Raw genomic sequence first — 47,138 nt, 5'->3', positions numbered from 1 at the left:
GCCGCGGCCACCGGGCTGTCCGGGCTCGGACCCGACGATCTCTGTGGCCTCAACGTCCGGGTGCTCGACGATGTGCTCGCCTCCGCGCCCCAGACCGGCGAAGGCATTCTCTGATGTCGGGACAGACGTACGGGCTGTTCAGCTCGGGTGTGAGCGACGCGGACAAGCGTGCGACGCTGCGCGCGGGCCTGGAGTCCGGCGACCTACTGCGCTGGCCGGGCGCGTTCAGCCCGCTCGTCGCGAAGATCGTCGCCGACGCTGGCTTCGAGGGCGTGTACGTATCCGGTGCCGCGCTGGCCGCGGACCTCGGCTTGCCCGACATCGGTCTGACGACTCTCACCGAGGTCGCCGCGCGAGGCGGATCGATCGCCCGCGCGACCGACCTGCCGACGCTCATCGACGCCGACACCGGATTCGGCGAGCCGATGAGTGCTGCCCGGACCATCACGACGCTCGAAGACGCCGGACTGGCGGGTTGCCACCTGGAGGACCAGGTCAACCCGAAACGGTGCGGCCATCTCGACGGCAAAGAAGTGGTGCCGACGCAGGACATGCTGCGGCGCATCGCCGCAGCAGTCGGCGCGCGGCGCGACCCGAACTTCATCGTCTGCGCGCGCACTGACGCCCGCGGTGTGGAAGGCCTCGACGCCGCGATCGACCGAGCGAAGGCCTACGTCGACGCGGGCGCCGACCTCATCTTCACCGAGGCGCTCGCCGACGAGAAGGAGTTCGAGACCTTCCGCGAGGCCGTCGACGCCCCGCTCCTAGCCAATATGACCGAATTCGGAAAGTCGGAGCTGCTCACCACCGATCAGCTCCGTGACCTCGGGTTCAACGTCGTGATCTATCCGGTCACCACTCTTCGGCTGGCGATGGGGGCCGTGGAGTCCGGACTGGCCGCCATCGCCGAGAACGGAACGCAGGCGGGCCAACTCGATGTGATGCAGCATCGCGCGCGGCTCTACGAGTTCCTCCGCTACTCCGATTACAACGCATTCGACCAGAACCTGTTCACCTACACCCGACCCCGGACCGACAGCAGATCAGGGAAGTGACCCATGAGCACAGAATCCACCCCGACCGTCTACAAGGGGCTCGCCGGAGTCGTCGTCGATACGACGGCCGTCTCCAAAGTAGTGCCCGAGACCAACTCGCTGACCTACCGTGGCTACGCCGTGCAGGACCTGGCGGCGAACTGTTCGTTCGAGCAGGTCGCCTACCTGCTCTGGTACGGCGAACTGCCGACCGACGCACAGCTGGCGCAGTTCACCCAGCGTGAACGGGCCAGCCGACGCCTCGACCGGTCCGCGCAGTCGGTGCTCGCGCGGACGCCGGACACCTGCCATCCGATGGATGTCGTCCGCACGATGATCAGTTATCTCGGCACCGAGGATCCCGATGAGGACTCCACCGATCCGGCGGCGCTGATGGCCAAGGCTCAGCGGATGTTCGCCATCCTCCCGACGATCGTCGCTGCCGACCTGCGTCGGCGTCGCGGACTCGATCCGATCGAGCCGCACCACGCGCTCGGGTACGCGGAGAACTTCTTGACGATGTGCTTCGGCGAGAGTCCCGATCCGGTGATCGTCCGTGCTTTCGAGAAGTCGATGATCCTGTACGCCGAGCACAGCTTCAACGCGTCGACGTTCTCCGCCCGGGTCGTCACTTCCACCGGATCGGACATGTACAGCGCCGTGACCGCAGCCATCGGCGCCCTGAAGGGGTCGTTGCACGGCGGAGCGAACGAGGCCGTCATGTACGACATGATCGACATCGACAGCCCCGACCGCGCCCGGGGATGGCTCACCGCCAAACTCGACGCGAAAGAGAAGGTGATGGGCTTCGGTCACCGGGTCTACAAGAACGGCGACTCGCGGGTCCCGACTATGTACGACGCACTGGTCGAGGTCTCCGAGCACCTCGGGCAGGACAAGTGGCTGCGCATCTACCGTGAACTCGAAGACGAGATGTCCTCGCGCACGGGCATCCTGCCGAACCTCGACTTCCCGACCGGCCCGGCCTATCACCTGATGGGCTTCGACATCGGTGCGTTCACGCCGATCTTCGTCATGAGCCGTATCACCGGGTGGACGGCTCACATCATGGAACAGGCGGCGTCGAACGCACTGATCCGACCGCTGTCGGCCTACAACGGCCCTCAGCAGCGCCGCGTTCCGGCCTGACGCGTCGTCGCAGCCCAACGGGGTACCGACCCCACGGAAAGGATCGAACACCACCATGTTCGCCAAAGTACTGGTCGCCAACCGCGGTGAGATCGCCGTGCGTGCGTTCCGTGCCGCCTACGAACTCGGGGCGGGCACCGTTGCGGTCTACCCGGAGGAGGACCGCAACTGCATCCATCGCACCAAGGCCGACGAGTCGTACCGGATCGGGGAGAGGGGGCACCCGGTCCAGGCCTACCTCGCCGTGGAGGAAGTCATGCGGGTGGCTCGCGAGTGCGGTGCCGACGCGGTCTATCCCGGATACGGGTTCATCTCTGAGAACCCGGATCTAGCCGCGGCCTGTACGCGGGACGGCATCACGTTCGTCGGTCCGAGTTCGCACGTCCTCGATCTCACCGGGGACAAGCAACAGGCGGTGACCGCAGCCCAGAATGCCGGACTGCCGGTGCTCGCAGGCTCGCAGCCGTCCTCGGACGTCGACGAACTGGTGGCTGCAGCGGCGGACATGGTGTTCCCGGTCTTCGTGAAGGCGGTCGCAGGCGGAGGCGGTCGCGGGATGCGGAGGGTCGCCGACATCGCCGACCTCCCGGAGGCGATCGGCGCGGCGTCCCGTGAAGCGGCGTCGGCATTCGGCAACCCGACGGTATTCCTCGAACAGGCCGTCGTGAACCCTCGACACATCGAGGTGCAGATCCTCGCCGACGCACAGGGAGACGTCGTCCACCTGTTCGAGCGCGACTGCAGTCTGCAGCGGCGCCATCAGAAGGTCGTCGAGATCGCACCGGCACCGAATCTGGCCCCCGAGCTTCGTGCGAAGATCTGCGCCGACGCCGTGGCCTTCGCCCGGCAGATCGGCTACAGCTGCGCCGGAACCGTCGAGTTCCTCGTCGACGAGCGCGGACAGCATTTCTTCATCGAGATGAATCCACGCATCCAGGTGGAGCACACCGTGACCGAGGAGATCACCGACGTCGACCTCGTAGCGGCGCAGCTGCGTATCGCCTCTGGCGAGTCGCTCGCCGACCTCGGGCTGAGTCAGGAGTCCATCGCGATCCGCGGTGCGGCACTGCAGTGTCGCATCACGACCGAGGATCCGGCGGACGGCTTTCGGCCCGCGACCGGGCGCATCACCTCCTACCGCGCACCCGGCGGCGCCGGCGTCCGGTTGGACGGGGCGGCGGCGCTCGGCAGCGAGATCACCGGTCACTTCGACTCCATGCTCGTCAAATTGACTTGTCGCGGAGCGGATTTCGCGACAGCTGTACGTCGTGAACGCCGTGCGCTCGCGGAGTTCCGAATACGTGGTGTCACCACGAACATCGGGTTCCTCCAGTCGGTGCTCGACGACCCGGACTTCCGAGCGGGCCGGATCACGACGTCGTTCATCGAAGACCGCCCGGATCTGGTGACAGCGCGACCGTCCGACGACAAGGGCACGAAGCTGCTGTCGTACCTCGCGGACGTCACGGTCCACCAGCCGTACGGCCCGCTTCCTACACCGGTCCACCCGCACACGAAACTGCCTGCGCTGACCGATGCGGAGCTCCGCGGTCCGCGGGACGGGTCACGGCAGCGGCTGCTCGAGCTGGGGCCCGACGACTTCGCCCGTGCGCTCCGTGATCAGCGGGCTCTTGCGGTGACGGACACGACGTTCCGCGATGCGCACCAGTCATTGCTCGCGACGCGGGTGCGGACGAGTGGTCTGTCCGTCGCGGCACCGTACGTAGCAGCCTCCACACCGGAACTGCTCTCGATCGAGTGCTGGGGTGGCGCCACGTACGACGTCGCGCTGCGTTTTCTCAAAGAAGACCCGTGGGATCGGTTGGCGCGGTTACGAACCGCGGTTCCGAACGTCTGCCTGCAGATGCTGCTGCGGGGCAAGAACACCGTCGGTTACACGCCGTACCCGGCGGAGGTCACCACCGCGTTCGTTCAGGAGGCCGCCGACACCGGTATCGACATCTTCCGGATCTTCGACGCGCTCAACAGTGTGGACGCGATGCGGCCGGCGATAGATGCGGTGAAGGAGACGGGTACGACGATCGCCGAGGTCGCGCTGAGCTACACCGGAGATCTGTCGAGTCCAGGCGAGAGCGTCTACACCCTGGACTACTACCTGCGTCTGGCCGAGCAGATCGTCGACGCCGGCGCGCATGTGCTCGCGATCAAAGACATGGCGGGTCTGCTGCGTCCGGCCGCGGCGCGAACCCTGGTATCGACCCTCCGCGAGAACTTCGACGTGCCGATCCATCTGCACACACACGACACTCCGGGCGGTCAGTTGGCGACCTATCTCGCGGCGTGGGAGGCGGGGGCCGACGCCGTGGACGGTGCGAGCGCCGCGCTCGCGGGCACCACCAGCCAGCCGTCCCTGTCGGCGATCGTCGCCGCGGCCGAGAACACCCCGTTCGACACCGGTATATCGCTGAGTGCGGTCTGCGCGATGGAACCGTACTGGGAGGCGGTTCGACGGGAGTACGCGCCGTTCGAGTCGGGGATCCCGGCACCGACCGGTCGCGTGTACAAGCACGAGATCCCCGGCGGCCAGCTGTCGAATCTTCGTCAGCAAGCGATTTCGATCGGGGTCGGAAATCGATTCGAGGCGGTCGAGAACGCGTACGCCGCCGCTAACGAACTGCTCCTGCGTCCGGTCAAGGTGACTCCGTCGTCGAAGGTCGTCGGAGACCTCGCGATCGCATTCGTGGCGCAGGGCGTGACGGCGGAGCAGTTCGCGGCCGATCCGTCGGCGTACGACATCCCCGACTCGGTGATCGGCTTCTTGTGCGGCGAGTTGGGGGAGCCTGCCGCCGGGTGGCCGGAGCCGTTACGGACGTCGGTCCTGGCTGGACGGGCGCGGCGTAGCCCGGACATCCCGCTGACAGCCGACGATCTCGAATCGCTGGCGGCTCCGGGGCCGGTCCGTCGGGATGTGCTCAACCGCCTGCTGTTCCCCGGGCCGACCGCCGACTACCACAGCCATCTGGAGACGTTCGGTGACACGTCTCGGTTGCCCGCGCACCAGTTCTTCTACGGTCTCCAGCCAGGATTCGAACATCGAGTGAAGCTACGTCCCGGGGTCGAGCTGTTGATCTCGCTCGAAGCGGTCAGCGAACCAGATGAGACGGGTTTGCGGACGGTCTTGATGACGGTCAACGGGCAGTTGCGGTCGGTCTCGGTTCGTGACCGCGGAGTGGATCCGGAGGTCGCCGCGGCGGAGAAGGCCGATCGCAACGACCCCAAGCAGATCGCCGCACCGTTCGGCGGAATCGCCACGGTGACGGTCGGAGCCGGCGACGCGATCACCGAGGGTGGGACCGTCGCGACCATTGAAGCGATGAAGATGGAGGCGTCCATCACGAGTGTGGTGGCAGGCACGGTGTCTCGTGTGGTGCGCACCGGCGCGACGGAGGTGGCCTCAGGCGACCTCTTGGTGGAGCTGGCATGAGCGTCGTCGCAGCCTGAGATACCGCTACACAACATCAATGCGTCTTAGCAGCCTGGGCCCAGGCTGCTAAGACGCATTGAGTGTGCGACGACCTAACTGAGGGTGCGACTAACGCACGGCGCGCGCGGCGGCAACCATGTTGGTCAGCGCCTCGGTGACCTCCTCGGTGGTGCGGGTCTTGAGACCGCAGTCCGGGTTGACCCACAGGCGGTCGGCGGGCACCGCGGCGAGCGCTTCGCGCAGCGAGGCGGTGACCTCGTCGGCCGCGGGCACACGGGGCGAGTGGATGTCGTAGACACCCGGGCCCACCTGGTTGGCGAAACCGATCCCGTTGAGGTCGGCGAGGACCTCCATATGTGAGCGGGCAGCCTCGATCGACGTCACGTCCGCGTCGAGGTCCGCGATGGCCCCGATGACCTCACCGAACTCCGAGTAACACAGGTGGGTGTGGATCTGGGTGGCGTCGGCGACGCCCGCCGTCGACAATCGGAACGCGGTGACGGCCCAGTCGAGGTAGGCGCTGCGATCTGCGGCCCGCAACGGCAGGAGTTCACGCAGGGCAGGCTCGTCGACCTGGATGATCGCCGTACCCGCCTTCTCGAGGTCGACGGTCTCGTCGCGAATCGCGAGAGCGACCTGATTGGCGGTCTCGGCGAGCGGCTGGTCGTCGCGGACGAACGACCACGCGAGGATTGTGACCGGACCGGTAAGCATGCCCTTGACCGGCTTGGCCGTCAACGACTGTGCGTACGCGATCCAGTCGACTGTCATCGGTGCGGGACGGACGACGTCGCCGAACAGGATCGGCGGACGCACGCAGCGCGAGCCGTACGACTGGACCCAGCCGTTCGCGGTCGCGAAGAATCCGTCGAGTTGTTCCGCGAAGTACTGGACCATGTCGTTCCGCTCGGGTTCGCCGTGCACCAGTACATCGAGGCCGATCTCCTCCTGCAGTGCAACGACATCGGAGATCTCGGCCTGCATGCGACGCGTGTACTCGGCGTCGTCGATCGCACCTGTGCGCAGCGCCTGACGGGCCTTGCGGATGTCGGTGGTCTGCGGGTACGAACCGATCGTGGTGGTGGCCAGTGTCGGCAGGTCCAACGCGGCATCCTGCACGGTGCGCCGTGCCGCCGAGTCCTCACGGGTCCAGTCAGCGGACGTGAGGGCGGCCAAGCGGGTGCGGACCGCTTCGACGTGCAGCCTCGGGTCGTTCGCGCGGCTCGCGAGCGCCGTCGCGGCGGCGTCGAACGCTTCGGACTGATCGGCGCGGCCGCTCGCGAACGCGCGTGCCAACGCGACCACTTCGGCGTGCTTCTCGCTCGCGAACGCGAGCCAGCCGCGGAGGGCGTCGTCCAGGCCGTCCTCGCCGGCGAGCGTATAGGGGACGTGCAGGGTGGAACACGACGTCGAGACCACGAGAGGCCCGACCGATCCGCGCAGTGACTCGAGGACGCCGAGCGCCTCGTCGAGGTCGGTGCGCCACACGTTGCGTCCGTCGACGACACCGGCGACGACGATCTTGTCACCGAGCCCCGCGGACGTCACGCTGTCGGTTCCGCCTGCAACCAGGTCGACGCCGACGGCCTCCACACCGGTGCGGGCGAGGGCAGCGACCGACTCGCGGGCGTCACCGAAATACGTCTGGACCAGGATGGCCGGCCGAGCCGAGACCTCAGAGAGCGTCGAGTAGACGTTCTCGGCGAGCGCGGGCAGATTCTCGACGGCGTCGGTCACCAGAATCGGCTCGTCGATCTGTACCCACTGGGCACCCGCCTCGGCGAGACGCCGGAGAAGGTCGACGTACAACGCGACGACCTCGTCGAGTCGGGTCAACGGTGCCGCGGCTCCGTCGACGGCCTTCGACAGCGCGAGGAACGTGATCGGACCGACGACGACCGGTCGACCGTCGACCCCGTCGGCAGCCGCTTCGGCGAGCTCCGCCAGAACCTTGGTCGCGTCCAGTGCGAATGTGGTGTCGGGGCCGATCTCCGGGACGATGTAGTGGTAATTCGTGTCGAACCACTTGGTCATCTCCAGCGGCGTCACGCCGTCGGAGCCGCGGGCGGCCGCGAAGTAGCGGTCGAGCGGATCGCTGATCGTCGTGGCGCGGGGCGGCAGCGCACCGAGCATCACCGCGGTGTCGAGAACCTGGTCGTAGTACGAGAACGTGTTGACCGGAACCGAGTCGATACCGGCGTCGATGAGGGCGCGCCTGCTGGTCGATCGCAGATCGGCGGCGACGGCTTCGAGGTCGGCGCGATCCGACCGCCCGGCCCAGTAGGCTTCGACGGCTCGTTTGAGCTCGCGATTCGCACCGATGCGGGCGGTGCCCGGAACAGTCGCGGTGAACGGTGGGGCAGTGTGTGTCGTCGTGTCGACGGACATGTGTACTTCTTCTCCTGCAAACAGTGTTGACGGCCGTCGCCCGACAGAAGATGCATTCCGACCCGGGCACGAGAACGCTCGAACCCGTGACGGAGTCATCGCCTGATCCACGAGGCGGACAGCCACCGAGCACGGCGTGCCCGGTACGACAGGCAGGTCTTCGGGCTCGTCGGCGTGCGCTGCGCGCTCCTACTGGTCGTCGCTTCCCAGGCCCGATGCCTCGGGTCCAGTGCATGTGACGACGGTCGTTCCGACATACCGCTGCGGGTCAGCTCCGGATTCGCACCGGATTCCCTCTTCTCGACGCCCGAAGAACGAATCACCGGGCGAACCTGTTGCGGAGCCGAGTCTAGCGAGGTCGCCGCACTTTTCACATTCGCCGAATCCTCTGCGTTAAACCCTGGCGTCGACGGCTGCCGTATCGGTGTCCTTCGCCTTCGCCAACGCTTTCGCGGCGTCGAACTCGGCGTCGATCTCCGAGTTGGGCCGGTATGTGAACAGGCTGAACGTGACGGCTACGACGAAGCTCGCGAGGACCCCGGGCACGATCTCGTACATGTCCTCGCTCAACGATGACTGGCCCCACGCGTAGGCGACGACCGCGCCCGTCACGATGCCGGCGAGGGCGCCCCACGTGGTGAGGCGTCGCCAGTACAGGGACAGCACGATCGCCGGTCCGAACGCTGCGCCGAAGCCTGCCCACGCGAACGCGACCAGGTCGAGGATGCTGTTCGACGGCGAGATCGCGAGCACCGCGGCGATCACGGCGATGGCGAGGACGCCGAGACGTCCCAGCCGGACGTAGGTGATGTCGCTGAGCTCTCGTCGTCCGGTCTTCGCCGCCACCAGTTTGTAGAGGTCCTCGATCAGCGCAGACGAGCAGACGATCAACTGGGACGAGATGGTCGACATGATCGCTGCGAGAACCGCAGCGAGCACGAGGCCTGCGATGAACGGATGGAACAGGATCTGCGACAGTGCGAGGAAGACGGTCTCGGAGTCTTCGGGAGCCTCGGTGGTGTGCTTGGCGAAGTATGCGATGCCGACGAGCGCGGTGCCGACGGCACCGACGGCGCATGCGAACATCCAGGCGATACCGATCCGCCGCGCGGTGCCCGCCTCGGCGGGCGAGCGCAACGCCATGAAGCGCACGATGATGTGCGGCTGCCCGAAGTAGCCGAGTCCCCAGGCCGCCGACGAGATGATCGCGACGACCGAACCGCCTGCGAAGAAGCTCAGGTCGTCGGGATCCACCGCACGGACACCGTCGATGGTCGCTCCCACGCCGCCCAGGTTGATGATGCCGATGATCGGTACCGCCAGCAGAGCGATGACGACCAGGACGCCTTGTGCGACGTCGGTCAACGATGCACCGAGGAAGCCGCCGAACAGGGTGTACACCATGGTCACGGCCGCCACGATCAGCATGCCGACGGTGTAGTCCACGCCGAACGCGCTGTCGAAGAACTTGCCGGAGGCGACCATCCCGCTCGAGACGTAGAACGTGAAGAACACCAGGATTATGACGCCGCAGGTGATGCGGAGGATGCGCGAGGAGTCGCGCAGACGTGTCTCGAAGAAGCTCGGGATCGTGATCGCGTCTCCCGCGACCTCGGTATACGCGCGCAATCGCGGCGCCGTGACCTTCCAGTTCGCCCACGCGCCGATCAGCAGACCGATCATGATCCACGACTCGGAGAGCCCGGACACGTACATCGCGCCCGGCAGACCCATCAGCAGCCAGCCCGACATGTCCGACGCGCCCGCGCTCAGCGCGGCGATCCACGGCTTGAGACCACGGTCGGCCAGCATGTACCCGTCGAGGTTGTTCTTGGTCTTCCGGTACGCGTAGAACCCGATGCCGAGCATCGCCGCGAAGTACAGGACGACGGCGAAGATCTGGAATGCTCGGCCGTCGGACGCTACTGACATCGGGACTCCCTCTCGTATTCGATCGAAGACACAGGCGCGATCACCGATTCGTCAGGTCGTACGTCGTCACCCTACGCACGACACTGAGCGTATGTGATTCACGTCTCGTCATTCGGGAGATTCTGCCGCCCCGCACGTGTGTCCGGCATGTGGGGTCGAACGAATCGCAACCACGGTATTCGTTCGAATGCACGAAGCGTCACGCGGGTCGAGTCATCGGGGTGTGGTCAATTCGGCTGCGAGCAGGTGGAACGGCCGGTTCGGATTCCCGAAGCGGTGCAACGTCATCGACACCGCCTGCTCGTGGAGCCAGTGGCGCAGCTCGACTCGTCCCGACGAGGTGACGGCGTCGTCGAGCAGTGCGATGTCGGGCCGAGCAGCGACGGCGGCCAGGACCGACGGGGCAGACGAGCCCACGAGGCGGACTCGCGGCACCTCCAGGCGCGCGATCGCATCGGCGAAGTCGGTGTCGGTGGCCGGTGCGACCGGCATGCCGAGCGCGGTGGCTGACTCGACGACGGCGGCCGTCGTCGAACTCGCGTCGGGCGCGATGCTGACGCGCACTCGCGCGCCCGATCGTGCCGCGGCGGCGATCAGTCGTGCAGTCGGCGCGGGCGTCGCGTCCTCGGACACGCGCAGGACGACGTCGGCCCCGCGGTAGCGGAAGACGTCGGCCTCGGCGCCCAGGCCGGTCTCGTCCCGGCCGACGCCGAACTCGGCAGCCCAGGCTCGGTCGTCGTCGGCCAGCGCTCGTACCAGCCACGCGTGTTCGGCGTCGGTGACGCAGGACTCGACGGATCGAGCGAACGCGGCGATCGCCGGAGTCTGTGGAGGCGACTGCGGTGAGCCGTGCGCCGGGGCGTCCGCCCACGTGCCCATCAACATCAGGTAGTTCGGTCCGCCGGCCTTGGAGCCGAGTCCGACCGACGATCGCTTCCAGCCGCCGAACGACTGGCGGCGCACGATGGCCCCGGTGATCGAGCGGTTGACGTAGAGGTTTCCCGCCTCGACCCGGTCGAGCCAGCGGCGCGTCTCGCGGGTGTCGAGCGAGTGCAGCCCGGCGGTGAGCCCGAAGTCGGTGGCGTTCTGCAGCGTCAGTGCGTGGTCGAGGTCGTCGGCGCGCATCAGTCCGAGCACAGGGCCGAAGCATTCAGTGAGATGGAAGAACGAACCCGGTGCGACTCCGTCCTTGATGCCCGGCGACCAGAGTCGGCCGGTGTCGTCGAGCGCACGTGGCTGCAGCAGCCACGACTCGCCTGGCTCCAAGGTGGTCAGGGCGCGGATCAGCTTGTCGCTCGGCGGTTGGGTCAACGGCCCGACGGTCGCCGCGAGATCGGTCGGCCACCCGACGACCATCGAGGACGCGGCGTCGATGAGCTGCCTGCGGAATCGTTCGGACGAGTACACGCTGCCGACGAGGATCCCCAGCGATGCCGCCGAGCACTTCTGCCCGGCGTGCCCGAACGCACTGTGCACCAGGTCGGCGATCGCCAGGTCTCGGTCGGCGGACGGGGTAATGACCACAGCGTTTTTGCCGGATGTCTCGGCGTTGATGCGCAGGTCCGCGCGCCACGACTGGAACAGTGCCGCAGTCTCGGACGCGCCGGTCAGGATGACGCGATCGACGTGCGGATGACTGATGAGGGCGCGACCCGCCTCGCCTTCGTCGGGGAACACCGCGTGGCACACCTCGCGTGGGACGCCTGCGTCCCACAGCGCCTCCATGATCGCCGCGGAGCACCGTGGCGTGGGCGCCGATGGCTTGTGAATCACTGCGGCGCCGACTGCGAGCGCCGCGAAGGTGCCGCCCGCGGGGATGGCGATCGGGAAGTTCCACGGCGGTGTCACCACGATCACCCGGTCGGGGGTGAACACCGCGCCGTCGATGCGGTCGAGCTCGAGCGCCTGATGCGCGTAATAGCGGGCGAAGTCGATGGCCTCGGAGATCTCCGGGTCCGACTGCGCGACGGACTTGCCTGCCTCCGCCGCAGCGAGTGACACGAGGTGCCCCCGACGTCGAGACAGGAGGTCGGCGGCGCGATACAGGACGGTGGCGCGTTCGGATGCGGGTCGCGCGGCCCATTCGACTGCCGCGGTGCGGGCGCGTTCGACGAGACCGTCGACGTCGGCCGCGGCGAGCGCGGGCGGAACGCTCTGTGCGTCGAGCCACCCCGGTGTCGCGCTGCGAGCGATCGACCCGCGTGCCCAGGCCTGATTCGCGGGCAGCGCCGGATCGGTGTCGGGCTCGTTGGCGAACGGGGGGAGTTCGTCGGCGCTCGACAGGGGGGCAGGCAGGGCCGCCGACTCCTCGGCCGTGCGATCCTGCCGGTGGTTGGGCTTCGGCGCCCGGTCCGAGTGCTCGTCGATCATCGCTCGCAGACCGTCGATCGCAGCGGAGAAGCGGCCCTCCTCACGACGGTGGACGTCGCTGCCCGGTGTCAGCTCGAAGATGCCCGACATGAAATTCTCCGACGCGGCGTTCTCCTCGAGACGGCGCACCAGGTACGAGATCGCGACGTCGAACTCGGCGGGTTTGACGGTCGGCACGTACAACAACAGTCGGCCGACGTCGGCGCTCACCACTTCGGCCTGCTCGGTGGCCATGCCTTGCAGCATCTCGAACTCCACCCGGTCTGCGACGCCGCGCGCGTCGGCGAGCAGGTGGGCGAAAGCAATGTCGAAGAGGTTGTGTCCGGCGACGCCGAGACGGAGCCCGGCCATCCGGTCGGATGTGCACACCCAGTGCAGGACCAGCTTGTAATTGGCGTCGGTCGCGGCCTTCGACGCGCAGGTCGCCGTCGGCCATCCCGCGATCTCGGCGTTGACGGTCTCCATCGCCAGATTCGCGCCCTTGACCAGGCGCACCTTGATGCCGGCACCGCCAGCGGCGACGCGCTCGGAGCCGAATGCGGACAGTCGCTGCACGGCACCGAGTGCATCGGGCAGATACGCCTGCAGGACGATGCCCGCCTCGTAGTGACGCAGTTCAGGCATCGACAGCAGTCGGGTGAACACCGCGATCGTCAGTTCGAGGTCGCGGTACTCCTCCATGTCGAGGTTGATGAACTTGCTGCCCGCAGGCGCGGCAGCGGCCTCGCGGTACATCGGTGCCAGACGGTCGACGACGTAGTCGACGGTCTCCTCGAACGCCCACATGGAGACTTGGGATGCGATCGACGACACCTTGATCGAGACGTAGTCGACGTCGTCGCGGCGCAACAGTGCGCGCGCGTCGGCGAGGTGATTGTCGGCCTCGTCGTCGCCGAGGACGGCCTCGCCGAGGGGATTGACGTTCAGGTGGTGATCACCGGCTCGCAGCGTCTTCACTGCTTTCGTGAACGGCTTCTCGCGCGCGTCGACGATCATGTGACCGACCATCGCGCGCATTCGTGCGCGAGCCACCGGGATGACCACCTTCGGGATCCGACGCGACAGCGCGGCGCCCGAGCGCAGCTGGAGCCGGTCGAAGGCGCTCAGCGACGCGGGCGCGTCGGCGACGATCTCGGCGAGGGCGGTTCCGGCCGCGGCGGTGTCCTCGGTCCCGATCACCCGGTCGACGAAACCGACGGTGAAGTCGAGTCCCTTCGGGTCGGAGAGGACGGCGGCGAGACGTCGAGCGGAGGCGTGCGGCCGGGCGTTGTGGACGCCTGCCTCGGTGAGCCACCGAGTCACCTGCCGACGCGTGCGGTCGGCGAGGTCGGCGAGGTCCGTCGCGTCGGTGTCGTGCTGGTAGTCGTGCGCAATGGTCATGTCTGTCAGTACAGTCTCTCGGCGTGACCCCGGCCTCGTGCATCTGAACAACAGTTTCGGCCGTTACTTGTTCGAATCTCTGAATGCGCTGACAGAATGTGTTCATGCCGGAATTCGAGGGGATGTCGCTGTCGGAGCTGATCGACTCGCTCGACACCGCCGTCGACTGGGCGGTGATCAGCGGTGGTCAGGGCGCACGCCCCGATGATGCATCGGGAGTCGTCGACGTCTCGATGATCGACGCCGACGACATCGATGCGGGCGCCTGCGCCGCGACCGATCTCGTGGTGCTCGTCGGGGTCGACGCGGACGGGGTACGGGGCTGGCTGTCGCGACAATCGGACCCTCGGCCCCGCGCAGTGCTGACGAAGGCGTTCGCCGGACCAGCGCAGGCGCGGCCGGTGGCGGACGAGTCGGGCGTCGCGATCGTCGGTGTCCACACCCGCGCGCGGTGGGACCGGATCCTGGGACTCGTGCAGGCCGACCTGAATCGAGGGCGTGAATCGGCTGGACACCCCGGCGATCCGGAGACTCCCGTCGACGTGGACCTCATCGGGCTTGTCGGGTTGGTGGCGCGGGGGACCGGTGGCCTCGTGTCCATCGAGGACGCGACGAGCGCGCGGGTACTCGCGTACTCACCGTCGAACGGCGAGGCCGACGATCTACGGGTGCAGACCATCCTCGGTCGGGAGGGCCCGCCGACGTACCTGGCGTTGCTCCGCAAGTGGGGCGTGTTCGACGCGATCCGGCGCGGCGGTGAGGTGGTCGACGTGCCCGCTGACGAGGAGCACGCGATGCGGCGCCGCCTCGTGATCGGCGTGCACAGCGGCGCGGGCAGACACCTCGGTTCGATCTGGGTCCAGGAGGGCGCGGTCGCGCTGACGTCCGACTCGGCCGAGGTGCTGGCGGGCGCGGCTTCCGTCGCGTCGCGGATCCTGACCAGGGCGATGCAGGCGCCGTCGGCGGAAGCCCAGCTTCTGCAACGACTCTTCGGTGAACACGGTGGGATCGACGCCTCGTCGGCAGGCGCCTATCTCGGGTGGGCGGTCGACGAACGCGCCGCGGTTATCGGTATCGCCGCGGACGGCGGGTCGCTCACGCCCACCGACGCGATCGCCGCCGTCGGCGGAGCCATTCGGCTGCACGCGAGCGCGTACGCGACGTCGGCGCTCACCACGTTGATCGCCGAGCGCGCGTACATCCTGGTGCCCGCCGCCGACGTCGCGCCGATCACCCGCTGGGTCGGTCAGCTGGTCGCCCGGTTCGACGGCGACCCTGTGTTGGGCGGCGGGCGCCTGCACGCGACCGTCGTGTTCCCGGTCGACGGGCTGGCCGAGGTCGCCCGGGCTCGCCGCGAGGTCGATCGGGTGTTCGCCGCAACCCGCTCGGGCGGAGCCGATCGGGTGACGACGCTCGCCCAGGCGCGCACAGCGGTACTGCTCGGCGAGATCCTCGACGCGCTCGTCGACCGCGACCAACTCGTCGACCCCCGGGTGACCGCCATGGTCGCGTACGACACCGAACGCACTGCGCACCTGGAGGAGAGCGTTCGCGCCTACCTCGACGCCCACGGCAACGTCCGCGATGCGGCGAACCGGATCGGCGTCCACGCGAACACACTCCGCTACCGCGTCGACCGAGCCCGTCAGGTGTCCGGACTCAACCTGGACGACCCTGCCGAGCGTTTGTTGAGCGCCTTGCAACTCGCGTTGCTGGACCGCCGTCGACTCACCGCGGGTTGAGCCAGGCAACTACTCAGACAAGTAGAGAACTGCTCCTCAGACAAGTGCTACTGTTTCGCCGTGAAGAATCCGGAATGGACAGGCGTCGAGGCGGGCATCGGATTCACCGGCGGAGCGATCGGAGGACTCCTCGGCGGTGGCAGTGGCGTGTTCTACGTACCGGCGCTCGAACGCACGACGACGCTGTCTCGGCACGCGCCGCACGGCACGGCGGGAGCAGCGAACATCGCGGTCACCGGCGTCGGTGCGGCGGTGTTCGCTGCAATCGGCGGATCGGTCGACCTGCGCGCAGGGGCGGGGATGGCGCTCGGTGCGACCGTCGGCGGACTGTTCGGCGCTCGACTGGTCGTCGCGATCCCGCAGCGTCCGCTGCGTTGGCTGTTCGTCGCGATCCTCGTGGCTACGGGGGTCAAACTCATTCTCGATGCGACGGGTCTGGGATTGTCGTCGGGGTCGGCTCGCATCTCCGACGAGATGATCGCGAATCTCGCGTACACGATCCCGGTGTCGCTGGCGTTCGGTGCGGTGATCGGTGCGTGGGCCGCCGGTATGGGGTTGGGCGGCGGTCTCCTCGCCGTTCCCGTCCTGATGCTGTTCTTCGGCTCCGACCTATCGACGGCGGAAGGCACGTCGCTGCTGATGTTCTTCCCGAACGCGATCGTCGGGACGTACGGGCACATGCGGCAGGGCACAGTCGACCGCAGGCTGGCGACGATTCTGAATCTCGGGGCGCTTCCGGGGGCGGCGGTCGGCGTGCTGTGCGCGCTCGCCGTCGACGCCGCAGTGTTGTCGATCATCTTCGCAGCGTTCGCCATGGTTATCGCGGTGCGCGAGGTCCGGCGACTCATCGGGGACCTGCACACGTGACGGGGTCGTACGTACGGTCGACACCATGACTACTCAATCCCTTGCATTCGAATGGACGGAGACCAATAGAGCGTGGCTGATCGAGACCCCGATCAGGATCGCGTGCTTCATCGTCGCTGCACTCGTGATCCGGTGGCTGTTGTTCCGCGTCATCGACCGGGTCACCAAGCCGCGGCCGGCGCGCGAAGAGGGCGGCATGCGCCTGACGAAGGGGCTGCGTGAGCGATCGGCGGCGCGTAGCCCCAACGCCAGTGCTCGCCGGACGCAGCGAGCCAAGACCATCGGCTCGGTCCTCAAATCGACGGTGTCGGTCGTGATAGTCGTCTGGCTGGTGCTGTCGATCCTGTCCGAACTCGACGTCAACATCGCGCCGTTCATCGCGTCGGCCGGCATCATCGGCCTCGCCATCGGCTTCGGTGCGCAGCACCTTGTCGCAGACATCGTGTCGGGCGTCTTCATGATGATGGAGGACCAGTACGGTGTCGGCGACATCGCCGACTTCGGTGAGGTGATCGGCGAGATCGAGTCCGTCGGTCTGCGCATCACCACCGTCCGCGACATGGACGGCACCCTCTGGTACATCCGCAACGGCGAGATCGAGCGCGTGGGCAATATGAGTCAGGACTTCGCGGTCGCACGTCTCGAAGTCCCCGTCGCCGTCGACGCCGATCTCGAACAGGCGCAGACCGTCGCCCTCAGCGCGGCGAAGCAGGGCACGCGGGACAGCGAGATCGTCAGCGAAGTCCTCGGCGAACCGGAGATGCTCGGCGTCCAGGAGGTCACCTCGTCGCACGCGATGCTGCGCATGACGGTCACGACCAAGCCCGGTGCCCAGTGGGGCGTGCAACGACACCTACGCAGTCGCGTCCTCGGCGAGTTCGACCGAGCGGCGATCAAACTGCCGATGCAGTCCTGGGGCGAGGCGCTCGCCGGGCCGAGGTAGAGGTCTCGACTTCGCTCGACCAGCGAGGGGCTCGGGGCGGGCTACCGGGTGATCGCCTCGATGATCTGCGGGCGGAGATCGGCCGCAGCTATCACGGCGTCGACGGAACCGACGCGGACGGCGCGGTGGATGTCGTGGACGCCGTCGAACTCGGCGGCCATCTCCGAGATCTTCTCCGCCCGCACCGAGGTGCGCAGTTCGTCGAGTTCGGCGGTGAGCGACGCGCGCTCGGGGCCGGACACATCCGAGGCTCGCTCGGCCAGCTTGTGCACGCGCGGATCCTTCTCGGTGCGCATGCCGACCTCGCCGGCGAAGACGACCGCGGCGGCGGGAGCGCCGCCGAGGACTGACGCGAACGAGCCGTCGATCGCCAGCACCGTCATATTCGGGTTCAGCGCTTTCGAGAACACCACGAACGCACCGCCGTGGTAGCGGGAGATGACGCAGAAGACGATCGGACCGTCGAAGTTGATGATCGCTCGACCGATCTCGGCGCCGTACTCCAACTGCAGCTTGCGCAGTGACTCGGGGGAGCCGTCGAAGCCGGACAGGTTGGCCAACACGACCACCGGGCGATTTCCGCTGGCGGCGTTGATCGCGCGGGCGGCCTTCTTCGACGACTGCGGGAACAAGGTGCCCGCGCTGAAAGTGTCCGGGCCGTCGGTCGGCAGGAAACCGCGGCGGCTGATCGGCGTCGACTCGATGCCGATCAGGGTGACCGCGTTGCCACCGACGTGCGTGTCCTGCACGACGACCGTGTCGGCGTCGCCCATCCCGGCCCAGCGTTCCTGAACGGGCAGGTCCTGGTCGACCACGGCACGCATCACCGAGCGGATGTCGAACGGCTTCTTACGGTCCGGGTTCGCCGTCGCCGAGAAGATCTCGCCGACCGTCGTGAACTCGCTGCCCTCCAGGTCATGCGGGAACTCGGAGATGTCGCGGTCGATCGGGTCCGACGACTCCGCAGCGCGCGGAGCATTCTCACCGGGCACCACATAGCTGTGCTCGTAGTGGCTCATCACGATGTCGATGGCCGACGTCAGGTCGGGCGCCCAGTACTGCGCCTCGCCGTTCGGGCCCATCACTCGGTCGTACCCGCCGATGCCGAAGTTGTCCTCGGCAGACACGCCGCCGGAGAAGTCCAGTGCCTGTTTGCCGGTCAACACCATCGACGAGTCCGGGGTCATCACGAGGATGCCCTTCGTATGCATCAGCATCGTCGCCTCGGCGTTCCAGTACGCCTGTCCGCCGACGTTGATGCCGCTGACGACGATGTTGATCTCGCCGCCGACCTGCGTGAACTCGACGATGCGCTTGAGTGTCGCTGCCACCCAGTCGAGGTTCTCGGTGCCGGAGTCCATGCGGACCGCCGCACCGGACGACAGCGCGTACCACTCGACGGGAAGGTGCAACTCCTCGGCGAGATCGAGAGCCGCCGTGTACCGGCGGCACTCCGGCTCGGTCAACGCACCGAGCGCCTTCGTCGGATCGCCGAGCATGACGACGCGCTGCACGCCCTCCGGGTACTTCTGGGTCGGAGTGCTCACGACACCGACGACGACCGCCGCGGAGTTGGCGCCCTTGGGTCGGTCGACCGGGCGCAGAGCGTCGTCGACCAGGTCGTACTCGGTGAAGTCGCCGAGCTTGTCGACCAACTCGTACGGGTAGACGGTGCCGCGACTAGCCGCCTTCAACACCTTCTGGCGGTACTCGTCGAACGGCTCGACCGGATCGTCGTTCGGCTCGCCGACCACGACCGTCGGGGCACTCGAGTCGAAGGTGATCCGAACGGCGACCTTCGACAGTGTGCGGGTCTTCTTGTCGCGCTGGCGACCGATCAGTAGGACCTCTTCGAGCCCCGCGCCGTCGACCGACGCCGTCTCGATGGTGTGCTGCACGATGCGCCGCAGAGCATTGTTCGACACGTCGATCGACGGCCAGATGTACATGACGATGCGGTTGGTGTTGAACCGCTTATTGGACGGGCGCTCGGTCTGTGCGCGGCGGATGGCGTCGACACACGTGGCGAACGTGGTCTCGGCGGTCGGCAGCGTCAGGAGTTCGCCGTCGTCGGCGACGGCGGTCAGGTCACGGATCTGAGCGAACGCGATGAGCCGGTCGTCTGCGGGATTGGTCGTGGCGACCGCGCGGAACAGGTACACCTCTTCGTCGTCCGATGACGACAACCGCGTCAGGTCGAACTTGCGCAGGCGCTCCATCTGCATGCGGCGCGCGATGTGCGGATGGAGGCCGCGGATCAACCGGTCTTCGGTCAACCCGGTCGCCGATTGCCGGAAGGTGAAGTGGTGGTGCATCGTGTCGTCGCCGCGACCCGCGACGGTCGCGGTGATCCGGTGGACCGACTCGGGCAGTGTGCCCGCGCTGATCACGTCGTACAACGCTGCGGCGCGCTCGTCGAACGATGCGGGCTGATGCTCCCACCGCAGGTAGATGTCGGCGTCCAACGACGGGGTGTCCGCCGCTAGGTCGACCAGACCCTGCAGTGCATCGGCCAGGTCGTCGAAGCTCGCGGCCACCGACACCAGCGTCGACCCGTCGCGTTCTGCGACGACGAACGTGCACCCACCGGTGCGATGCGACGCGATCTTCGCGACACCCTTGTTGCCGTAGTACCGACGCGTCAAGACTTCGAGCATGACGGCGTCGTCGAGGTCGTCGTTCTCGAGGCGTTCACTGAGGATCGACACGAGCGGCTCGGTGCTGCGGACCATGTCGGCGATGCGGTCGGCGCGGTCGGCGGCCTGCGGGTCGGCGTCGAGGACGGCGAGATGTTCGCGGACCCGGGTGTAGACGGCGTCGCGGGTACGACGCAGACGCGGCTGCCCGTACCAGGCGTGCAGTACACCTCGCGCCAGATCGGCGACCACCGGGAGACGGCCCTGGGCCGCGGCGACGAGGCGCTCGAGCGACCGGCCGGTCGCGTCGCTGTCCTCATGGTCGGGTGCGGGCTCGCTCAGCCAGCGGCGCAGGACCGCGGTGACCACCGGAATCGTCTCGGCCTGACGGCCCAACGCCAGGAAGATCCGGAACACGGCTTCTTCCAGATCCGGGGTGCGCTCGAGTTCGTCGACCCCGTAGTGCTCCAACGCGTACGACAGCTTCTTCTGGAAGCGGTCGGGGACGGCGGCGACGTCGACGTCGAGGCTCTGCAGATAGGTGTGGAAGTGCTCGCGAGCGCTGTGCACGCGAGCGTCGCTGACGGACTCGTCCGACGGCCGCTGTTCGGACAGCGCGGCGATATCGCCGAACACGGTCACCAACTCGGTCTCGGCTTCGTGCGGCGCGAAGCCGCTCGCGACGGCGTCGTCGCGGGCCGCCAGATAATCCGACAGGAGGCGGCCGTTGTCGGCGGGGTCGCCGTCGAAGCCGAGCAATAGGCCGCGGAGGTCTTCGAGACCGCGAGCGAACAATTCGTCGGTGCCGACGGGGTCCGGAGTCTCCGGGAGGTCGAGCGCCGCGGCGGCGGACGTCGTCTCGGCGGCTTCGGCGTCGTCTTCGATCGGCTCCAGGCGCAGCAGCGCGACGCCGGTCTCCACCTGGGCTCCGACCGAGACCGCGCATTCTTTGAGACGCGCCTTGAACGGTGCGCGCAGGACGGTCTCCATCTTCATGGACTCGAGGACGAGCACGGGATCACCCGCCTCGACCTCGGCACCGACCTCCAGCGGTGTCGCGATCACCAGAGCGGGAGCCGGTGCGCGGACCACGCCGCCTTCGTCGCGGCTGACGCGGTGGGTGATGCCGTCGACGTCCACCAGGTGGATCGGACCGTACGTGTCGGTCAGCAGTCGATAGCGGATACCGTTGATCCGGACCTGGCCCGCGTGCGTGTCGAAGCGTTCGAGGTCGACGTCGGCGGTCCGCGAGTCCTCGCCTGCCTCGACGACGATACGGAAGCGATGCGCGCCGACGCGGGCGACGCGGACCCGATAGGTGACACCGCGGAGCTTGAAGTCCAGTGGGCGACCGCTCTCGTGGTTGACCTGCGGGCGTCCGCCCGACGCGGTGACGAACAGGCGGGTCCGCTCGGCGAACTCCTCCTCCTCGTAGGCGTCGATGGCGGCCGCGGCGAGCGCGACGGTCGAGTGCTGGTGGGAGACGAGACGGCCTTCGTCGCGGACGCGATCGATCCATCCGGTGTCGGCCGAGCCGTCGATGACTTCGGGCTGATTGAGCAGTTCGAGGACGAAGCTCTTGTTGGTCGCGCCGCCTTCGATGATGACGCCGGTGCGGCTCATCGCGCGCCGCAAGCGGCCGAGCGCCTCGTCGCGGTCGCGGCCGTAGGCGATGACCTTCGCGATCATCGAGTCGAAGTCGGCGGGGATCGTGTCGCCCTCACTGACGCCGGTGTCGACGCGGATGCCGGGGCCGGTCGGGAGGTTGAGGCGGGCGATCCGTCCGGGCGCGGGGGAGAAGTCGCGGTCGGGGTCCTCGGCGTTGAGTCGCGCCTCGATGGCGTGCCCGCGCTCGACGGGCTTGTCTCCCTCGAGTCTGTGGCCGGATGCGACGTGCAGCTGCGCACGGACCAGGTCGAAGCTGTTGGTCAGCTCGGTGATCGGGTGCTCCACCTGCAGACGGGTGTTGACCTCGAGGAAGGCGAACAGCTTCTCGCCCGGGTGGTAAAGGAACTCCACCGTCGCGGCTCCGCGGTAGCCGACCGCGTTCGCGAGTCGCTCGGCCGACGTCTTGACCTCGTCGGCCTGCTCGTCGGTGAGTACCGGCGACGCGGACTCCTCGATGACCTTCTGATTGCGTCGCTGCACCGAGCAGTCGCGGACGCCGAGCGCCCACGCGGTGCCCCGCCCGTCGGCGATCACCTGGACCTCGACGTGGCGCGCGCCCGTGACGAGGCGTTCGAGGAAGACGACACCGCTGCCGAAGGCGCGCTCGGCCTCCTCGCGGGTGCGCTGATAGGCCTCGACAAGTTCGCTGTCGTCGGACACCTTGCGGATGCCGCGACCGCCGCCGCCCGCGGTGGCCTTGAGCATCAGCGGGTAGCCGATGTGCGCCGCGGCCTCCTTGGCCTCCTCGACGTCGTTGACCGGCCCGCGACTCCACGGGGCGACGGGGACGCCGACCTCTTCGGCGAGCAGCTTGGCACCGATCTTGTCGCCCAGCTTGTGCATCGCCTCGGCGGACGGACCGATGAACGTGACGCCGATGCGGTCGCAGAGTTCGGCGAACGCCGGATCCTCGGCGACGAAGCCCCAGCCGACCCACGCCGCGTCGGCGCCCGACTCGACCAGCGCCCGTTCCAGGACCGCCATGTCGAGGTAGGGCCGGGCGGACGCCGGGCCGAGGTCGTAGGCGATGTCGGCTTCCCGGACATAGGTAGAGGCGCGGTCCACATCGGTGTGCAGGGCGACGACCTCGATCGACTCGCCGGTCTCGGCGCTGAGGTCTCGAACGGCATTGATGAGGCGCATGCCGGCCTCGCCTCGGTTCACGATCGCGATGCGCTTGAACACGCAGTGCTCCTTGCTGTGGGGGAAGTCGGGTCGGGCTGAGTGGTTGGTCGGTCGTGTGCTCGGCAGGAGTCACACGACATAGTGCCGTGGACGATTGTCGCAAGTTCGATGTGCGGGCGGCCACCTTTTCAGGTGTGACAAGAAACCCTTACTTGCTGGTAGCAGGCGATATCGGTGTCCGCGGACCCGATACGTGCGAGTAAGGACGCGCCTACGGGCGAGTATCTGAGAGTCCGCCGGTCGTCAGACCGAGCGCGCCTTCGGCGAACCGAGCCACCGGACCGACCGCGTCGTCGAGTGCGTCGGCATGGCCGTCGCGGGCGACACCGACGAGCTCTGCGGTGTCGTCACCGGTCGGGATGACGCCGATCAGGGCGACGGTTTCGCCGGTCGTCGGGACGCACACGGCCCAGACGAACCGGGACTCGTCGGCCCATCCGTCGTTCGCGGCACGGATGTACGCGGCGGCGTCGGCGATGTCGAACATCTCGACGGCGACGACGTCAGAGAGCCGGTCGTCGTCTCGCAGTGCGCGGAGATACCACGCCCCTGCGAAGACTTCGACCGGCTCCATGAGTTCGCGTGTGCGGCTGCTAGGCGATCGTCACTTGATCTCGAACAGGACCGTGCCCTGGGTGACCGGGGCACCTGCCTCGATCGCGAGGCCGGTGACGGTGCCGTCCTTGTGGGCGGTGACCGGGTTCTCCATCTTCATGGCTTCCAGGACCACCACCAGATCGCCTGCGGCGACGGTATCGCCCTCGGAGACGGCGACCTTGACGACGGTGCCCTGCATCGGCGCGGCAACGGCGTCACCGGAGGCTGCCTTGCCTGCACCCTTGGTGCGGGTGCGGGCCTTGGGCTTCTTGCGAATGGCACCGTTCGCTGAGCCACCGCCGCCCACGTTCAGGTCGCCGGGAAGCGAGACCTCGACGCGACGTCCACCGACCTCGACGACGACCTTCTGACGCGGCTCTGCGTCGTCCTCGATAGGCTCGGCGCCTGCGTACGGCTCGATCGGGTTGTCCCAGTCGGTCTCGATCCACTTCGTGTAGACGTCGAATGTCTCGTCGCCGTTCTCGTCGACGTGACCGATGAAGGCGGGGTTGGAGACGACGTGGCGGTGGAACGGGATGACCGTCGCCAGGCCCTCGACCTGAAATTCGGCGAGAGCACGACGCGACCGCTCGAGTGCCTGCTGGCGGTTCTCGCCGGTGACGATGAGCTTGGCGAGCATCGAGTCGAACTGGCCGCCGATCACATCGCCCGCGACGACGCCCGAGTCCACGCGAACGCCGGGGCCGGTCGGCTCCTTGTAGACGCTGATCGGTCCTGGGGCCGGAAGGAAGCCACGACCGGCGTCCTCGCCGTTGATGCGGAACTCAAACGAGTGACCGCGCGGCGCCGGATCCTCGGTGATGGTCAGTTCCTTGCCTTCGGCGATACGGAACTGCTGACGCACCAGGTCGAGGCCCGAGGTCTCCTCGGTCACCGGGTGCTCCACCTGCAGGCGTGTGTTGACCTCGAGGAACGAGACCGTGTCGCCCTGGACCAGGTACTCGACGGTGCCCGCGCCGTAGTAGCCGGCCTCGCGGCAGATGGCCTTCGCCGAGGAGTGGATGCGTGCGCGCTGGTCGTCGGTCAGGAACGGGGCAGGCGCCTCTTCGACGAGCTTCTGGAAGCGGCGCTGCAACGAGCAGTCGCGGGTGCCCGCGACGACGACGTTGCCGTGCTGGTCGGCGATGACCTGTGCTTCGACGTGACGCGCTTGGTCGAGGTACTGCTCGACGAAGCACTCGCCGCGACCGAACGCGGCGACGGCCTCGCGGGTGGCCGACTCGAACAGTTCGGGGATCTCCTCGACGGTCTGCGCGACCTTCATGCCGCGACCGCCGCCGCCGAACGCGGCCTTGATGGCGACCGGGACGCCGTAGCTCTTCGCGAACTCGACGACTTCGTCGGCGCCGCCGACCGGGTCTTTGGTGCCCGCGGCCATCGGGGCCTTGGCTCGTTCGGCGATGTGACGAGCAGTCACCTTGTCGCCGAGGTCACGGATGCTCTGCGGTGACGGGCCGATCCACGTGAGCCCCGCGTCGATGACGGCCTGCGCGAATTCGGAGTTCTCCGAGAGGAAGCCGTAGCCGGGGTGGATGGCGTCGGCGCCCGACTGGGCGGCCGCGTCGAGCACCTTGTCGAAAACGAGGTACGACTCGGCGGAGGTCTGGCCGCCGAGCGCGAAGGCTTCGTCGGCGAGCTTGACGAAGAGAGCGTCAGCGTCGGGCTCGGCGTACACCGCGACGCTGGCGATGCCTGCGTCCTTCGCGGCGCGGATCACGCGAACCGCGATCTCGCCGCGGTTGGCGATAAGAACCTTCTTGATGGTCGTCTGTGTGATCGAACTTGACACTGGCTCTCCTGGGGCGGGCCCACGCGTGGGCGTTCGTCGTAGCGGGCAGTGACGTCCGGGGGGCGGACGGTCCGATACGGACCGCTCGTCGACGGACGTCGGGGCTTGCGCGTCGCTCGCGGAGGTATCCACGCGTGGCGCTCACCGAGGTGCTCCGAATCTCGGAACATCACGATTTCCGGAACTCAGCGTATAGCACCGAGCGATTGCTCGGTTGAAGCCGTCCTCGGAATTCGAGAACTGGTTCTACAGGGTCGCCGCTGTACTCGCCAGTAGCTGGGCGAAGTCGCCGAGAAAGGGCAGGACCGGCCCCGGCTGCTCCGCCGGGAAGCGCGAATGCATACGCAGACCCGACGGTGTGCGGTTGAGCCAGATGTAGACCTCGTCGCCCGAATACGAATGACTGCGCAGCACGCGGGCCCAGCCTGCGTCCGCGTCCGTCGCCGTCGGCGTGCCGCGCGTGTCCATGTAGGAGACGACGAATCGCGGCGCGGGCGGTGGGCCCAGCAGCTCGGCCACTCTCAGGAACGGCAGCGATGCACCGTGCCGACCGTCGCGAAGGCCCTGCGCGGCGCGCCGGGTCGCGGTCGGCATGTCGGGCGAGTCCGAAACGTCTACGGCCACCGGGGAGAGCCCGACGAACCATCCGAGTGCGTGCAACCACGCCCGATCGTTGCGCGTGTGCCGCGGCATCACGACGGCGAACTCCTGGTCGGGCGCGGCCCGGTGGTAGGCGATCGCCATCGCGGCGAGCAGGCCGGCCACCAGGTTGCCGCCAGCCTCGGCAGACAGACTCTCGAGCACCTGAGTCTGCGCATCGTCGAGCAGCCGCACCGTCCGCGATTGTTGTGGTGGGTGCTCGATGTCGAAGGGCTCCTCCGGCGACGAGTCGACGGGCGTCAACGGTGCGAAACGGGGGACGCTGCCGTGCGTCGTCAAGAACTCGCGCCACGTCTGCACGGCCGGATGCGAGCCGTCGGCCGCGTCGGCGCGTCCACGCTCGGCGTCGCTGAATTCGATGTAGCTGTTCGTCGGTGCCAGCGTGTGCGGACGACCGTCACGAGCCGCGTGGTACAGCTCGGTCAACTCGTACTGGGCGGTCACGAGCGAGTAGCCGTCGACCAATGAATGGTCGGCTGCGAACAGGATCGTGAACGACTCGGCCCGCGCGACGGTCGAGAACCGGTACGCGGGCCAATGCAGGGGAGCGGTCGCCCTGTCGAACGAGCCGGCCACCTGCTCCAATAGCAACGGCGTCTCGGTGTACCAGCCGATACGGCTCATCGTCAGGTGGACTGTTCCGCGGGGCGTGCTGTAGCGCTCGGTGTGGTCGTACTTGAGGACGACGTGGGTGCGCAGGACCTCGTGGCGATCGATCCACGCCAGCATCGCCGCCCGCACCGCGGGCACCGACATCGGCTCGTCGAAGTCGATGGCCAGCCCGAGCCACGACTCACGCCCGCCCTCGCGTTGCGTCCTGGCTCGATACTCGAACGCGGCGCGCAGATGCTGCTCGTGGTTGTGCGAGGTCTGTCTGCCGTCGCGCTGCCAGCTACCGAGGCCGCCCTCGACGGTTGGAATCCATTCGACGAGCCCGCCGGGTTCCACGTGGTCGTCGAGGATCTGCAGAAAATCCATACGAGGTTAGGAGTTCGGCCCGCTCGTCTGCTCGGCCACCTGCCGCTTGATCCGGCCGAGCATGCCGGCCATGCCGTTCAGCCGCAGGGGGCTGATCACCGACGCCAGGCCGAGATCGTGGAAGAAGTCAGCGGGAACGGCGGTGATCTCCGGCGCGGACGCGCCGTTCAAACCCTGGTGCAGGATCGATGCGAAGCCGCGCGTCGTCGGTGCTTGCGGCGGCGCACTGAAAAACAGTGCGACGGCCGAAGGATCGGACGCGTCCACCGAAAGGAAGATCGGCGACTGGCACTCGGGGACCGGCTCCATCGCTTCTTCGTGCATGGAGTCCGGGATGTCCGGGAGGTCGTTCGCGAACTCCAGCAGCATGGTCACCTTGTCGGAGTCGGCGAGCCCGGAGAAGTCGTCGACGATCTCGGCCAGGGCGCTTGGCAGAGCCATCGCAGCGCCCCTGTCAGCGCGCGGCGGGAGCCGGACCCGGCTCCTCGCCCTGCGCGATCGGGACCCGGACGCGGTTGCCCCACTCGGTCCACGAGCCGTCGTAGTTCCGGACGTTCGGGAAGCCGAGCAGGTGCGTCAACACGAACCACGTGTGGCTCGAGCGCTCACCGATCCGGCAGTAGGCGATCGTCGGCGTCTTCGGGTCGAAGGCGCCGTAGATCTCCTCGAGTTCCGGACGGGACCGGAATCGGCTGTCGGGCGCTGCGGCCTTAGCCCACGGGATCGACACGGCGGTGGGGATGTGACCGCCGCGCAGCGCGCCTTCTTCGGGGTAGTCGGGCATGTGGGTGCGCTCGCCGGTGTACTCCTGCGGCGAACGGACGTCGATCAGTGGCGTCGTCCCCAACGACGTCAGCACGTCTTCGGCGAATGCGCGGATCGATGCGTCGTCGCGCTCGACGACCGGGTAGTCGGTCGCCGGGTACTCCGGAACGTCGAACGATGTGTCGCGCTGCTCGTCCATCCACGCGTCGCGCCCGCCGTCGAGTAGGCGGACGTCTTCGTGACCGAACAGCGTGAACACCCAGAGGGCGTAGGCCGCCCACCAGTTGTTCTTGTCGCCGTATATGACAACAGTGTCCTCGCGCGCGATTCCCTTGTCGCTCATCAACTTCGCGAACTGCTCACCGTTGATGTAGTCCCGCGTCACGGGGTCGTTCAGGTGGAGATGCCAGTCGACCTTCTGCGCGGTGGGGATGTGTCCGATGTCGTAGAGCAGGACGTCTTCGTCCGACTCGACGATCTTGAGTCCCGGCGCGCCCAGATGCGCCGACAGCCACTCGGTGCTGACAAGACGTTCCGGGTGCGCGAACGCGGCGAAAGCTGGGTTCGAATCGAATTCCACTGGCATTGGCGAGGTCTCCCGAGTTCTGGTGCGAGGCGGCCGAAGCCGACTGTCCAGTCCAGCATACGGTCGCACGAATGACAGCGTCGGGACGGTACGGCCCCGTGTCCTGTTAGCGTCACTTCATGCGAAAGCGTCCTGATCGCCGAAAATGCGCGAATCGACTCATATCGGCGCTGACCGGTGCCGTCGTCACGTCACTCGTTTTGACCGGATGCGTCGCAACCCAAGACGGCGAGGCGGTGCGCACTCCGCCCCAGCCGCCGCGGCACTGCACGAGCACCGAATGCCCCGAACTGCCCGTCTTCGCCGAGAAGTCGGTCGCCGACAGCGGGGTCACTGAGCAGAACGCGTCCGAAGCCGTTCCCGCCTACTTGACCGAGGTCCTCGACGACCTGGATCGCACGTGGCAGGACTGGTTCGCTGCGCTCAACATCGAGAACATCACGCCCGGCCGGGTTCTCATCGAACCCGGTGAGACCTTCGCTTCGAAGTGTCTGCAGAACAGCGGGGACGAACTCACCAGCGACTTCGCGAACGCCCTGTTCTGCACCCTCGACGACGAACCCGACGGGCAGGACGTCAAGCGCAAGGGTTCCATCGTCCTGCCTGTCCAGACGTTCGCCGACATCTGGGACGGCAAACTCTTCGGCAGCGACGGCATCATGCTCGGCGATTTCACGGCCGCGACGATCGTCGCGCACGAGTACGGACACAACGTCATGTATCGACTGGCCGACGCCTACGGCATGACCAGGTCCCAGTTGCCGAGCGGCGACAACCCCGAACTCCTCGCGGACTGTTTCGCAGGCAACTGGGCGGCCACCGTCTTCGCGCGGGAGGATCTCTCCATCAAGGAGATTGCCCAGGCCGCTGCCCTCATCTTCAGCATCGGTGATCCGCTGCCCGGCCAAGGGCACGGCACCTCGATCGAACGCATCCACGCGTTGACTCGCGGCTTCACCGACAAACTGACTTCTGGCGGCCAGCCCGTCACGTGCCTGAAGAACTATTGGCCGGAGTCGCTCGCGTAGCTCTGCTTCGCGAGATCCAGGCGAGGGCTACTGCCAGAGATCAGTGACGTCGACGCCGACCTGCGACAGCAGTCCTCTCGTCAATGGGAGGCTGATGCCGATGACGCTCGAGGGGTCACCGGTGATGCCGTCGAGGAGCCAGCCGCCCAGCCCGTCCAAGGTGAATGCGCCGGCGACCTTCAGCGGTTCGCCGGTCGCGACGTATCGCTCGATCTGTTCGTCGGAGACATCCGAGAAGTGGATCTGTGTCGACACGTGGTCGGCGACAATCGACTCGACGGCACCGTCACGAAGCCGGGTCACGCAATGACCGGTCATCAGTTCACCGGTGTTGCCGCGCATCTGCCGCCACCGCGCTGCGGCGACCTCGGGAGAGTGCGGCTTTCCCGAGAGTTCGCCGTCGAGCAGCAGCATCGAGTCGCAGGTGAAGACCACACCGTCGGCACAGGCAGCGGCGAACGCCGGGTCGTCACCGGTGAGGATCGCCGGGACGATCGCTTCGCCCTTCGCCTGTGCCAGGCGGGTGACGACCTCGGCGGACCGAACGTCGCCCATGTCGGCGATGATCGCGTCCTCGTCGAGGTCGGCGACGAGAACCTGCGGATTGAGTCCGGCGTGGCGCAGCACGCGAAGGCGTGCAGGCGACGCTGAACCGAGAACTACAGTTGAACCCATCAACCGCGGTTCGGGAACGACGACGGCATGCCCCAGCTGGAACGGTGCATGTCGGTCGGACGGCCCCAGTCGTTGCGTGTGACGGGACCGGTGTCGCCGCCGCCGTCGCCGCCCGCCGACGCGAGCACGCTCACGAGCACCGCGACGTCCTCGTCCGACGGGTTGCCCGACACGACGGTCAGGAACGGCTTCTCGCTTACAGCCTTCTCGCTCATAGGGGGATGTTCCCATGCTTCCGCGGCGGCAACTGGACGAGCTTGCGCTCGAGCAGGCGCAGGGAGTTGGCGATCTGACCGCGGGTGTGACTCGGTGGGATCACCGCGTCCACGTAGCCGCGCTCGGCTGCCACGTACGGGTTGACGAGGGTGTCCTCGTACTCCTGCTGCAACTCCAGGCGCAGTGCGTCGACGTCTTCGCCGTTCGCCTCCGCGTCCTTGAGCTTGCCGCGGTAGACGAAGCCGACGGCGCCCGAGGCGCCCATGACTGCGATCTGCGCGGTCGGCCATGCCAGGTTGACGTCAGCGCCCATGTGCTTGGAGCCCATGACGTCGTACGCCCCGCCGTACGCCTTGCGGGTGATGACCGTGATCTTGCCGACCGTAGCTTCCCCGTACGCGTAGAGCAGCTTCGCGCCGCGGCGGATGATGCCGTTGTACTCCTGATCGGTGCCCGGCAGGAAGCCGGGGACGTCGACCAGGGTCACGATCGGGACGTTGAAGGCGTCGCAGGTGCGGACGAAGCGCGCAGCCTTCTCGGAGGCGTCGATGTCCAGGCATCCGGCGAATTGGGTCGGCTGGTTGGCGACGATGCCGACGCTGCGACCTTCGACGCGGCCGAAACCGACGACGACATTCATCGCGCGCTCGGCCTGGACTTCGAGGAACTCGTCGTCGTCGAGGATGCGGCGGATGACCTCGTGCATGTCGTACGGCTGGTTCGGGGAGTCCGGGATCAGCGTGTCGAGTTCGAGGTCTTCGTCGGTGAGATTGTCCTCGATACTGCCCGACGCGACCTCGGCCTGCATACGCGGCGGGTCGGCCCGGTTGTTGCTCGGTAGGTAGCCGAGGAGTTCCTTGACGTAGTCGAGCGCGTCGTCCTCGTCCTGTGCGACGTAGTGGGCCACCCCGGACTTGGTCATATGCGTCGTGGCGCCGCCCAGGTCCTCCATGGTGACGTCCTCGCCGGTGACGGTCTTGATGACGTCGGGACCGGTCACGAACATCTGGCTGGTCTGGTCGACCATCACCGTGAAGTCGGTGAGCGCGGGGGAGTAGACGTGTCCGCCCGCTGCGGCGCCCATGATCAGGGAGATCTGCGGGATCACGCCGGACGACTTCACGTTGCGGTGGAAGATCTCCCCGTACAGGCCAAGAGAGACGACGCCCTCCTGGATGCGGGCTCCCGCACCTTCGTTGATGCCGACGAGCGGACGGCCTGTCTTGAGCGCGAGGTCCATGACTTTGACGATCTTCTCGCCGTAGACCTCGCCGAGGCTGCCGCCGAAGACCGTCACGTCCTGGCTGAACACGCAGATCTCGCGACCGTCGACGGTGCCGTAACCGACGACGACGCCGTCGCCGACCGGGCGCCGTTCGGCGAGACCGAAGTTGGTGCTGCGGTGGCGGGCCAGCGCGTCGAGTTCTACGAACGAGCCGTCGTCGAGGAGGTGGGTGATGCGCTCACGGGCAGTCAGTTTGCCCTTCGCGTGGACCTTCTCGACTGCGGCCTCACCGACCGGGTGCTCGGCGTCGGCGAGGCGATTCCGCAGGTCGGCAAGTTTGCCGGCCGTCGTGTGGATGTCGGGTGCAGCGCCTTCGTCGCGCGAAGCTGTCGTCATGAACATCGACTTTAACGAGAATGGTGTGACTCCCGTCAACTGGATCGAATGTGAGAATATCCTCACATTCGCTGACGAAGGGCGTTTCAGATCGGGTCTAGAGTGTCTGAGCATGACCGAATCCGCTCTTCCGGACGCCGCGCGCCTGCGTGAACTCACCGTCGGAACTCGCTGGCACACCGTCGAAGTGGTCGCTGAGACCGGATCGACCAACGCCGACCTGATCGCGCGTGCCGACGACGAGGAGCTTGCGGGGACCGTGCGGATCGCCGGGTTTCAGTCGGCGGGCCGGGGACGACACGCCCGGGTGTGGAAGACCCCGCACGGGCAACTCGCGATATCGGCGACCGTGCTGGTCCGACCGTCCGACGCTGAACGGGTCGGCTGGCTGTCGTTGCTGACGGGTCTAGCGGTCCGCGACGCACTGTCGTCGGTGGCCGGTGTCGAGGCGGAGTTGAAGTGGCCGAACGATGTGCTGGCGCCGTCGACCGACGGGGCGCCTGGCGGCAAACTGTCCGGGATCCTCTCGGAGTTCCGGCCGCTTCCCGACGGCGGCGGGATCGCAGTGATCGGGACCGGAGTGAACGTCGATCTCGACCCCGCCGATGTCGAAGGCGCGAGCGCTGCGTCGGTCCGTGGTCTGGCCGGGCGCGACGTCGACGGCACCGACGTTGCCGCTGCGTATCTGCGCGCGCTGTCGGTTCGGCTCGCCGACTGGCCGGACGGTGTGGACCGACTCGTCGCCGACTATCGGGCCTCCAGTGCCACCCTGGGTAAGCGAGTTCGTCTGATCCTCCCGGGAAACGTCGAGGTGGTCGGCGACGCAGTCGACATCGACGAGCAGGGGCGCGTCGTGGTGAACGGTCAGGACGGGCCGGTCGTCGCCTCGGCGGGCGACGTCACGCATCTTCGGCCGCTGTAGAGGGTTGGCCTAGCGCTGTTCCTTGCGACGGCTCGCGCTTCCCATCGTCGGGATGAGCGTCAAGACGGGCAACCCGATGATCAGGTGCATCAGGGCGGTGCCGATGCCGGTGGAGATCTCAGCCGAGAGCGCCAGCGGAATGACGACGCTCGCCGCGATCAGGAGTCCGACGACCCAGCGGTAGAACTGCCCGGGCGCGGGCGTGCCGATCTGGAGCAGGTACCAGAGGGCGCCGCCCAGGATAGCGACGACGAATCCGACGAGTGCGAACCACAGTTCGTCCTGGGCGAGCGGATTCCAGACGCCGAGCTTGCCCGAGTCGTTCACCTTCTGCGTGACGGTGCGGATGATCCAGCCGACCAGCCACGCGGCGAGCCCGGTCACGACGCCGGTCATCAGCACTCCGCCGCAGAACATGACCGGATCGACGTCTGGTCCCCGTAGCGATGCCCTCTTGGGAGCGGCACCCTGCTGTTGATAATCCTGGTGCTGTTGATAGCCCTGTTGGGCGTACTGCTGCTCGGTGTAGCCGTACTCGTAGTCGTTGGCCTGGCTATACGCCTGGGTCGGCGGATTCTGCTTCGCTCGGTAGCGTGGGTCACGCGGATCGTAGTTCGTCATCTCTCGCAGGCACCTTCGCAATTTTGCAGTCTCGTACTCGCGGGCAGATGGCTACGGCCCTGAGCACCTCGTGTGTCGAGTGTAACGACCCCACCCTTCGACACGCCGACACCTGAACCTCGGAGGTGGGGACGCACTACGCTGGGGCGTCATGGGATATCCGCGTGACAACCTCGCACCGGGGGGACAGGTCGTCATCCATCGCCACCCGCATTGGAAGAGCCTCATCGTTCCGGTGCTGTTGTTCTGGGTGGTCACCGCGATCGCGGGTGTGGCGCTCGGTTACCTCCACACCAGCGACTCCCTCTCGAGCGGTGCGTCGACGTGGTTGACGCTTGTGGTGATCGTCGTGTGGCTGGTTGCGACGGCGTATTGGCTGCTGCGTCCGCTGCTGTCGTGGCGCACCACGCACTTCGTGGTGACCGATCGTCGTGTCATGTACCGCAACGGCATCATCACCCGCTCGGGCATCGACATTCCGATGCGGCGCATCACGTCCGTCGAGTTCCGGCACGGCCTGATCGACCGCATGCTGCGCACCGGAACACTGGTCATCGAGTCCGCGTCCGACGAACCGTTGTCGTTCCACGACATTCCGGATGTCGAATCCGTCCACGCCCAGCTGTATCAGGAGATCCTCGACGAAGACGACGACATCGACTTCGGGCGCGGGGTCGATTACGCGCGGGGTCGTCGACGATGACCGGGGCCCGCCCGATCCTCTTGGCGGAGGACGACGTCGCGATCGCCGAGCCGCTCGCGCGGGCACTGACCCGCGAGGGCCACGAGTGCGTGATCGCTGCGACCGGTCCCGAAGCCCTCGACGAAGTCCTGTCCGGCGACTTCGGTCTTCTGATCCTCGATCTCGGGCTACCCGGCATCGACGGTTTGGAGGTCTGTCGTCGAGTCCGCGCGCAGATGCCGGAGATGGCGGTCCTGATGTTGACGGCGCGCACGGACGAAGTCGACTTCGTCGTCGGGTTGGATGCGGGTGCCGACGACTACGTGGGCAAACCGTTCCGTCTCGCCGAACTCCTCGCCCGAGTGCGTGCGCTGATGCGTCGCAGCAGCAATGTCGGAGACGAGGACGTGCTGCTCGACTACGGCGACATCCAACTCGATGCACGGGCACGCCGGGTGATCGTCCGCGGCGAGGAACTGACTCTGGCGAACCGCGAGTTCGACCTACTGCAGTTCCTGATGGAACGGCCGGGGCAGGCGCTGGCCCGTGACGAGATAATGACGCAGGTGTGGGGCTCGGTGGATTTGAGGTCGTCGAAGACTCTCGACATGCACGTCTCGTGGATTCGTCGAAAGATCGGGGACGACCAGGCGAACCGGCCCAAGCACATCGTCACCGTCCGCGGTGTCGGTTTCCGGTTCGACCCGTAGAGGACTGGGCGTGCGCCGTCGAATACTGAAGATGATGATCGGCACCGTCGCGCTGATGGGGCTGCTCCTCGGTGTGCCGTTGTCGATCCTTGCCGTTCAGGCGATGTCGCGAGAGGCACGTCAGACTCTGGCCGAGAGCCTCAAGCGGATCTCCGAATATGTGTTGTCAGAGGAGACGGACGGGCGCAACGTGCCCATCGATGAGCTCGACCTGGATCAGTTCCGGCTCCTGGTGCCGTCGCGGGGACGCCTCAGCCTCGATGTGGACGTCGACCGTCCGGACGGAACCGTGGTGCCGGTCCACCGCGCTATCGGAGCGCAGCAGGACGACGAGACGATCGCGGAGTCGGTGAGTCTCGGGCCGCAGGCACGGATGACGTTGGAGATCCCGCAAGAAGAGGTACGCCCGCAACAGTTGCTGGCGGTCGGCGTGGTGTTCGTCGTTCTCGCCGGGTCGGTGGGCGGCGGTGCGATCGTCGCAGTGGTGACGGCGCGGCGGCTGTCCGAACCGTTGACGGCGCTCGCCGGGCGTGCCGGAGCGATGGCACGCGGCGACTTCTCCTCCGACTGGCCGTCGTACGGGATCGATGAACTCGACCGCGTCGCGGAGGCGTTGTCGGATGCGAACCGCGAGATCGCATTGCGACTAGAACGCGAAGGCGAGATAGTCGGCGACGTCTCGCACCAGTTGCGGAGCCGCTTGACCGCAGTCCACCTGCGGTTGGACGAATTGACGTTACACAGCGACCCCGACGTCGTGACCGAAGCCGAGGCCGGGCTCGAACAGGTGGAGCGACTCTCGCGCGAGCTGTCGGAGCTGGTCGCGGCGTCACGGGAGGACACGGCGGGGCGCGGGGCGATCGACGCGCGCGACGTGGTGGACACGCTGATCGGCGACTTCGAGCCCGCGTTCCGGGCGAAGGGGCGACGGCTCCGTTCGGAGACGCTCGGCGCGATCGGGATGATCGAGGGCAAGCCCGGTCGGCTCCGAGAGGCGTTGAGCGTGCTGATCGACAACTCGCTGCAACACGGTGCGGGGACCACCACGGTCCGTCTGGCCAACTTGCCCGCCGCGGAGATGGTGCGTCTGACCGTCGCCGACAGTGGCCCGGGGATCCCGGACGAGATCGCGGCTGACGTGTTCCGCCGCGGTTTCTCCGGCGGGAGCCGCAGTGGGATGGGCTTGTCGTTGTCGCGTGCGTTGATCGAAGCCGAGGGAGGTCGCTTGGAACTCATGTCGCGACGGCCCGTGGTGTTCGCGATCGTTCTACCGGCGCGCGGGCGACGGCCGCACGCCGACGTCGAGCTCAGGCGTGACCGAGTTCCTCATCGGTGAGTTCGTCGGGTTTCGGATTGACGTCGGTGGATCCGCCTTCGCCGCCACGAGGCTCTTCCTCGGGGAAGGCGAAGCGTCGGAGTGCCCAGAAGCGGAAGGCCATGCCGAGGATGTTGCCGATGATGAAGGCGAGTAGGAAGTCCAGGACGACGAGTTGTAGACCGGCCAGGTTCTCGCGCATTCCGAATACGTTGTTGGCCAACCAGAGTGGTGCCGCGGTCAGTAGGACGGCGAAACCGCTGATCAAGAAGAACAGCAGGGCCTCGTGATGCCGTTCTCGTCCGCCGCGGTTCTTGAACGCCCACTCGCGGTTGAGAATGTAGCTGAGAATGGTCGCGACGACGCCCGAGATGATCCTGGCGACCACCGGTTTCGGCTCGAGGACCGTGAACACGAGCAGGTAATAGATCGCGGTGTCGATGATGAATGTGGTGCCGCCGACGATCGCGAACTTGATCAGCTCGTTGTGCTTCATCACGAGCCGGTGAAGAGGCCCCGGCAGCATCGAGACTGCCTTGTCGATTGTCAGCACAACGATCGAGTGTACGTACTCGGCCAATCTCATACACATCTGTGGACGTCAATGCGGTGTTTCGTGGCCGACATGACACCATTGACGCCGTGAGTTCGCAACCGCCTCGTCCCTCACCGGGTCATACAGAATCGGGCCGTACCGAGTCCGGGATGCCGACTGTGACCATGATCGGGGGTGGACAGCTCGCTCGGATGACGCACCAGTACGCGATTGCGTTGGGCCAATGCCTGCGTGTGCTCGCCGGTACGACGACCGATCCTGCGGCGCAGGTCAGCGGTGACGTGGTCCTCGGTTCACATGAGGTTCTCGACGATCTTCGAGAGGCCGCCGAAGGCGCTGTCGCGGTGACGTTCGACCACGAGGGCGTGCCGTTGGAGCACCTGGAAGCACTCGAGGCCGAGGGGGTCGCGGTACGTCCGCCGTCGACGGCGCTGCGGTTCGCGCAGGACAAGCTGGACATGCGGAACCGGCTGTCGGAGCTCGGTCTGCCGGTGCCGGACTACGCGGACCTGTCCGGGGACGTCGCCCAAGCCCGTGAACGGCTGATCGCGTTCGGCGACCGCAACGACTGGCATGTGGTGATCAAAGCGGTCCGCGGCGGTTACGACGGCCGCGGCGTGTGGCTCGTCGACGATCGTGACGCGGCGCTCGCCGTGTTCGACGCACAGTCCGGTGGCGACACCGTCTTGATGGCCGAGCAGAAGGTCGCGATGCGTCGAGAGCTGTCGGCGATGATCGCGCGGTCGCCGTACGGCCAGGGTGCGGCGTGGCCGGTCGTCGAGACCGTTCAGCGAAACGGTCAGTGCGCGGTAGTCCTCGCGCCCGCACCGGGGCTCGACGCCGAGGTCGCACAGCGAGCGCAGCAGATGGCACTGCGACTGGCCGACGAACTCGGTGTGGTCGGCGCAATGGCCATGGAGCTGTTCGAGACGCTAGACGGCCGACTCGTCGTCAACGAGTTGGCGATGCGCCCGCACAACAGTGGTCACTGGACGATGGACGGTGCGCTCACCTCGCAGTTCGAGCAGCACCTGCGCGCGGTGCTCGACTATCCGCTCGGCGACACGTCCCCTCGTGCAGGCGTCGTCGTCATGGCGAACGTACTGGGCGCCGCAGAGGCGCCCGCCATGTCGGTGGACGAGAGGCTGCACCACCTGTTCGCGCGGATGCCCGACGCCAAGGTCCACATGTATGGCAAGGGTGAGCGCCCCGATCGCAAGGTGGGGCACGTCAACATCGTCGGCCGTCCGGACGATGACGTCGAGACCGTCCGCGAGCGCGCCGAACGCGCCGCGCACTGGATGAGCCACGCCGTCTGGACCGACGGCTGGGATCCGCACTCGTCTGCGGACTGAGATGCTTTCACCCACCCCATATCGATCGGAGCCTCGAACATGACCGCACCTCAAGGACCTCGCGTCGGACTCATCATGGGTAGCGACTCGGACTGGCCGACGATGGAGGCAGCCGCTGAGGCGCTCGCCGAGTTCGGAGTCACGTTCGAGGTCGGCGTCGTCTCTGCGCATCGCACGCCGCAACGCATGCTCGACTATGCGAAGGGTGCTGCGTCACGGGGGGTCTCGGTGATCATCGCAGGCGCGGGTGGCGCGGCGCATCTGCCCGGCATGGTCGCCTCGGCGACCCCACTGCCGGTGATCGGCGTGCCGGTCCCGCTCAAGTACCTGGACGGCATGGACTCACTTCTCTCGATCGTGCAGATGCCTGCGGGAGTGCCGGTCGCGACGGTCTCGATCGGTGGTGCACGAAACGCTGGCCTCCTCGCGGTTCGGATTCTCGCCGCGAGTGACCCCACCTTGCAGTCGGCGATGGAGAAGTTCCAGGCCGGTCTGGAGGAGATGGTCTTGGAGAAGGACGAGAAGCTCCGTAGGACGCTCCTCGACGGCTGACTCCGTCTGAAGAGATCTCGACTCCGCTCGATCACCGGGTGAACTCGGTATGACTGTCGGCAGACGGATGCCTCACAGCTGAGTCACTGGCGCGGCGAGCATGCCGGTCGCGGCGTCGACGATGAAGTAGCCGAGCGAGGTCCAGTCGCCTTTCGCGGTTCCGGCTTCGACGTCGGCCTCGTATCCTGCGCACAGTTGCAGGGTCAGAGCCGCGAGGATGCGGGTCCGCGGGACGAGTACCGATCTGGGCACGTCCGCGAGTTCGGGAGTGCTGGACATCGCGGCGTCGAAGCGCACACTGTTCTCGATCGTCCTGCGCATCGACTCCTCGATCGACGGTACCGACATCGCCTGGTGGGTGAACCGCGCGCGCCAACTCGGGACGGGTAGCGAGTCGAGGTATTCGATCCACGGCAGGATCCCGGCTCCGACCATCTCGTGCAGGGACTGACGCTCTGGCAGCGACTCGAGGAGTGCGGTCCGTCGTGCGGTGATGTCGCTCCGTCCACGGTTCAGTAGCGCCTCGATCATCTCCTCACGTCCCCCGAAATGATAGGCAATCGCCGAATGATTCGCGGTGCCTGCGTGTTCGGTGATCTTGCGATTGGACACCGCATCGATTCCGTACAGCGCGAAAAGCTCTTCGGCGGCGTCCAGAAGAGTCTCTCGTGCGCGGTCGCCGTGATGTGCCATCGCCCGCCTGTCTTCGCGAAGTAGGTGTGTCCTCGATTATATTCAATCGCGGAATTAAGCCACATGTCTTAATGTTGTCCGGGTAGCGGGATCGGTGACGAACGACGCGCAGTCCGTGCGGTTGCTCGCGGTCACGACGCCATGACGCCATGACGAAGGGGGAGTGCACAGTGCCTGCACCACACGACGAGATCGATTCGGTCACTGAGGCCACGGCTGTGGAGATCGACGACGCCGCAGCGGCAGCGAAGCGCGCGAAGATCGAAGGGATCGTCCGCGTCGTCATCATGTTCCTGATGCCGTTGGCGTTGGTCGGCATGATGATCTGGGGCTACATGGGCGCGATGCATTCACCGACGCCCCGCGATATGCCGCTCGTCGTGTCGGGGCAGGACGCCGGAGCGTTCGCGACCGCACTCAAGCACGCCGACGGTGATGCGGTGGACATAACGACCGAATCCGATCCGGGTAGCGCCCGTCAGCAAGTGATCGACCGAGACGCCGCGGGAGCCGTCGTCATCGACGGCAAGAACGCGACGTTGTTCACCGCGAAGGCCGCGGGCGCGTCGCAGTCGACGGTCGTCACCACGCTGGTGACGCCAGTCGCCGTCGCCCAAGGGATCACGCTTGCGACCGAAGATCTGGTGCCGTTGCCGTCCAGTGATTCGGCCGGGCTCGGCGCTATGTTCATGACCACGGCCATCGTCATGGCCGGTTACCTACCTCTCTCGTTCATGCTGTCGAACTCGCCGCACCTGCTGCGACTCCGACGATTTCTGCCGCTCCTGGTTGGGTGGGGCGTGCTCATCGCAGGTGTCATCGCGCTGATCACCTGCCCGATCCTGCACGTCGTGCCCGCCGGGGACCTGCTTCCGGTGATGGGCGTCGCGATGCTAGGCGTCGTCGCCATCGGGATGGTTCAACTGTTCTTGACGCGCATCTTCGGAGCGATGGCCACCCTGCTCGCGATGCTGCTGCTCATGGTGCTCGGAATGCCCAGTTCCAACCTCAGCATCTCGATCTATACGGCACCGCCCTTCTACGACGTCTTCCACTCGTTCCTGCCACTGCCCGCGATCGGCGAGGCACTCCGCTCGGTGTTGTACTTCGGCGGTGACGGTGCAGGCAAGCATCTGATGGTGTTGGGCATCGGCGGTGTGGCCGGGCTCGTCCTGACCCTGCTGGCGGACTGGCGTAAACGCCACAAGTCGGCGTCGGCGACCGTCCGTGTCTCGATCCCGTCATTGCGCGGAGCATCGCAGCCTGACACCCCGTTCTGGCGCTACACCGCACTCTTGTTCTTCCCGCTTGCGATGGTGACCATGATGGTCACCGCGATGCTCGGTGCCATGCACTCACCCACGCCGAAGGACATGCCGGTCGCGGTCGTGGCGGCGTCGGAGCAGCAGGGGCAGGCCGTCGCCGACGGGTTGTCGAAGCAGATGCCCGGCATGTTCGACATCAGTGTCATCGGCTCGGCGGACGACGCACGGGCCCAGGTCGCCGACCGTGACATCGTCGGAGCGTTCGTTCTGCCGAGCGCGGAGAACCCACAGGGCACGGTTCTCACCAACCAGGCCGCGAGTAACAGTGCCGCGCAGGTCGTCGACCAGATCTTCACCCAGGTCGCACAGGCTCAAGACATGTCGGTCGATACCGACGACGTGGCACCGCTACCTGACCGCGACAGTATGGGGACCGTGACGATGTACATCGCGATGGGCTGGCTGATGGCCGGATTCATGGTGATCATCGTCGGTGCCAACGCCGCTCCCGCGAGCCGTCCACTGCCGAAGCTACTGCCGATCGTCGGCGTCTACTCGGGGTTCATGTCTGCTGCGGTGCTCCTCATCGCGGGTCCGATCACTGGCAGTATCGAGGGCGGTCACGGCTGGGAATTGTGGGCGACCGGTTCGATAGCGATCTTCTGCGTGGCGATGTTCGCGACGGTGTTCGAGAGACTCGTCGGCATGCTCGCGATCATTCCGGTGATCGGCATCTTGATGTTCCTCGGAGTCCCGGCGTCGAGCGGCGCGATGTCGGTGTACATGGAGGCGCCGTTCTTCCGGGCGATCCACGACGTCATACCCATGGGCGCCGCGGTCGAAGCCGCGCGGTCGATCCTGTACTTCGCCGGAGACACGCTCGGGTCGACCCTCCTCACCTTGGCGGCGTGGGGCGTGATCTCGCTGATCGTCGTCGCGATCATCGACCGGATCAAGCCGGTGCGTACGACGGCGGAGATGGTCGAAGTTCCGCACCCGGCGTTGGGTAGCGCGTACGTGCCCGCCGAGGAAGCCGGCGACGTGGAGACGGAACCCGTGGATGAGTCGCCTATCCGCTGATCGCGCAAGGGGATCTCGACTTCGCTCGATCGGCGTGGGGCAGGCTCGATCAGCGGGGGGAGGTTCGATCAGCGGGGCAGGCTCGATCAGCGGGGGGAGGTTCGATCAGCGGGGGGGTTCGATCAGCGGGGGCGGGGAGCGAGAGTGCGGACGACATCGGCTGCCGAAATCGCCTGTGCGGAGCGAAAACCCGAACCTGCCCACAGGTTGATGACCTGTGGGTCGTCGGCCGCGGCTCTGCGGATACCGCCGGTTAACGTGTTGATCTGAGGGTAGACCGACGGTGCGTAGTCGGTGTTCGCGCGGATGAAGTCGTTCTCCAGGCCGCGGGCGAGGCGTCCGGAATAGGCCCGGGTCGTGACGGTCGTCGTGAACTGCGGGTCCGCGAGCGCGTCGCGGTGGGCTTGTCGGGTGCCTGCTTCCCGAGTGCGGAGCAAAAGCGTGCCGACCTGCGCGGCAACCGCCCCCGCGTCCAGGATCGCACGGACGTCGTCGGGTCCGGCGACACCGCCCGCGCCGACCGTCGGCAGCCCGGTCTCCGCCACTACCGCCCGAACCAAGTCGAGGGTGTCGATCTCTGGATCGACGTCGTCGATCGCGAAGGTCGCGCGGTGTCCGCCCGCCGAGAAGCCTTGTGCGCACAGCGAATCAACGCCGAGCTCGGCGGCGAGTCGGGCCTCGTCGACGCAAGTGACCGTGGCGGACACTGCGACGTCGGCAGCGTGGAAGCTATCGACCACGTCACGAGACGGGAGTCCGAACGTGAATGACACCACGGCTGGACGCTGCTCGAGCAGCACCTGCACCTTCGCGTCGAACGAGTCGTCGGTGAACGGCACCGATTCGGGTAGGTCGACGCCGACGCGTTCGGCGAGCGACGACAGACGAGCGCGGTAGGACGCGAACTCCGCGGGATCGACGTCGACCTGCTCGGGTACGAACAGGTTGACGCCGAACGGCTTTGCGGTGAGCTCGCCGATCTCGCGGACCGTCGCCGCCAACGCATCCGGAGACACGTACGCGCCGCCGTAGAAGCCGAACCCGCCTGCCTCCGAGACGGCGGCAGTCAGTGCCGCCGTCGATACGCCACCGGCCATGGGGGCGCCGACGATCGGAACGTCGAGGCCATCGAACTGGTACATGTGCGACCTCATCTCATTCCTTTGTTGACCCGCAGGATCTCCAGTGGCGCTTCGGAATTCAGAGTGAATCCCATCTTCTCGTACAGGTGACGCGCGGAGTTGTCGGCCGTCGTGTGCAGGAACGGTGCATGGCCCGCGTCGACGATCACCTGAGCGACGGCCGACACGACCCGTCGTGCGAGCCCGCGTCCACGCGCGTCGGGGTGGGTGCACACCGCACTGATCTCCGTCCACCCGGGCACTTGCAGGCGTTGCCCGGCCATCGACAGGAGGCGGCCGGAACTCGGGTCGCGGTAACCGAGGTAGACGCCCATCTCGATCGTCCGGGGAAGGAACGGGCCCGGCTCGGTCAGTTCGACGAGGGCAGTCATCTCCGGGACGTCCGCGGAGCCGAGTCGGACCAGCTCGGCATCGGCGGCAGACACGGCGGCATCTCCTCGGTACTGCACGAGATCGATCTCGGCGACCACGTCGAAGACTCCGTCGGGCAACGGAGTCCGGCGATCCCGCAACGACGCGGTGCGCCCGACTCCGGTCAGCTCGGCGAGGTCGACGTAGTCCTGCGCGGTCATCTCGCGGGGGTGACCGTAGAACACCGACACGTCGGGCTCGAAGGTGACGATGTTCCCGAGGCTCCGAGCGAAGTGCGACTGCGGGCCGCGCAGCGCGGTGGTGAACGGGTCGTCGAGGACGGTGGTGTCGGGTTCGCTCCCGCTGAATCGAGCCGTCGTCACGCCACGTCCAGCTTCTGACGGAAGAAGTCGATGATCTGATCGAGCGCCTCGCGAGTCGGCTCCCCGGGTTCGTCGATCAAGTGCTCGGTGACGACCGAGTGCGGCGGGATCGCGGCATTCGGGTTCGCCGCGTCGTCAGGCAGTTCGACGCCGAGGAACGAGTCGCCGAGTTCGCGGCGCAAGAAATCGAAGCGGCCACCGGGCGAGAGCCGGTCGCCTTGGAATCGAGCGCCCAACACTTGCAGTCCTTCGTCGCGGCACCGTGACCGGACACAGGCGAGGTCTTGGGGCGAGATGTCGATCGTGGAGCGCCGACCGGGTGTCGCGCCGAAGGGGAGGGACGGCTGCGACAGGACGGGGGCGAGCATCGCGTCGTCCACCGACATGGCGAGGGCGAAGCCCCCGGTCAGGCACATGCCGATCGCGCCGATGCCGGGGCCCCCGCACTCGGAGTGCGCGGCGCGGCCGAGCGCACGCAGCCAGGTCACGACCGGTGACGTCTTGCCGGTGGCGAAGACGGTGAACTCGCGGCTCACGCACACCTTTCCCATCGCGCGCACCATCCCGACGCCGGCTCGCGGCAGGTCGGACAGTTCCGCCGGATTGGGATCGGCACCGTCGACACCGAACAGCGACGGCATGAACACGGTGAACCCGGCCGCGACGACGCGGCGAGCGAAGTCGGCGACCTTCGGAGTGATGCCGGGGATCTCGGGGATCACGATCACGGCGGGGCCGTCGCCGAGGCGATAGTAGTGGTGAGTGATCGCCTCGTGGGTGAACTCGTGGCGGTCGAATCCGGCGAGGGCGGTAGGAATTTCCACCACACCAGCTTGCCTCACCGGCTCGGCGTTGGATACTGGGTGCCATGAGTGAGGGCGCAGTGGCGGGGGAGTCCGACGCGGCGGACTTCCGGATGCAGGTGGTCGCCGAGTCGATCCGGCTGTTTGCCGAGCAAGGCTACGAGTCGACGACGGTCGACGCGGTCGCCGCGGCGGCCGGAGTGTCACGGCGCACGTTGTTCCGGCAGTTCCGTTCCAAGGAAGACTTCATCTTCGCCGACCACGAACAACTGTTGGTGCTCGTAGCGGAACAACTCGCGGACGCCGAGGAGTCGAGCGCCGATCCATGGTGGTCGGTCTGCGTGGCTGCTGAACAGGTCTTCGCGCATTTCGCCGCGCACCGCGATCTGGCTGTCGGCCGGTATCAAGTGGTGTCGCAAGTGCCTGCGCTGCGTGATCGGGAGCTGGTCACCACCTATCGCTACCAGCGACTCTTCGAGGACTCACTGCGCCGCAGGCTGCCCGCTGTGCCGCGCGTCAGGCAGGTTGCCTACGCAGCGGCGGTGACTGGCACGCACAACCATCTGCTGCGTCAGATGGTCCGGGGTGACCAGGCGGCGACCGCCGACGCGCTGCGCGCGGAGCTGCAGTGGATCCACTCGACGATGGTCGACCGGGTCCGCCCGGACTCGCCGTCGGGGACCGCGGTGACAGTTGTCACTCACGGCGCAGACCTCAGTGCGGACGATGTCGCCGACATCGTCCGCGATCGATTGACTTGGCACGCAGTGCCATGATGAACTGCAGGAAGTTCCCACTATCGCGGCACTCAGTGACACTCGCTGTTGTCAGTCAAAGGAGTAATCCATGGGCAAGTTCGGAAACCCCGATTTCGACCTCTTCCAACTACCGGAGGAGCATGAGGCTCTCCGCGAGGCGATCCGCGCACTGAGCGAGAAGGAGATCGCGCCGCACGCCAAGGATGTCGACGAGAACGCACGTTTCCCCGAGGAGGCTCGCGCGGCACTTGTCGCCAACGGCTTCAATGCCGTGCACGTCCCCGAGCAGTTCGAGGGTCAGGGCGCCGACTCGCTCGCCGCCTGCATCGTCATCGAAGAGGTCGCACGCGTCGACGTCTCCGCGTCGCTGATCCCGGCGGTCAACAAGCTCGGCACCATGGGGCTGATCCTGTCCGGCTCGGATGAGCTCAAGGCCAAGGTCCTTCCATCGATCGCCTCCGGCGAGGCGATGGCCTCGTACGCCTTGTCCGAGCGCGAAGCCGGCAGCGATGCGGCAGCGATGAAGACCCGTGCGCGCCGCGACGGCGATTCGTGGGTCCTCAACGGCTCCAAGTGCTGGATCACCAACGGCGGACAGTCCGCCTGGTACACCGTTATGGCGGTCACCGACCCGGAGAAGGGTGCCAGCGGCATCTCCGCATTCATGGTCCACAAGGACGACCCCGGCTTCACCGTCGGACCGCTCGAGCACAAGCTGGGCATCAAGGGCAGCCCGACCGCAGAGCTGTACTTCGAGGACTGCACGATTCCCGACGACCGGATCATCGGCGACGAGGGCACCGGCTTCAAGACGGCCCTCGCGACGCTCGACCACACTCGTCCGACCATCGGCGCACAGGCCGTCGGCGTGGCGCAGGGTGCCCTCGACGCCGCGATCGACTACGTCAAGGAACGCAAGCAGTTCGGCCAGTCCATCAGCAAGTTTCAGGGTGTCGAGTTCATGATCGCCGATATGGCGATGAAGGTCGAAGCGGCTCGCCTCATGGTGTACTCGGCGGCATCGCGTGCCGAGCGTGGCGCAGGCCCCCTCGGCTTCATCTCGTCGGCGTCCAAGTGCATGGCCTCCGACGTCGCCATGGAGGTCACCACCGACGCCGTGCAGTTGTTCGGCGGCGCGGGCTACACCACCGACTTCCCGGTGGAGCGCATGATGCGTGACGCCAAGATCACCCAGATCTACGAGGGCACCAACCAGGTTCAGCGAAGGGTCAGGGCGCGCTGTTTGCTTCGCGGCTGAGAGATGCGCGGCCGGGTACTCCGCTATGGGCGGAGTACCCGGCCGGCCTTCTCCATTGCCGCGATAGCGTCGACACGCGCATCGTCCGCACCGCGGACCCACACCAGCGACGCGCCGACGAGCAACGGCGCGAGCAAGTTGGCTGCGATCGTGTCTGCCGTGTCCCAGGGGCGAGTGGAGACGACGCGTTGACCCGCCTCAACCTCCGACTCGATCCGGGCGAGCGCCGAAGTCGGCACCTCGTCGAGCGCGAGTTCGCCGGCGCCGACAGGGGAGTACCGGTCGCCGTGGGCGCGGACCGACTCGCCGAAGTCGTCGACACCGATCGGCAGATCCCGGGACCCCATCGCGAACGGGTCGAGTGGGACGACGACGATCTCGTCGGCGTCGTGCTGATCGAGCCGGCCCGCAGTGGTGAACACCACCCGGGCGTCACCGTCGTAGTCCCCGACGAGAACGCGAGCTCCCGCCCACCACGCACCCAGTAGGACGGCTGCGCTCTGCCAGTGCTCGGGTAGGTCGACGCGGACGTCGTCGCCGGGAGCAACGCCCACCTCGTCGCGCAGGTAGTTTGCGATCTTGGCGGCCCAGTTGCCGAGGGTCGCCGCCGACAGTTCGGTGCGTTCCCCGGTGCCCTCGTCGTAGAACGTGAACAGCGGACGGGCGGGGTCGGCCACCCGGCCCAGGACTAGAGAAGTCAGCGTGTCGGTCATCCAACCATCGTCGCCGACGTCGATCAGTTGACGCAGACCGGGCCGTCGTTGTCGGCCTTGATGACCTTGGACGAGGGAGCCGACGACGTCGACGAGGCGCTCGCTTCGGTGCCGCCGTCGTCGCCACCGCCCTGGTCGCCGGTGTTGACGATCGAACCCGCACCCACATACGTGTTGGTGAGCGCGACCTTGAGGTGGTTCTCGGGAAGCGAGGAGTCCTCGCGGATCTGAATGCCTCCGCCGAGGTCGCTGACCAGTTGTTTCGCGCCCTCGTTATCCGTGGAGTTCGCGTACACCAGCGAGT

General features: G+C 67.0%; 36 protein-coding genes and 1 riboswitch (1 of these 37 only partly in view). Of the genes, 16 read left to right on the top strand and 20 right to left on the bottom strand.

Going from position 1 to position 47,138, the window contains the following annotated elements; genetic code table 11:
• The first annotated feature begins 113 nt into the window (after positions 1-113).
• The 3 genes from prpB to ACTIMF_RS08985 are packed head-to-tail and all read left to right on the top strand — an operon-like array spanning position 114 to position 5,628.
• A complete protein-coding gene (prpB, locus tag ACTIMF_RS08995; protein WP_442349939.1) occupies positions 114-1,055 on the top strand; it encodes a methylisocitrate lyase in 942 nt (313 codons plus the stop codon).
• A 3-nt stretch (positions 1,056-1,058) separates the two neighbouring features.
• Entirely contained in the window at positions 1,059-2,183 is a 1,125-nt protein-coding gene (locus ACTIMF_RS08990) for a bifunctional 2-methylcitrate synthase/citrate synthase (protein ID WP_442349938.1), read from the top strand.
• Positions 2,184-2,238: 55 nt separating this feature from the next.
• Positions 2,239-5,628, top strand: coding sequence for a pyruvate carboxylase (locus ACTIMF_RS08985; protein WP_442349937.1), 3,390 nt, complete (start codon positions 2,239-2,241; stop codon positions 5,626-5,628).
• Between the two features lie 108 nt (positions 5,629-5,736).
• Here the strand turns inward: ACTIMF_RS08985 and metE are convergent, their stop codons facing one another.
• The 3 genes from metE to ACTIMF_RS08970 form a co-directional block, all read right to left on the bottom strand.
• Positions 5,737-8,016, bottom strand: coding sequence for a 5-methyltetrahydropteroyltriglutamate--homocysteine S-methyltransferase (metE, locus tag ACTIMF_RS08980; protein WP_442349936.1), 2,280 nt, complete (start codon positions 8,014-8,016; stop codon positions 5,737-5,739).
• 134 nt (positions 8,017-8,150) lie between these two features.
• Positions 8,151-8,367: riboswitch (cobalamin riboswitch) on the bottom strand.
• A 42-nt stretch (positions 8,368-8,409) separates the two neighbouring features.
• Complete coding sequence (gene putP, locus ACTIMF_RS08975) at positions 8,410-9,948, bottom strand: sodium/proline symporter PutP (RefSeq protein ID WP_442349935.1); 1,539 nt, start codon at positions 9,946-9,948, stop codon at positions 8,410-8,412.
• Between the two features lie 213 nt (positions 9,949-10,161).
• Positions 10,162-13,698, bottom strand: coding sequence for a proline dehydrogenase family protein (locus tag ACTIMF_RS08970; RefSeq protein WP_442349934.1), 3,537 nt, complete (start codon positions 13,696-13,698; stop codon positions 10,162-10,164).
• Positions 13,699-13,802: 104 nt separating this feature from the next.
• Between ACTIMF_RS08970 and ACTIMF_RS08965 the strand changes: the two genes are divergently transcribed.
• From ACTIMF_RS08965 to ACTIMF_RS08955, 3 genes are read left to right on the top strand one after another with little or no spacing between them, the layout of a single operon-like run.
• Positions 13,803-15,440, top strand: a complete 1,638-nt coding sequence (locus ACTIMF_RS08965; RefSeq protein WP_442349933.1) for a PucR family transcriptional regulator — start codon at positions 13,803-13,805, stop codon at positions 15,438-15,440.
• A 60-nt stretch (positions 15,441-15,500) separates the two neighbouring features.
• Positions 15,501-16,307 (top strand): sulfite exporter TauE/SafE family protein, encoded by an 807-nt coding sequence (locus ACTIMF_RS08960; RefSeq protein ID WP_442349932.1) that lies wholly within the window; start codon positions 15,501-15,503, stop codon positions 16,305-16,307.
• A gap of 25 nt (positions 16,308-16,332) precedes the next feature.
• The gene (locus ACTIMF_RS08955) at positions 16,333-17,250 is read left to right on the top strand and encodes a mechanosensitive ion channel family protein (protein ID WP_442349931.1); all 918 of its coding nucleotides are present in this window, start codon (positions 16,333-16,335) and stop codon (positions 17,248-17,250) included.
• A 41-nt stretch (positions 17,251-17,291) separates the two neighbouring features.
• On the opposite strand, the gene ACTIMF_RS08950 is transcribed toward ACTIMF_RS08955, so the two are convergent.
• From ACTIMF_RS08950 to ACTIMF_RS08925, 6 genes are all read right to left on the bottom strand, one after another.
• Positions 17,292-22,739, bottom strand: coding sequence for an ATP-binding protein (locus ACTIMF_RS08950; RefSeq protein ID WP_442349930.1), 5,448 nt, complete (start codon positions 22,737-22,739; stop codon positions 17,292-17,294).
• 211 nt (positions 22,740-22,950) lie between these two features.
• The gene (locus ACTIMF_RS08945) at positions 22,951-23,313 is read right to left on the bottom strand and encodes a hypothetical protein (protein WP_442349929.1); all 363 of its coding nucleotides are present in this window, start codon (positions 23,311-23,313) and stop codon (positions 22,951-22,953) included.
• Positions 23,314-23,343: 30 nt separating this feature from the next.
• Positions 23,344-25,146, bottom strand: a complete 1,803-nt coding sequence (locus ACTIMF_RS08940; protein ID WP_442349928.1) for an acetyl/propionyl/methylcrotonyl-CoA carboxylase subunit alpha — start codon at positions 25,144-25,146, stop codon at positions 23,344-23,346.
• A 246-nt stretch (positions 25,147-25,392) separates the two neighbouring features.
• Entirely contained in the window at positions 25,393-26,784 is a 1,392-nt protein-coding gene (locus ACTIMF_RS08935) for a condensation domain-containing protein (protein ID WP_442349927.1), read from the bottom strand.
• A gap of 6 nt (positions 26,785-26,790) precedes the next feature.
• The gene (locus tag ACTIMF_RS08930) at positions 26,791-27,225 is read right to left on the bottom strand and encodes a SufE family protein (RefSeq protein WP_442349926.1); all 435 of its coding nucleotides are present in this window, start codon (positions 27,223-27,225) and stop codon (positions 26,791-26,793) included.
• Positions 27,226-27,238: 13 nt separating this feature from the next.
• Complete coding sequence (locus ACTIMF_RS08925; RefSeq protein WP_442349925.1) at positions 27,239-28,135, bottom strand: sulfurtransferase; 897 nt, start codon at positions 28,133-28,135, stop codon at positions 27,239-27,241.
• 119 nt (positions 28,136-28,254) lie between these two features.
• Between ACTIMF_RS08925 and ACTIMF_RS08920 the strand changes: the two genes are divergently transcribed.
• Positions 28,255-29,163 carry a neutral zinc metallopeptidase gene (locus ACTIMF_RS08920; RefSeq protein WP_442349924.1) on the top strand — a complete coding sequence of 303 codons (909 nt, stop codon included), beginning with the start codon at positions 28,255-28,257 and terminating at the stop codon, positions 29,161-29,163.
• Between the two features lie 27 nt (positions 29,164-29,190).
• Here ACTIMF_RS08920 and ACTIMF_RS08915 read toward each other — a convergent pair whose 3' ends face one another.
• From ACTIMF_RS08915 to ACTIMF_RS08905, 3 genes are read right to left on the bottom strand one after another with little or no spacing between them, the layout of a single operon-like run.
• Complete coding sequence (locus ACTIMF_RS08915) at positions 29,191-29,838, bottom strand: Maf family protein (RefSeq protein WP_442349923.1); 648 nt, start codon at positions 29,836-29,838, stop codon at positions 29,191-29,193.
• A complete protein-coding gene (locus tag ACTIMF_RS08910; RefSeq protein ID WP_442349922.1) occupies positions 29,838-30,053 on the bottom strand; it encodes an acyl-CoA carboxylase subunit epsilon in 216 nt (71 codons plus the stop codon). The genes ACTIMF_RS08915 and ACTIMF_RS08910 overlap by 1 nt, the downstream gene beginning before the upstream one ends.
• Positions 30,050-31,675, bottom strand: coding sequence for an acyl-CoA carboxylase subunit beta (locus ACTIMF_RS08905; RefSeq protein ID WP_442349921.1), 1,626 nt, complete (start codon positions 31,673-31,675; stop codon positions 30,050-30,052). The genes ACTIMF_RS08910 and ACTIMF_RS08905 overlap by 4 nt, the downstream gene beginning before the upstream one ends.
• Before the next feature lie 112 nt (positions 31,676-31,787).
• Between ACTIMF_RS08905 and ACTIMF_RS08900 the strand changes: the two genes are divergently transcribed.
• On the top strand, positions 31,788-32,597 hold the full coding sequence (locus ACTIMF_RS08900; protein WP_442349920.1) for a biotin--[acetyl-CoA-carboxylase] ligase: 810 nt from the start codon (positions 31,788-31,790) through the stop codon (positions 32,595-32,597).
• 9 nt (positions 32,598-32,606) lie between these two features.
• On the opposite strand, the gene ACTIMF_RS08895 is transcribed toward ACTIMF_RS08900, so the two are convergent.
• Entirely contained in the window at positions 32,607-33,218 is a 612-nt protein-coding gene (locus ACTIMF_RS08895) for a DUF6069 family protein (protein ID WP_442349919.1), read from the bottom strand.
• 151 nt (positions 33,219-33,369) lie between these two features.
• Here ACTIMF_RS08895 and ACTIMF_RS08890 point away from each other — a divergent pair, with 151 nt between their 5' ends.
• Genes ACTIMF_RS08890 through ACTIMF_RS08880 form a run of 3 tightly spaced genes read left to right on the top strand, consistent with a single transcriptional unit; the run spans position 33,370 to position 35,946 of the window.
• On the top strand, positions 33,370-33,921 hold the full coding sequence (locus ACTIMF_RS08890) for a PH domain-containing protein (RefSeq protein WP_442349918.1): 552 nt from the start codon (positions 33,370-33,372) through the stop codon (positions 33,919-33,921).
• On the top strand, positions 33,918-34,610 hold the full coding sequence (locus ACTIMF_RS08885; RefSeq protein WP_442349917.1) for a response regulator transcription factor: 693 nt from the start codon (positions 33,918-33,920) through the stop codon (positions 34,608-34,610). The genes ACTIMF_RS08890 and ACTIMF_RS08885 overlap by 4 nt, the downstream gene beginning before the upstream one ends.
• A 10-nt stretch (positions 34,611-34,620) precedes the next feature.
• Complete coding sequence (locus tag ACTIMF_RS08880) at positions 34,621-35,946, top strand: sensor histidine kinase (RefSeq protein WP_442349916.1); 1,326 nt, start codon at positions 34,621-34,623, stop codon at positions 35,944-35,946.
• Here ACTIMF_RS08880 and ACTIMF_RS08875 read toward each other — a convergent pair.
• The gene (locus ACTIMF_RS08875) at positions 35,918-36,451 is read right to left on the bottom strand and encodes a GtrA family protein (RefSeq protein WP_442349945.1); all 534 of its coding nucleotides are present in this window, start codon (positions 36,449-36,451) and stop codon (positions 35,918-35,920) included. The two genes, ACTIMF_RS08880 and ACTIMF_RS08875, sit on opposite strands and share 29 nt — an antisense overlap.
• Positions 36,452-36,558: 107 nt before the next feature.
• Between ACTIMF_RS08875 and ACTIMF_RS08870 the strand changes: the two genes are divergently transcribed.
• Both ACTIMF_RS08870 and purE read left to right on the top strand, forming a co-directional pair.
• A complete protein-coding gene (locus ACTIMF_RS08870) occupies positions 36,559-37,836 on the top strand; it encodes a 5-(carboxyamino)imidazole ribonucleotide synthase (protein WP_442349944.1) in 1,278 nt (425 codons plus the stop codon).
• Positions 37,837-37,875: 39 nt separating this feature from the next.
• Positions 37,876-38,388, top strand: coding sequence for a 5-(carboxyamino)imidazole ribonucleotide mutase (gene purE / locus ACTIMF_RS08865; protein WP_442349915.1), 513 nt, complete (start codon positions 37,876-37,878; stop codon positions 38,386-38,388).
• Positions 38,389-38,460: 72 nt separating this feature from the next.
• On the opposite strand, the gene ACTIMF_RS08860 is transcribed toward purE, so the two are convergent.
• Entirely contained in the window at positions 38,461-39,081 is a 621-nt protein-coding gene (locus tag ACTIMF_RS08860) for a TetR/AcrR family transcriptional regulator (RefSeq protein WP_442349914.1), read from the bottom strand.
• A 170-nt stretch (positions 39,082-39,251) separates the two neighbouring features.
• On the opposite strand from ACTIMF_RS08860, the gene ACTIMF_RS08855 reads away from it, so the two are divergent.
• Entirely contained in the window at positions 39,252-41,426 is a 2,175-nt protein-coding gene (locus tag ACTIMF_RS08855) for an ABC transporter permease (protein ID WP_442349913.1), read from the top strand.
• Between the two features lie 122 nt (positions 41,427-41,548).
• Here ACTIMF_RS08855 and ACTIMF_RS08850 read toward each other — a convergent pair whose 3' ends face one another.
• From ACTIMF_RS08850 to ACTIMF_RS08840, 3 genes are read right to left on the bottom strand one after another with little or no spacing between them, the layout of a single operon-like run.
• Entirely contained in the window at positions 41,549-42,568 is a 1,020-nt protein-coding gene (locus tag ACTIMF_RS08850) for an NAD(P)H-dependent flavin oxidoreductase (protein WP_442349912.1), read from the bottom strand.
• 8 nt (positions 42,569-42,576) lie between these two features.
• Complete coding sequence (locus tag ACTIMF_RS08845) at positions 42,577-43,302, bottom strand: GNAT family N-acetyltransferase (RefSeq protein WP_442349911.1); 726 nt, start codon at positions 43,300-43,302, stop codon at positions 42,577-42,579.
• A complete protein-coding gene (locus tag ACTIMF_RS08840; protein WP_442349943.1) occupies positions 43,299-44,120 on the bottom strand; it encodes a dienelactone hydrolase family protein in 822 nt (273 codons plus the stop codon). Before ACTIMF_RS08840 ends, ACTIMF_RS08845 begins: the two co-directional genes overlap by 4 nt.
• Positions 44,121-44,170: 50 nt before the next feature.
• Between ACTIMF_RS08840 and ACTIMF_RS08835 the strand changes: the two genes are divergently transcribed.
• Together ACTIMF_RS08835 and ACTIMF_RS08830 are read left to right on the top strand one after the other, a co-directional pair.
• Positions 44,171-44,881 carry a TetR/AcrR family transcriptional regulator gene (locus ACTIMF_RS08835; RefSeq protein ID WP_442349910.1) on the top strand — a complete coding sequence of 237 codons (711 nt, stop codon included), beginning with the start codon at positions 44,171-44,173 and terminating at the stop codon, positions 44,879-44,881.
• A 70-nt stretch (positions 44,882-44,951) separates the two neighbouring features.
• Positions 44,952-46,121 (top strand): acyl-CoA dehydrogenase, encoded by a 1,170-nt coding sequence (locus ACTIMF_RS08830; RefSeq protein WP_442349909.1) that lies wholly within the window; start codon positions 44,952-44,954, stop codon positions 46,119-46,121.
• A 23-nt stretch (positions 46,122-46,144) separates the two neighbouring features.
• Here ACTIMF_RS08830 and ACTIMF_RS08825 read toward each other — a convergent pair whose 3' ends face one another.
• Together ACTIMF_RS08825 and ACTIMF_RS08820 are read right to left on the bottom strand one after the other, a co-directional pair.
• The gene (locus ACTIMF_RS08825) at positions 46,145-46,834 is read right to left on the bottom strand and encodes a TIGR03089 family protein (protein ID WP_442349908.1); all 690 of its coding nucleotides are present in this window, start codon (positions 46,832-46,834) and stop codon (positions 46,145-46,147) included.
• A gap of 23 nt (positions 46,835-46,857) precedes the next feature.
• On the bottom strand, positions 46,858-47,138 hold the end of the coding sequence (locus ACTIMF_RS08820) for an LCP family protein (RefSeq protein WP_442349907.1). The gene runs 1,300 nt beyond the window's last position; 281 of the gene's 1,581 nt are visible here — the last part of the coding sequence; the start codon falls outside the window, past its right edge; the stop codon is at positions 46,858-46,860.

It is taken from the genome of Gordonia sp. (in: high G+C Gram-positive bacteria) (assembly GCF_052106715.1).
In the GTDB taxonomy this organism is placed as follows: domain Bacteria; phylum Actinomycetota; class Actinomycetes; order Mycobacteriales; family Mycobacteriaceae; genus Gordonia.
The sequence above is the reverse complement of the archived record's forward strand: the minus strand, read 5'-3'. Positions and strand labels throughout refer to the sequence as shown.

What these genes read in the sequence shown, in the direction of transcription:
- prpB (WP_442349939.1), top strand. Translation starts at nt 114, where the DNA reads ATGTCGGGACAGACGTACGGGCTGTTCAGCTCGGGTGTGAGCGACGCG.
- ACTIMF_RS08990 (WP_442349938.1), top strand. Translation starts at nt 1,059, where the DNA reads ATGAGCACAGAATCCACCCCGACCGTCTACAAGGGGCTCGCCGGAGTC.
- ACTIMF_RS08985 (WP_442349937.1), top strand. Translation starts at nt 2,239, where the DNA reads ATGTTCGCCAAAGTACTGGTCGCCAACCGCGGTGAGATCGCCGTGCGT.
- metE (WP_442349936.1), bottom strand. Translation starts at nt 8,016, where the DNA reads ATGTCCGTCGACACGACGACACACACTGCCCCACCGTTCACCGCGACT.
- putP (WP_442349935.1), bottom strand. Translation starts at nt 9,948, where the DNA reads ATGTCAGTAGCGTCCGACGGCCGAGCATTCCAGATCTTCGCCGTCGTC.
- ACTIMF_RS08970 (WP_442349934.1), bottom strand. Translation starts at nt 13,698, where the DNA reads ATGACCATTGCGCACGACTACCAGCACGACACCGACGCGACGGACCTC.
- ACTIMF_RS08965 (WP_442349933.1), top strand. Translation starts at nt 13,803, where the DNA reads ATGCCGGAATTCGAGGGGATGTCGCTGTCGGAGCTGATCGACTCGCTC.
- ACTIMF_RS08955 (WP_442349931.1), top strand. Translation starts at nt 16,333, where the DNA reads ATGACTACTCAATCCCTTGCATTCGAATGGACGGAGACCAATAGAGCG.
- ACTIMF_RS08945 (WP_442349929.1), bottom strand. Translation starts at nt 23,313, where the DNA reads ATGGAGCCGGTCGAAGTCTTCGCAGGGGCGTGGTATCTCCGCGCACTG.
- ACTIMF_RS08935 (WP_442349927.1), bottom strand. Translation starts at nt 26,784, where the DNA reads ATGGATTTTCTGCAGATCCTCGACGACCACGTGGAACCCGGCGGGCTC.
- ACTIMF_RS08930 (WP_442349926.1), bottom strand. Translation starts at nt 27,225, where the DNA reads ATGGCTCTGCCAAGCGCCCTGGCCGAGATCGTCGACGACTTCTCCGGG.
- ACTIMF_RS08925 (WP_442349925.1), bottom strand. Translation starts at nt 28,135, where the DNA reads ATGCCAGTGGAATTCGATTCGAACCCAGCTTTCGCCGCGTTCGCGCAC.
- ACTIMF_RS08920 (WP_442349924.1), top strand. Translation starts at nt 28,255, where the DNA reads ATGCGAAAGCGTCCTGATCGCCGAAAATGCGCGAATCGACTCATATCG.
- ACTIMF_RS08915 (WP_442349923.1), bottom strand. Translation starts at nt 29,838, where the DNA reads ATGGGTTCAACTGTAGTTCTCGGTTCAGCGTCGCCTGCACGCCTTCGC.
- ACTIMF_RS08910 (WP_442349922.1), bottom strand. Translation starts at nt 30,053, where the DNA reads ATGAGCGAGAAGGCTGTAAGCGAGAAGCCGTTCCTGACCGTCGTGTCG.
- ACTIMF_RS08905 (WP_442349921.1), bottom strand. Translation starts at nt 31,675, where the DNA reads ATGACGACAGCTTCGCGCGACGAAGGCGCTGCACCCGACATCCACACG.
- ACTIMF_RS08900 (WP_442349920.1), top strand. Translation starts at nt 31,788, where the DNA reads ATGACCGAATCCGCTCTTCCGGACGCCGCGCGCCTGCGTGAACTCACC.
- ACTIMF_RS08895 (WP_442349919.1), bottom strand. Translation starts at nt 33,218, where the DNA reads ATGACGAACTACGATCCGCGTGACCCACGCTACCGAGCGAAGCAGAAT.
- ACTIMF_RS08890 (WP_442349918.1), top strand. Translation starts at nt 33,370, where the DNA reads ATGGGATATCCGCGTGACAACCTCGCACCGGGGGGACAGGTCGTCATC.
- ACTIMF_RS08885 (WP_442349917.1), top strand. Translation starts at nt 33,918, where the DNA reads ATGACCGGGGCCCGCCCGATCCTCTTGGCGGAGGACGACGTCGCGATC.
- ACTIMF_RS08875 (WP_442349945.1), bottom strand. Translation starts at nt 36,451, where the DNA reads ATGCTGCCGGGGCCTCTTCACCGGCTCGTGATGAAGCACAACGAGCTG.
- purE (WP_442349915.1), top strand. Translation starts at nt 37,876, where the DNA reads ATGACCGCACCTCAAGGACCTCGCGTCGGACTCATCATGGGTAGCGAC.
- ACTIMF_RS08860 (WP_442349914.1), bottom strand. Translation starts at nt 39,081, where the DNA reads ATGGCACATCACGGCGACCGCGCACGAGAGACTCTTCTGGACGCCGCC.
- ACTIMF_RS08850 (WP_442349912.1), bottom strand. Translation starts at nt 42,568, where the DNA reads ATGTACCAGTTCGATGGCCTCGACGTTCCGATCGTCGGCGCCCCCATG.
- ACTIMF_RS08835 (WP_442349910.1), top strand. Translation starts at nt 44,171, where the DNA reads ATGAGTGAGGGCGCAGTGGCGGGGGAGTCCGACGCGGCGGACTTCCGG.
- ACTIMF_RS08830 (WP_442349909.1), top strand. Translation starts at nt 44,952, where the DNA reads ATGGGCAAGTTCGGAAACCCCGATTTCGACCTCTTCCAACTACCGGAG.
- ACTIMF_RS08825 (WP_442349908.1), bottom strand. Translation starts at nt 46,834, where the DNA reads ATGACCGACACGCTGACTTCTCTAGTCCTGGGCCGGGTGGCCGACCCC.